Origin of the sequence: Erwinia sp. MMLR14_017 (assembly GCF_033657285.1) — a bacterium.
Taxonomy (GTDB): Bacteria; Pseudomonadota; Gammaproteobacteria; order Enterobacterales; family Enterobacteriaceae; genus Erwinia.
The window spans coordinates 57,672-114,463 of the sequence record NZ_JAWVWP010000002.1 but is presented as its reverse complement, the minus strand read 5'-3'; the positions used below and the strand labels follow the sequence as shown (position 1 = coordinate 114,463).

General features: G+C 54.9%; 55 protein-coding genes and 1 pseudogene (2 of these 56 cut by a window edge). 32 read left to right on the top strand and 24 right to left on the bottom strand.

Features of this window, described 5'->3' with window-relative positions:
* The 13 genes from SD961_RS03565 to SD961_RS03505 form a co-directional block, all read left to right on the top strand.
* Positions 1-970 carry the 3' portion of an ABC transporter ATP-binding protein gene (locus SD961_RS03565; protein ID WP_318789028.1) on the top strand. Its footprint begins 35 nt before the window's first position, so only the last 970 of its 1,005 coding nucleotides appear in the window; its start codon lies beyond the left edge, outside the window; it ends in the stop codon at positions 968-970.
* Positions 967-2,058 carry an oligopeptide/dipeptide ABC transporter ATP-binding protein gene (locus tag SD961_RS03560; RefSeq protein ID WP_318789027.1) on the top strand — a complete coding sequence of 364 codons (1,092 nt, stop codon included), beginning with the start codon at positions 967-969 and terminating at the stop codon, positions 2,056-2,058. Before SD961_RS03565 ends, SD961_RS03560 begins: the two co-directional genes overlap by 4 nt.
* Entirely contained in the window at positions 2,055-3,569 is a 1,515-nt protein-coding gene (locus SD961_RS03555) for an ABC transporter substrate-binding protein (RefSeq protein WP_318789026.1), read from the top strand. Before SD961_RS03560 ends, SD961_RS03555 begins: the two co-directional genes overlap by 4 nt.
* 14 nt (positions 3,570-3,583) lie before the next feature.
* Positions 3,584-4,525, top strand: coding sequence for an ABC transporter permease (locus SD961_RS03550; protein WP_318789025.1), 942 nt, complete (start codon positions 3,584-3,586; stop codon positions 4,523-4,525).
* A 2-nt stretch (positions 4,526-4,527) separates the two neighbouring features.
* On the top strand, positions 4,528-5,403 hold the full coding sequence (locus tag SD961_RS03545; RefSeq protein WP_318789024.1) for an ABC transporter permease: 876 nt from the start codon (positions 4,528-4,530) through the stop codon (positions 5,401-5,403).
* Between the two features lie 16 nt (positions 5,404-5,419).
* Entirely contained in the window at positions 5,420-7,021 is a 1,602-nt protein-coding gene (locus SD961_RS03540; protein ID WP_318789023.1) for a gamma-glutamyltransferase family protein, read from the top strand.
* A gap of 143 nt (positions 7,022-7,164) precedes the next feature.
* Entirely contained in the window at positions 7,165-7,881 is a 717-nt protein-coding gene (locus SD961_RS03535) for a DUF3053 domain-containing protein (protein ID WP_318789022.1), read from the top strand.
* Between the two features lie 239 nt (positions 7,882-8,120).
* The gene (locus tag SD961_RS03530; protein ID WP_306209341.1) at positions 8,121-8,375 is read left to right on the top strand and encodes a type II toxin-antitoxin system Phd/YefM family antitoxin; all 255 of its coding nucleotides are present in this window, start codon (positions 8,121-8,123) and stop codon (positions 8,373-8,375) included.
* Positions 8,375-8,686 carry a type II toxin-antitoxin system RelE/ParE family toxin gene (locus SD961_RS03525; RefSeq protein ID WP_318789021.1) on the top strand — a complete coding sequence of 104 codons (312 nt, stop codon included), beginning with the start codon at positions 8,375-8,377 and terminating at the stop codon, positions 8,684-8,686. The genes SD961_RS03530 and SD961_RS03525 overlap by 1 nt, the downstream gene beginning before the upstream one ends.
* Positions 8,687-9,157: 471 nt before the next feature.
* A complete protein-coding gene (locus SD961_RS03520) occupies positions 9,158-11,092 on the top strand; it encodes a PTS mannitol transporter subunit IICBA (RefSeq protein WP_318789020.1) in 1,935 nt (644 codons plus the stop codon).
* Positions 11,093-11,191: 99 nt separating this feature from the next.
* Entirely contained in the window at positions 11,192-12,340 is a 1,149-nt protein-coding gene (gene mtlD, locus SD961_RS03515) for a mannitol-1-phosphate 5-dehydrogenase (RefSeq protein WP_318789019.1), read from the top strand.
* A gap of 67 nt (positions 12,341-12,407) precedes the next feature.
* Positions 12,408-12,953 carry a mannitol operon repressor MtlR gene (mtlR, locus tag SD961_RS03510; RefSeq protein ID WP_412916653.1) on the top strand — a complete coding sequence of 182 codons (546 nt, stop codon included), beginning with the start codon at positions 12,408-12,410 and terminating at the stop codon, positions 12,951-12,953.
* Between the two features lie 72 nt (positions 12,954-13,025).
* A complete protein-coding gene (locus tag SD961_RS03505) occupies positions 13,026-13,388 on the top strand; it encodes a YibL family ribosome-associated protein (RefSeq protein WP_318789017.1) in 363 nt (120 codons plus the stop codon).
* Between the two features lie 184 nt (positions 13,389-13,572).
* Here the strand turns inward: SD961_RS03505 and SD961_RS03500 are convergent, their stop codons facing one another.
* Positions 13,573-13,779 (bottom strand): hypothetical protein, encoded by a 207-nt coding sequence (locus SD961_RS03500; RefSeq protein WP_318789016.1) that lies wholly within the window; start codon positions 13,777-13,779, stop codon positions 13,573-13,575.
* Between the two features lie 275 nt (positions 13,780-14,054).
* Here SD961_RS03500 and ycgZ point away from each other — a divergent pair, with 275 nt between their 5' ends.
* The 3 genes from ycgZ (at position 14,055) to SD961_RS03485 (ending at position 15,053) form a co-directional block, all read left to right on the top strand.
* Positions 14,055-14,300, top strand: a complete 246-nt coding sequence (gene ycgZ, locus SD961_RS03495; protein ID WP_318789015.1) for a regulatory protein YcgZ — start codon at positions 14,055-14,057, stop codon at positions 14,298-14,300.
* Between the two features lie 144 nt (positions 14,301-14,444).
* On the top strand, positions 14,445-14,723 hold the full coding sequence (locus SD961_RS03490) for a hypothetical protein (RefSeq protein ID WP_318789014.1): 279 nt from the start codon (positions 14,445-14,447) through the stop codon (positions 14,721-14,723).
* An 87-nt stretch (positions 14,724-14,810) separates the two neighbouring features.
* Entirely contained in the window at positions 14,811-15,053 is a 243-nt protein-coding gene (locus SD961_RS03485; protein ID WP_318789013.1) for a biofilm development regulator YmgB/AriR family protein, read from the top strand.
* 125 nt (positions 15,054-15,178) lie between these two features.
* Here SD961_RS03485 and SD961_RS03480 read toward each other — a convergent pair whose 3' ends face one another.
* The 7 genes from SD961_RS03480 to SD961_RS03450 all read right to left on the bottom strand — a co-directional run bounded on the left by SD961_RS03480 (position 15,179) and on the right by SD961_RS03450 (position 22,703).
* On the bottom strand, positions 15,179-16,246 hold the full coding sequence (locus SD961_RS03480) for a sugar ABC transporter substrate-binding protein (RefSeq protein WP_318789012.1): 1,068 nt from the start codon (positions 16,244-16,246) through the stop codon (positions 15,179-15,181).
* A 34-nt stretch (positions 16,247-16,280) separates the two neighbouring features.
* Positions 16,281-17,279, bottom strand: a complete 999-nt coding sequence (locus SD961_RS03475; RefSeq protein WP_318789011.1) for an ABC transporter permease — start codon at positions 17,277-17,279, stop codon at positions 16,281-16,283.
* On the bottom strand, positions 17,276-18,781 hold the full coding sequence (locus tag SD961_RS03470; protein WP_318789010.1) for a sugar ABC transporter ATP-binding protein: 1,506 nt from the start codon (positions 18,779-18,781) through the stop codon (positions 17,276-17,278). Before SD961_RS03470 ends, SD961_RS03475 begins: the two co-directional genes overlap by 4 nt.
* Before the next feature lie 257 nt (positions 18,782-19,038).
* Positions 19,039-19,440, bottom strand: coding sequence for a CesT family type III secretion system chaperone (locus SD961_RS03465; RefSeq protein WP_318789009.1), 402 nt, complete (start codon positions 19,438-19,440; stop codon positions 19,039-19,041).
* Positions 19,440-20,306: a hypothetical protein gene (locus SD961_RS03460; RefSeq protein ID WP_318789008.1), complete on the bottom strand. Its 867-nt coding sequence runs from the start codon at positions 20,304-20,306 to the stop codon at positions 19,440-19,442. The genes SD961_RS03465 and SD961_RS03460 overlap by 1 nt, the downstream gene beginning before the upstream one ends.
* A 242-nt stretch (positions 20,307-20,548) precedes the next feature.
* Positions 20,549-21,166 carry a superoxide dismutase [Mn] gene (gene sodA, locus SD961_RS03455; RefSeq protein ID WP_318789007.1) on the bottom strand — a complete coding sequence of 206 codons (618 nt, stop codon included), beginning with the start codon at positions 21,164-21,166 and terminating at the stop codon, positions 20,549-20,551.
* Positions 21,167-21,362: 196 nt separating this feature from the next.
* Entirely contained in the window at positions 21,363-22,703 is a 1,341-nt protein-coding gene (locus tag SD961_RS03450) for an aspartate aminotransferase family protein (RefSeq protein ID WP_318789006.1), read from the bottom strand.
* A gap of 169 nt (positions 22,704-22,872) precedes the next feature.
* On the opposite strand from SD961_RS03450, the gene SD961_RS03445 reads away from it, so the two are divergent.
* Complete coding sequence (locus SD961_RS03445) at positions 22,873-23,649, top strand: DeoR/GlpR family DNA-binding transcription regulator (RefSeq protein WP_318789005.1); 777 nt, start codon at positions 22,873-22,875, stop codon at positions 23,647-23,649.
* On the opposite strand, the gene SD961_RS03440 is transcribed toward SD961_RS03445, so the two are convergent.
* The 3 genes from SD961_RS03440 to fdhD are packed head-to-tail and all read right to left on the bottom strand — an operon-like array spanning position 23,646 to position 26,379.
* Entirely contained in the window at positions 23,646-24,230 is a 585-nt protein-coding gene (locus SD961_RS03440; protein ID WP_318789004.1) for a hypothetical protein, read from the bottom strand. The two genes, SD961_RS03445 and SD961_RS03440, sit on opposite strands and share 4 nt — an antisense overlap.
* Before the next feature lie 10 nt (positions 24,231-24,240).
* Positions 24,241-25,548, bottom strand: coding sequence for an AAA family ATPase (locus tag SD961_RS03435; RefSeq protein WP_318789003.1), 1,308 nt, complete (start codon positions 25,546-25,548; stop codon positions 24,241-24,243).
* Between the two features lie 36 nt (positions 25,549-25,584).
* Positions 25,585-26,379, bottom strand: coding sequence for a formate dehydrogenase accessory sulfurtransferase FdhD (gene fdhD, locus SD961_RS03430; RefSeq protein WP_412916648.1), 795 nt, complete (start codon positions 26,377-26,379; stop codon positions 25,585-25,587).
* 386 nt (positions 26,380-26,765) lie between these two features.
* Between fdhD and fdnG the strand changes: the two genes are divergently transcribed.
* From fdnG to SD961_RS03405, 5 genes are all read left to right on the top strand, one after another.
* Positions 26,766-29,816 carry a formate dehydrogenase-N subunit alpha gene (gene fdnG, locus SD961_RS03425; RefSeq protein WP_318789001.1) on the top strand — a complete coding sequence of 1,017 codons (3,051 nt, stop codon included), beginning with the start codon at positions 26,766-26,768 and terminating at the stop codon, positions 29,814-29,816.
* Positions 29,817-29,827: 11 nt separating this feature from the next.
* A complete protein-coding gene (gene fdxH / locus SD961_RS03420) occupies positions 29,828-30,724 on the top strand; it encodes a formate dehydrogenase subunit beta (protein ID WP_318789000.1) in 897 nt (298 codons plus the stop codon).
* Entirely contained in the window at positions 30,721-31,362 is a 642-nt protein-coding gene (fdoI, locus tag SD961_RS03415; protein ID WP_318788999.1) for a formate dehydrogenase cytochrome b556 subunit, read from the top strand. The genes fdxH and fdoI overlap by 4 nt, the downstream gene beginning before the upstream one ends.
* The gene (gene fdhE, locus SD961_RS03410; protein WP_318788998.1) at positions 31,362-32,285 is read left to right on the top strand and encodes a formate dehydrogenase accessory protein FdhE; all 924 of its coding nucleotides are present in this window, start codon (positions 31,362-31,364) and stop codon (positions 32,283-32,285) included. Before fdoI ends, fdhE begins: the two co-directional genes overlap by 1 nt.
* An 86-nt stretch (positions 32,286-32,371) precedes the next feature.
* Positions 32,372-32,983: a glutathione S-transferase gene (locus tag SD961_RS03405; protein WP_318788997.1), complete on the top strand. Its 612-nt coding sequence runs from the start codon at positions 32,372-32,374 to the stop codon at positions 32,981-32,983.
* Positions 32,984-33,100: 117 nt separating this feature from the next.
* On the opposite strand, the gene SD961_RS03400 is transcribed toward SD961_RS03405, so the two are convergent.
* Positions 33,101-35,098 carry an autotransporter outer membrane beta-barrel domain-containing protein gene (locus SD961_RS03400; RefSeq protein WP_412916647.1) on the bottom strand — a complete coding sequence of 666 codons (1,998 nt, stop codon included), beginning with the start codon at positions 35,096-35,098 and terminating at the stop codon, positions 33,101-33,103.
* 151 nt (positions 35,099-35,249) lie between these two features.
* On the opposite strand from SD961_RS03400, the gene SD961_RS03395 reads away from it, so the two are divergent.
* From SD961_RS03395 to ghrB, 7 genes are all read left to right on the top strand, one after another.
* On the top strand, positions 35,250-35,813 hold the full coding sequence (locus SD961_RS03395; protein WP_318788996.1) for a DNA-3-methyladenine glycosylase I: 564 nt from the start codon (positions 35,250-35,252) through the stop codon (positions 35,811-35,813).
* A gap of 110 nt (positions 35,814-35,923) precedes the next feature.
* Positions 35,924-36,586, top strand: a complete 663-nt coding sequence (locus SD961_RS03390) for an OmpA family lipoprotein (RefSeq protein ID WP_318788995.1) — start codon at positions 35,924-35,926, stop codon at positions 36,584-36,586.
* A 215-nt stretch (positions 36,587-36,801) separates the two neighbouring features.
* Positions 36,802-37,830 carry a LacI family DNA-binding transcriptional regulator gene (locus tag SD961_RS03385; protein WP_318788994.1) on the top strand — a complete coding sequence of 343 codons (1,029 nt, stop codon included), beginning with the start codon at positions 36,802-36,804 and terminating at the stop codon, positions 37,828-37,830.
* A gap of 463 nt (positions 37,831-38,293) precedes the next feature.
* On the top strand, positions 38,294-39,043 hold the full coding sequence (locus tag SD961_RS03380) for a sugar phosphate isomerase/epimerase (protein WP_318788993.1): 750 nt from the start codon (positions 38,294-38,296) through the stop codon (positions 39,041-39,043).
* Complete coding sequence (locus SD961_RS03375; protein WP_318788992.1) at positions 39,040-39,993, top strand: sugar kinase; 954 nt, start codon at positions 39,040-39,042, stop codon at positions 39,991-39,993. The genes SD961_RS03380 and SD961_RS03375 overlap by 4 nt, the downstream gene beginning before the upstream one ends.
* A 56-nt stretch (positions 39,994-40,049) precedes the next feature.
* Positions 40,050-41,333, top strand: coding sequence for an MFS transporter (locus SD961_RS03370; RefSeq protein WP_318788991.1), 1,284 nt, complete (start codon positions 40,050-40,052; stop codon positions 41,331-41,333).
* A gap of 51 nt (positions 41,334-41,384) precedes the next feature.
* Entirely contained in the window at positions 41,385-42,359 is a 975-nt protein-coding gene (gene ghrB, locus SD961_RS03365; RefSeq protein ID WP_318788990.1) for a glyoxylate/hydroxypyruvate reductase GhrB, read from the top strand.
* A gap of 131 nt (positions 42,360-42,490) precedes the next feature.
* Here the strand turns inward: ghrB and kduD are convergent, their stop codons facing one another.
* On the bottom strand, positions 42,491-43,252 hold the full coding sequence (gene kduD, locus SD961_RS03360) for a 2-dehydro-3-deoxy-D-gluconate 5-dehydrogenase KduD (protein WP_318788989.1): 762 nt from the start codon (positions 43,250-43,252) through the stop codon (positions 42,491-42,493).
* A 62-nt stretch (positions 43,253-43,314) separates the two neighbouring features.
* Positions 43,315-44,015, bottom strand: a pseudogene (gene kduI / locus SD961_RS03355) (5-dehydro-4-deoxy-D-glucuronate isomerase); the annotation flags it as partial.
* 341 nt (positions 44,016-44,356) lie between these two features.
* On the opposite strand from kduI, the gene SD961_RS03350 reads away from it, so the two are divergent.
* The gene (locus SD961_RS03350) at positions 44,357-45,607 is read left to right on the top strand and encodes a valine--pyruvate transaminase (protein ID WP_318788988.1); all 1,251 of its coding nucleotides are present in this window, start codon (positions 44,357-44,359) and stop codon (positions 45,605-45,607) included.
* Positions 45,608-45,655: 48 nt separating this feature from the next.
* On the opposite strand, the gene ibpA is transcribed toward SD961_RS03350, so the two are convergent.
* The gene (gene ibpA, locus SD961_RS03345) at positions 45,656-46,072 is read right to left on the bottom strand and encodes a small heat shock chaperone IbpA (protein WP_318788987.1); all 417 of its coding nucleotides are present in this window, start codon (positions 46,070-46,072) and stop codon (positions 45,656-45,658) included.
* Between the two features lie 298 nt (positions 46,073-46,370).
* Between ibpA and SD961_RS03340 the strand changes: the two genes are divergently transcribed.
* Positions 46,371-46,748, top strand: a complete 378-nt coding sequence (locus SD961_RS03340) for a YceK/YidQ family lipoprotein (protein WP_318788986.1) — start codon at positions 46,371-46,373, stop codon at positions 46,746-46,748.
* Here SD961_RS03340 and SD961_RS03335 read toward each other — a convergent pair.
* The 8 genes from SD961_RS03335 to yidA form a co-directional block, all read right to left on the bottom strand.
* Complete coding sequence (locus SD961_RS03335; protein ID WP_318789386.1) at positions 46,745-48,022, bottom strand: DUF3748 domain-containing protein; 1,278 nt, start codon at positions 48,020-48,022, stop codon at positions 46,745-46,747. The two genes, SD961_RS03340 and SD961_RS03335, sit on opposite strands and share 4 nt — an antisense overlap.
* Before the next feature lie 39 nt (positions 48,023-48,061).
* Positions 48,062-49,003 (bottom strand): 2-hydroxyacid dehydrogenase, encoded by a 942-nt coding sequence (locus SD961_RS03330; RefSeq protein WP_318788985.1) that lies wholly within the window; start codon positions 49,001-49,003, stop codon positions 48,062-48,064.
* Between the two features lies 1 nt (position 49,004).
* Positions 49,005-50,318 (bottom strand): MFS transporter, encoded by a 1,314-nt coding sequence (locus SD961_RS03325; protein WP_318788984.1) that lies wholly within the window; start codon positions 50,316-50,318, stop codon positions 49,005-49,007.
* Positions 50,319-50,580: 262 nt separating this feature from the next.
* On the bottom strand, positions 50,581-51,729 hold the full coding sequence (dgoD, locus tag SD961_RS03320) for a galactonate dehydratase (RefSeq protein WP_318788983.1): 1,149 nt from the start codon (positions 51,727-51,729) through the stop codon (positions 50,581-50,583).
* Positions 51,726-52,343 carry a 2-dehydro-3-deoxy-6-phosphogalactonate aldolase gene (locus SD961_RS03315; protein WP_318788982.1) on the bottom strand — a complete coding sequence of 206 codons (618 nt, stop codon included), beginning with the start codon at positions 52,341-52,343 and terminating at the stop codon, positions 51,726-51,728. The genes dgoD and SD961_RS03315 overlap by 4 nt, the downstream gene beginning before the upstream one ends.
* A complete protein-coding gene (locus tag SD961_RS03310; protein WP_318788981.1) occupies positions 52,327-53,208 on the bottom strand; it encodes a 2-dehydro-3-deoxygalactonokinase in 882 nt (293 codons plus the stop codon). Before SD961_RS03310 ends, SD961_RS03315 begins: the two co-directional genes overlap by 17 nt.
* Entirely contained in the window at positions 53,205-53,900 is a 696-nt protein-coding gene (locus SD961_RS03305; RefSeq protein WP_318788980.1) for a FadR/GntR family transcriptional regulator, read from the bottom strand. Before SD961_RS03305 ends, SD961_RS03310 begins: the two co-directional genes overlap by 4 nt.
* Before the next feature lie 247 nt (positions 53,901-54,147).
* Entirely contained in the window at positions 54,148-54,957 is an 810-nt protein-coding gene (gene yidA / locus SD961_RS03300) for a sugar-phosphatase (protein ID WP_318788979.1), read from the bottom strand.
* 193 nt (positions 54,958-55,150) lie between these two features.
* On the opposite strand from yidA, the gene SD961_RS03295 reads away from it, so the two are divergent.
* Positions 55,151-55,732 carry a helix-turn-helix domain-containing protein gene (locus tag SD961_RS03295; protein WP_318788978.1) on the top strand — a complete coding sequence of 194 codons (582 nt, stop codon included), beginning with the start codon at positions 55,151-55,153 and terminating at the stop codon, positions 55,730-55,732.
* Between the two features lie 57 nt (positions 55,733-55,789).
* On the opposite strand, the gene gyrB is transcribed toward SD961_RS03295, so the two are convergent.
* A protein-coding gene (gene gyrB, locus SD961_RS03290; protein WP_318788977.1) for a DNA topoisomerase (ATP-hydrolyzing) subunit B crosses the window boundary here: on the bottom strand, positions 55,790-56,792 show its 3' portion. It continues 1,406 nt past the right edge of the window; the window shows 1,003 of its 2,409 coding nt (coding positions 1,407-2,409); the start codon falls outside the window, past its right edge; it ends in the stop codon at positions 55,790-55,792.

Below are 56,792 nucleotides of genomic sequence, written 5' to 3'. Positions count from 1 at the left end.
GAGCCAGCTGAACGTGCAGTTTGCCGGATCGCCAGTCAGCGTACTGGACAATATTTCCCTGCAGGTCGCGGCCGGAGAAACGCTGGCGCTGGTGGGCGAATCTGGCTGTGGAAAAAGCATTACCTCGCTGGCCCTGATGGGGCTGCTGCCCGCCAGCGCTCAGGTGAAGCAGGGCGAAATAGCGTTCCTGGAAAAGGATCTGTTGAGGCTCAGCCCTCGTGACTATGCCGATATCCGTGGCAACGAACTGGCAATGATTTTTCAGGAGCCGATGACCTCGCTGAATCCCGCCTTTACGCTGGGCGATCAGCTTAGTGAGGCGGTGATGCGCCATCGCGATGTCAGTCGTCGTGAAGCGATGCAGGCGGCGCTGCAAATTCTTGAAAAGGTGCAGATCCCGGCGCCTGAAATGCGGCTGAAAGCGTATCCCCACCAGCTCTCCGGCGGCATGCGTCAGCGCGTAATGATTGCGATGGCGCTGATCAACCAACCGAAATTACTTATCGCCGATGAGCCGACAACCGCGCTTGACGTGACCATCCAGGCACAAATTCTTTCGTTGCTGAATACCCTGAAAGCGGAGACCGGCACCGCCGTCCTGATGATCACCCACGACCTGGGCGTGGTGGCGGAAGTGGCGCAGCGCGTGGCGGTAATGTACGCCGGTCAGGTGGTGGAAACTGGCGATGTGGCGGAGATTTTTAACGATCCGCAGCACCCTTACACCATCGGCCTGATGGGATCGATCCCCAGTCTGGGCGCGCGCAGCGCCACCCTTGCCACCATTCCCGGTACCGTACCGCTGCCAGAGCAGATGCCTGCCGGTTGCCGCTTTGCCACCCGCTGCCCCTTTGCCGAAACCCGCTGCCATCAGCATAAACCTGCGTTGAAAGCCTTTGGCGATCATCATCAGGTGGCCTGTTTTCGTGCCCCGCTGGAACAGCATATCGCGTTGGGAGAAATTGCATGAGCACCCCGATTCTGGAATGTACCGACCTGAGCAAAACCTTTGCCGGACCAAACCGCCTGTTTAAACGCAATCTGCAGGTTACCGCCGTTGACCGTATTTCGTTACAGGTGATGCCAGGCGAAACGCTGGCGATCGTGGGCGAGTCGGGTTCCGGAAAATCCACGCTGGGCCGTCTGCTGTTGCGCCTGCTTTCGCCTTCTCAGGGAGCCGTTTTCTATCAGGGCGAAGAGATCACCAAAGCCAGCGGCGTCCGGCTCAATCAGCTGCGCCGGGAACTGCAAATTATCTTTCAGGACCCGTTCGCCTCACTGAATCCCAGGATGAACGTGGAGAGCATCGTTGGCGAGCCGATCTGGCTGCATGAAAGGCTTACCGGGCGGCAACGTCAGGAAAAAGTGGCCGATCTGCTGCAAACCGTCGGGCTGCCTGCGGCCTGGTCCCGCCGCTATCCCCATGAATTTTCGGGCGGACAGCGCCAGCGTATCGGCATCGCCCGTGCGCTGGCGTCAGGGCCAAAACTGCTGCTGGGCGATGAGCCGGTTTCCGCGCTGGATGTCTCAGTGCAGGCGCAGGTGGTGAACCTGCTGGAGAGCCTGAAACAGCAGTTTGGGCTGACGATGATTATCGTGGCGCACGGCCTGGCGGTAATTCGCCATATGAGCGACCGCGTGGCGGTGATGTACCTCGGGCAGATTGTGGAACTGGCTACCGTGGAGGAGATTTTTGATGCTCCGCTGCACCCCTATACCCAGGCGCTGATCGCCTCTGCTCCGCAGATGCAGCCTGGCGCAGCGCGCCAGATCCCGATGCTGCAGGGCGATCTGCCCGATCCCGCCTCGCCCCCTTCCGGCTGCCGTTTTCATACCCGCTGCCCGCACGTCAAGGAGGAGTGCCGCCGCATCGAACCCATCAACCAGATTTTACCAGGCGGCCGTCAGGTGGCCTGTCATCGCTGGCAGGAACTAAACCGCGACCGCAGCGTGATAACTATTGCTCCCCCCTCTTCCGCTTTTCTGCAGCGCCGTGCGCTGTTTGAACAGGCGGTAAAACAACATGCAATAACCCCCTCTGGAGAAGTGACGCGATGAAAGTACGCCACACGTTGTTGACCGCCCTGGGCGGCCTGATGTTGATCGGCAGCCTGCAGGCACAGGCTGAAAGCACGCTGCGCATAGGCCTGGGTGCAGACCCGGATATGCTCGACCCGCATCTGGCGCGCACTTATTACGGCCGCTTTGTCTTTGCAGCCATGTGCGACCGCCTGGTCGATGTGGATGAACACCTGAAGGTGATCCCGGGTCTGGCAACAGACTGGAAATGGAGTGAGGATGGCAAAACGCTGACCATGAATCTCCGCCAGGGCGTGACCTTCCAGGATGGCGAGAAGTTTGATGCTGAAGCAGTGAAATTTAATATTGAACGCGCCCTGACGCTGCCCGGTTCGCTGCGCAAAAGTGAAATTTCCTCTATTGAGTCGGTTGAAGTCGCTTCGCCTTCACAGGTGATCTTCCACCTGAAAAATGCTGATGCCGCCCTGCTGAGTCAGCTGACTGACCGCGCAGGCGCGATGCTGGCGCCTGAAGCGGCGGCGAAACCCGATTTTGCCACCCATCCGGTCTGCTCCGGCCCTTATCAGTTTGAAAGCCGCGTGCAGCAGGATCGCATCATCCTGAAACGCTTCGATAATTACTGGAACAAGTCAGCTTATCACTTCGATAAAGTGGTTTTCCTGCCCATTCCTGATGCCTCGGTACGCCTGGCAAACCTGCGTTCTGGCGATCTCGACCTGACCGAAGGTATCGCCGCCAGCGACGTAAAAACCGTTGAGGCCGACAGCAAACTGAGCCTCGCCAAAGTCACTGGTCTGGGTTATCAGGGCATTACCTTCAACATCGCCAACGGCAAAGTCGACCCGAACAACCCATTTGTGAAAGATGCCCGCGTGCGGGAAGCGTTCTCGCTGGCTATCGACCGCGATGCGCTGAATCAGGTGGCGTTCGAGGGGTTATACGCGCCTTCAAATCAGGCGCTCTCGCCGGTCTCTCCTTACCACGTCAAGCTGCCGGTAGCGGCTCGTGACGTGGAGAAGGCCAAAGCTCTGCTGGCAGCGGCTGGCGTGAAAACGCCCATCGACGTCACCCTGTTAGTCACCAACAATCCTACCTCACAGCAGGTTGGTCAGGTGATTCAGGCGATGGTGAGCGAAGCCGGATTTAACGTGAAGCTGCAGATGAGTGAATTTGCTTCCCTGCTGGATCGTCAGCAGCGCGGCGAGTTCCAGCTCAGCCTCTCTGGCTGGTCGGGACGTCCCGATCCTGACGGCAGCATCTTCTCGTTTATCAACAGCAAGGGCACCCTGAATGACGGGCGTTACAGCAACCCTCAGGTCGATGCCTGGCTAACCGAAGCGCGTCAGACCAACGATCAGGCCACGCGCCAGGCGCTGTATGACAAAGTAGTGAAGCAGCTGCAAACCGATATGCCGATTGCATACCTCTACTTTGAGCCGCGCATCTTTGGCCTGAACAAAAAAGTGCAGGGCTTTAAAGCCTGGCCGGACGGGCTGGTACGCCTGGCTGGCGTGAAAATGGCACCCTGAGCCGGAGAGCGACCATGTTGGAATTGATCTGTAAACGCCTGCTGCTGGCTGTTCCTACGCTGTTTCTGGTGAGCATTATGGTGTTCTCGCTGCAGAAGCTGCTGCCGGGCGACCCGGTGCTGGCGATGGCGGGGGAAGAGCGCGATCCGGCGGTGATAGCCCAGCTCAGGGAGCAGTATCACCTGAACGATCCGCTGCCGACGCAGTATCTCTGGTGGCTGGGTAACGCGCTGCGCGGCGACCTCGGCACCTCGCTGCGGACACAGGAGCCGGTCACTACGCTTATCGCCAGCAAGCTTCCGGTCACGCTGGAGCTGTCGCTGCTGGCGATGATAGTAGCGCTGGTGGTGGGCATCAGTATGGGGATTGTCGCTGCCGTCCGGAAAAACAGCTGGATCGATCACACCACCAACTTTGTCGCGCTTTCCGGGATCTCGATCCCGCACTTCTGGCTGGGGATCCTGCTGATCCTGCTGTTTTCCGTCCATCTTCAGTGGCTCCCGGCCTCCGGCTACGTGTCGCTGAGTGAAAGCGTTTCGCAAAACATCAAAACGCTGCTGCTGCCAGCGCTGGTGCTCGGCACTGGCCTGGCCGCCACGCTGATGCGCCACACGCGCGCCTCGATGATTGCAGTGCTGAAAGCAGACTACATCCGTACAGCCAGGGCTAAAGGTCTGCTGCCGAAAAAAGTGATCCTTAAGCACGCCTTCCGTAACGCGCTGGTGCCGGTGATTACGCTGACCACTCTGCTGTTTGGCGAGCTGCTGGGCGGTGCGGTGCTGACGGAACAGGTCTTCACCCTGCCGGGCTTCGGCAAAATGATTGTCGATGCGGTGTTTAACCGTGATTACGCCGTGGTGCAGGGCGTGGTGCTGGTGGTGGCTATCGGCTTCCTCCTGCTAAACCTGCTGGCTGACGTCCTGTACGTGCTGATCAATCCTAAGATGCGAGGCTGACGATGAGTGAAGTTCTGGCCGCTGGCAACGCTGCTGCGCTGCGCAAGCCCACCAACCGCGTGCTGAAAAAGTTTCTCGGCAATAAAAGCGCGGTTATCGGTGCGGTGATTGTGCTCTTCTTTGTGGTCGTGGCTCTTCTGGCGCCCTGGCTGGCACCCTTTGACCCGATCAAAGCCAATTTTCTGGCGGTGCGCAAAGCGCCTTCAGCCCTCTACTGGCTCGGCACCGATGAGCTGGGACGCGATATCTTATCCCGCCTGATCTGGGGCGCCCGTAGCTCGCTGCTGGCGGGCTGTATCTCAGTGCTGATCGCCATTCTGATTGGCGTTCCGCTGGGGCTGATTGCCGGATACTGGCAGGGAATATGGGACGGCGTGATATCCCGCTTTATCGAAGCCCTGCTGGCCTGCCCTTTCCTGATCCTTGCTATCGCCCTTGGCGCTTTTCTCGGTCCCAGTCTTGGCAACGCAATGATCGCTATCGGCTTGTCCGCCATGCCCATCTTTGCCCGCCTGATCCGGGGGCAGGTGATTGCCATACGCAATGAAGAGTATATCGACGGTGCACGCGCTATCGGCCTGCCTGACCGCTGGATTGTGCTGCGCTACGTGCTGCCTAACGTGATGTCGCCCATTCTGGTGCAGGCTACGCTGGCTATCGCCTCCGCCATTATTACCGAGGCCAGCCTCTCCTTCCTGGGTCTGGGACAACAGCCGCCTGCTCCTTCCTGGGGCGCGATGCTGAATACGGCCAAAGGCTTTCTGGAGCAGGCGCCCTGGATGTCGGTTTTCCCCGGCCTTGCCATTTTTCTTATCGTGCAGGGCTTTAATCTGCTGGGCGACGGACTGCGCGACGCACTCGATCCGCGCAACGACTAATCATTAAGGAACGGCTATGAGTGGAATCAGTGATTTTAACGTGGGATACCCATCTTATCGCGCGCCCATGATGGGACGTAATGCGGTGGCGGCATCACAGCCGCTGGCTGCACAGGCGGGGATCCGCATGCTGCAACTGGGCGGCAACGCGGTTGACGCAGCGATTGCCACCGCGATGGCGTTGACGGTGGTGGAACCCACCGGCAACGGCATCGGCAGTGACGCTTTCGCCATTATCTGGGACGGTGAAAAACTGCATGCGCTGAACGCTTCGGGCCGTGCTCCTGCCGCCTGGTCGCGGGAGACCTTTGCTCATCTGGCCGCGATGCCGGAAATCGGCTGGGATGCGGTGACGGTGCCGGGTGCGGTCTCTGCCTGGGTCGAACTGGCAGAGCGGTTCGGCACGCTGCCGATGACCACGCTGGCTCAACCGGCCATTGAGTATGCCCGCAACGGTTTTCCCGTTTCCCCCCTGATTGGTCACCTCTGGGAACGCGGCTTTAACAAGCTGCGCGACCAGCCAGGTTTCAGCGCCTGTTTTGCGCCGGAAGGCCGTGCGCCTAAAGTGGGTGAACTGTTCCGTAATCCTGACCAGGCAGACACGCTGGAAAAAATCGCCGCCACTAACGGTGAAGCGTTCTATCACGGCGAGCTGGCAGAAAAAATTGCCGCCTTCGCCAAAGAGCATGGCGCGGCGCTGACGCTGGAGGATCTGAAAACCCACAAGGCTGACTGGGTAGAGATGCTGTCGCGTCCGTTTGCAGGCGGCTCGGTGCAGGAGCTGCCGCCGAACGGTCAGGGCATCGCCACGCTGATGGCGCTGGGTATCCTGGAGCAGTGGGATATTGGCCGCTATGAGCCAGATTCCGTGCAGTGGCTGCATCTCTCCATCGAAGCGATGAAGCTGGCGCTGGTGGATCTGGAGCGCTACGTAGCTGATGAAGATCATATGGAGTTTCCGGCGGAGCTGCTGCTTAGCGATGAGTATCTGAAAACCCGCGCCGCGCTGATCGACCCGACCAGAGCCGGTGACTTTACCTTTGGTGCCCCTAAGCAGAGCGGCACGGTCTATCTCTCCACCGCCGACGCCAGCGGGATGATGGTCTCATTTATTCAGTCCAACTATATGGGCTTTGGTTCAGGGGTGGTGGTACCGGGTACCGGCATCAGTCTGCAAAACCGGGGCGCAGGCTTTGTGCTGGAGGAGAACCATCCAAACGTGGTTGCGGCCAGCAAGCGCGCTTTCCACACCATTATCCCCGCCTTTGCGCTGGATGGTGAAGGTCAGCCGCTGATGTCCTTTGGCGTGATGGGCGGGCCGATGCAGGCGCAGGGGCATCTGCAAATGGCGCTGCGTATTATGCTGGCGAAACAGAATCCTCAGGCTGCAATTGATGCGCCGCGCTGGCGCGTGGTGGAAGGCCGCGAGGTGAGCGTGGAACCGGCAATGGCGCTGAATACGATAGCCGCCCTGCGCGCGATGGGACATAAAATTGTGGTGGAAGATCCGCTACAGACCTATAACTTTGGCGGTGCGCAGGCGATTGTTCGCGACCCACAAGGCTTCTACATTGCCGCTACGGAAAGCCGCAAAGATGGCCAGGCCCTGGTTTTCTAAGCTCTGCTGCCGGAGACGTGAATTTCTTCACCCTTCCGGCCCTGTTTTCCGTATCCTCCCCGCACGAGTTAGACTATTCTTCAGAGGCGGCGCATGCCGCCCTCATTTCTTTGCAAGCCCTACAATTACAGGAGTTACTTCCCATGACGACAGGACTTTCTCGCGTCTGGTCACGTCTGCTGGTGCCCTTTGTGGCACTGTTTCTGGTTTTCCAGCTCACCGGCTGCGGTGATAAAGAAGCCGATCAGCGCAAAGCTTTTATCGATTTCCTGCAAAACACGGTGATGCGCAGCGGCGAACATTTGCCGAGCCTCAGTGAAGATCAAAAACAAAAATTGGGTAATTACGTCAGCGATTACGCCATTCTTTACGGTTTTTCTCAGCAGGTTAACCGCGCCGTGGACTCCGGCATGAAGCCGGTAGTGGATGAGCTTTCCGCTATTCGTACACCACAGGATTATCTGACTCGTCGTGACTCATTGCGTCAGGCCAGCGGTTCGCTGGGCGTGCTGATCCAGCAAATTCAGGCTGCCAAAACGCAGGCTGACAGCAGCAAGGCCGCATTGAAACAGCCCGAAGATCTGAAAACCGTCTATGACAATGTCTATAACAAAGTGGTGACGCAGCCAGCGAATTCGCTGCAGCCGTTGCTGCCCGCCTTACAGACGCTGAGCCAGGATGCGGTGCAGACCGGTGATTTCCTGCAGGCGCAGGGCAGCCAGGTAACCTTTAACGGCCCCGCTATTGAGTTCCCAACCCAGCAGCAGGCAACGCAGTACAACACGCTGATGCAGAATCTCTCTGCCAACGCTCAGGCGCTGAGTCAGGCGCAAAGCGCGCTGCAGGGCGGTTTCCAGTAAGCCGCCAGGCTAAGTCAGGATAGCCATTACAGCTCATCGCAGGTGGGAATATTCCGCCTGTGATGAGAAAGGTAGGCCATTTTTCCGTCTGCCAACCATGCTTTCAACGTCCACTTATCCTCTCAAGCTATTATCCCTGCTGGACATAAGCAATTTAGCTGGCACATTTTTCTCGTGCATTCTATTCTTGCAGCGAATCGTTCGATTTATACCTGTTCGCACAATGTAAGGAGAGCACCATGCTGAGTTTCACCGCTAATCAGGCTAAAACCCAGTTCGGAGAATTAATCAACAAGGCGCAGCGTGAGCCGGTGAGCATTACTAAAAACGGTAAGCCGTCGGTTGTGGTCATTTCTGCTGATGACTATCAGTTGATTGAGCAGATGAAAATGGAGCAGCTGCGTAGCAAGCTGGCCCGTTCTATTGCTCAGGTGGAAGCGGGCAAAGTGCGCGATGTTGACGACGTATTTGATGAGCTGATGAAGGATCTGTAATGGCCCGGGCAACACTCTCCGAAGAGGCCGAACTCGATTTGGCTGAAATAAGGGAATATTCGATTGGGCAGTTTAGCCGGGTGATGGCAAAAGAGTATCTGTCCAATATGCGCCAGACGATGAAGCGCCTGGCTGACCATCCTGCTATTGGCGAAGATAAAAGTGATGAACTCTGGCCGGGTGTGCGCTGTTTCCCTTATATGAGCCACGACATCTATTTTATAGAGGTGAAGGAGGGGATCTCTGTAATTGGCATTATCCATCAAAGCCGCCTGCCAACCGTGCTGCTTAAACGCCAGCCGGATGCCTGACGAAACCGTTAAGCAGAAAGCGTCATCTGCCCGAACAAAACCTCACGTTGAACCAGAACAAAGACGTCATTTTCCTACATAGCATCTATCTGTTGAACAGGGGCCAGACAGAAGTGTGATCGCACGCATTTTGAGCACAAAATTTATTGTGACTTCCGTCACACATATGACAGAAAGCCACCTCCCATTTTCGTGACAAAAATCACACAAAACCGGCGCTTTTGTGCATTATTCCGCCAGCGTCTTTTTTTTACACGCTATATATGTGATCTGTATCACTAAAACACCCCCTCAGGCCCACCCAACATAGTGATATGTATCACACTTTTCCTGCTGACTACGCAGCGTCATATTCGCGTGATAGAGTCCGCCTGCATACACAGTGATACAGCGGCTCCCCGCCGAGATGTCCTAAACAAAAATCAACGCGCTCTCTTATTGTCAGCGCGTACCAATAAGGGGTGTTTTTTTATGTCCTCATCAGATATCAAGATCAGAGTGCAGAACTTTGGTCGCTTTCTGAGCAATATGGTGATGCCAAATATCGGGGCCTTTATCGCCTGGGGTATTATCACCGCACTGTTTATTCCTACCGGCTGGCTGCCAAATGAAACCCTGGCCAAGCTGGTTGGCCCGATGATCACCTACCTGTTGCCGTTGCTGATCGGCTTCACCGGTGGTCGTCTGGTTGGCGGCGATCGCGGTGGCGTGGTCGGTGCTATCACCACCATGGGCGTGATCGTCGGTGCGGATATGCCGATGTTTCTCGGATCGATGATTGCTGGCCCGCTCGGCGGCTGGGCAATCAAGAAATTCGACCGCGTGGTCGATGGTAAAATCAAAAGCGGCTTCGAAATGCTGGTCAACAACTTCTCTGCCGGTATCATCGGCATGCTGTTGGCGATCCTGGCTTTCCTGGCGATTGGTCCGCTGGTCGAGGGGCTTTCCCATATCCTCGCCGCTGGCGTAAACCTGATGGTGCAGAACAACCTGCTGCCGCTGACCTCCATCTTTGTTGAACCGGCGAAAATCCTGTTCCTGAACAACGCTATCAACCACGGTATCTTCTCGCCACTGGGTATTCAGCAGGCAAGCGAAGCCGGTAAGTCGATCTTCTTCCTGATTGAAGCCAACCCGGGTCCCGGTATGGGCGTGCTGATGGCTTACATGTTCTTTGGACGCGGTAATGCTAAGCAGTCTGCGGGCGGCGCGGCCATCATCCACTTCCTGGGCGGTATTCACGAAATTTACTTCCCGTACGTGTTGATGAACCCTCGCCTGCTTATTGCGGTAATCCTGGGCGGTATGACAGGCGTATTCACGCTGACGCTGCTGAACGGCGGCCTGGTTTCTCCAGCCTCGCCGGGTTCTATCCTGGCCGTGCTGGCCATGACGCCAAAAGGCGCCTACTTCGCCAATATCGCCGCCATTATCGCCGCCTTTGCGGTCTCCTTCGTGGTCTCTGCCATCCTGCTGAAAACCAGCAAGGTGAAAGAAGATGACGATATCGAAGCTGCCGCTCGTCGCGTTAGCGAGATGAAAGCGCAGTCTAAAGGCCAGGGCACCGTTACCGCGGCTACCGCTGCCGATGGCATGCACAGCGACCTGACCCTGGTGCGTAAAATCATCGTAGCTTGTGATGCCGGTATGGGTTCCAGCGCAATGGGTGCAGGCGTGCTGCGTAAAAAGGTGAAAGATGCCGGTCTGACCATGATTTCCGTCACCAATACCGCCATCAATAACCTGCCGGGCGATGTGGATCTGGTGATCACTCACCGTGATCTGACCGAGCGCGCCATTCGTCAGGCACCGCACGCACAGCATATTTCTCTGACTAACTTCCTCGACAGTGGTCTCTATACCGACCTGACCAGCCGTCTGGTAGAGGCGAACCGTACAGCGGGTCACCGTGAAAAAGTCACCGCCACGCTGAGCGACAGTTACGACGACAGTCAGGAGCATCTGTTCAAGCTGGGCGCCAGCAACATCTTCCTTGGCAACCACGCAACTGATAAAGAGCAGGCGATCCGCTTTGCTGGTGAGCAGTTAGTTAAAGGCGGCTATGTTGAGCCAGAATATGTTCAGGCGATGCTGGATCGTGAGAAACTGACGCCAACTTATCTGGGTGAATCCATTGCGGTTCCGCACGGGACGATTGAAGCGAAAGACCGCGTGCTGCGCACCGGCATCGTCTTCTGCCAGTATCCGGACGGCGTGCGCTTCGGTGAAGATGAGGACGATATTGCCCGTCTGGTCATCGGTATCGCTGCCCGCAATAATGAGCACATTCAGGTGATTACCAGCCTGACCAACGCGCTGGATGATGAGTCCGTGATTGCACGGCTGACCACCACCACCAACGTTCAGGAAGTGCTGGATCTGCTCGCCGGTAAAAAGCCGGTTTAAGCTTCCGCTACTCAAGCATTACCTCCCAGGGCCGGGCATGCCCGGCTCTTTTTTCGGGTCGGGTTTGTCCGGCCCTTGATCATTGATACGGGAAAAATTATGAAAGCATTACATTTTGGCGCCGGAAATATTGGCCGCGGTTTTATTGGTAAATTACTGGCTGACGCCGGTATCCAGCTGACGTTTGCCGACGTCAACCAGGTGGTTCTGGATGCGCTGAATGCCCGTCACGAATACCCGGTGCATGTGGTTGGCGAGCAGGCGCAGGTTGAGATTGTTAAAGGTGTGAATGCGGTTAACAGTGCCAGTGACGACATCATTCCCCTGATTGCTGAAGTGGATATCCTGACCACGGCGGTAGGCCCGCAGATCCTGGAGCGCATCGCGGCTGGCATCGCCAAAGGGCTGATAAAACGCAGCGACAGCGGTAATAGCCGCCCGTTGAACATTATTGCCTGTGAGAACATGGTTCGCGGCACCACGCAGCTGAAAGGCCACGTGATGAAGGCGCTGCCAGAGCAGTACCACGCCTGGGCAGAAGCCAACGTGGGCTTTGTGGATTCCGCCGTAGATCGCATTGTACCGCCGTCAGAAGCGGGCACCACCGATCCGCTGGAAGTGACCGTAGAAACCTTCAGCGAGTGGATCGTCGATAAAACCCAGTTCAAAGGGGATCTGCCTGCTATTCCGGGCATGGAGCTGACCGATAATCTGATGGCGTTTGTGGAGCGTAAGCTGTTCACGCTGAATACCGGCCACGCCATCACCGCCTACCTGGGCCAGCTGGCCGGGCATCAGACCATTCGTGATGCCATTCTGGATGAGAAAGTCCGCACGGTGGTGCAGGGAGCGATGGAAGAGAGCGGCGCAGTGCTGATCAAGCGTTACGCTTTTGATGCTGACAAGCATGCCGCCTATATCCAGAAAATCCTTGGCCGTTTTGAAAACCCTTATCTGAAAGATGACGTTGAGCGCGTAGGCCGCCAGCCGCTGCGCAAGCTGAGCGCGGGCGATCGCCTGATTAAACCGACGCTGGGCACGCTGGAATATGGTCTGCCGCACGCTAACCTGGTGACCGGGATTGCCGCAGCGATGCACTATCGCAGCAGCCAGGACCCGCAGGCGCAGGAGCTGGTAGCGCTGCTGGAAAGCAAAGGCGTTAAGGCTACGCTGGCGCAGATCTCTGGCCTGGAAGAAGAGAGCGACGTAGTCGCTGATGTGGTAAAAGCATTTGATGCTATGGCCTAGCGCCGGTTTCAACGGATGAACGGACAGGGCACTCTCGGTGCCCTTTAAGGCGGCGTCCCGCCTGGTGATGAACGATATGCAGGCTCTCATGGAAAAACCACAGGCTTTTGAGAATCGGGTGCTTGAACGCCTGAACGCCGGACGAACGGTCAGAACTTTTCTGATCGCGGCGGTTGAGCTGTTGGCTGAAGCGGTAAACCTGCTGGTTATTCAGGTTTTCCGCAAAGATGACTACGCGGTGAAATATGCGGTAGAACCGCTGCTGCTTGGCGATGGTCCGCTGGGCGAACTTTCCGTCAGGCTGAAGCTGATTTACGGTTTAGGCGTAATAAGCCGCAATGAATATGAGGATGCGGAACTCCTGATGGCGCTGCGCGAGGCGCTGAATGACGACGGCACCGATTACCGTTTTACCGACGATGAGCTGCTTGGTCCTTTCGGTGAACTGCATTGCGTGGCGGCTTTCCCGCCCCTGCCAGATCTTTCCAGCGACGATCCCGAACTGCGCGCCATGCTGCAACAGCGTTATCAGCAGGTGGTGCGATCCACGCTGGTGCTCTCCCTGACGGAGCTGATTTCCCGCATCAGTCTCAAGCAGGCGTTCAAAAAGTAACGCGTCCCCTTTCCCTCTTGCTACTGCTTTCGTGTATCCTTGCGGCAATGAATCACATTACGGTCAATGAAAATGAAAGAACCAGTTCAGGAAGAAATCAGAACCCTTAGCGATAAGCTGGAAGCGCTGACGCGGAAAGAGCCAGCGCTGCTGGAGTCTGGCGACGCGGAAAAACTCGGCGAACTGCTGAAAGAGAAAGACAAGATTATTGCAGAGCTGGAACGCCTGCGTGGCGTGCGCGAGCAGAAGCTCAGCAAAGAGGCGCAGAAGCTGAAAGCGTTGCCGTTCAGCCGGGCGATCACCAAAAAAGAGCAGGCCAACCTGGGCGAGCTGAAGAAAAGCGTCCGTGGCATTGTGGTGGTGCATCCAATGACCGCGCTGGGCCGCGAGATGGGCCTGCAGGAGATGACAGGCTTCGCAAAAAAAGCATTCTGACCCCGCCGCGTTTTCGCCTGTTCCAGCGGTTCTGTGATTGCAGAGCCGCTTTCTCTGGCATCATCCCTGATGCATCCTCAGACCTCTCCATCAAGCACACAGCAATCGCCAACGTTATTTCTTAACGCGTGTCATCACTGATTCTTTCTTTGTGCGCAATCCAAAAAAGCTAACGTTTACCGAATTACTCGTTCGACGTACTTCTCACAATATAATCCCTTGCCCAGCAGCATATGGCTTTCACTGCCGGGTTTCCGGCACTTGCGCCCATTAACTGCAACATGGTCACGATATTTTCACTGTGAAGGGGCAGATCTGCTCTTAGCAGAGCCGTTACGGCCGCGCCAATAATGGCGCGCTGGTCGTTTTGCCGTTCATCAGTTATCTTCAAAAAATTCTCCCGGCTGTACGAATAGCCAGTTTACCACCCTTTTAATCCTGAAAAGGGCGTTCCTGACTCGCCTTTATCACACCTTTCAGGTTGTACAAGTCGGGGCGGAAGCAGGATGCGGGTGCCTGTTTCATAACTAGCTGATATGTAAGAGTTAGCACTTATTGCACAAAAACCTGTCAACCATCCGGAGACATTCCTGTACAAAAAAATATTTTTTGTATAACTTACCCCGCATCAAAGGGAGAATAATCAACCACCGGAGTGCGGCCATTATGCATCAGAATAATTTAGTCCCGCAGACAGAAGAGCAAATTGCGCATTATTTCAACACCATACATCTGCCTACCCAGCAGGAGACGCTGGGCCAGATCGTGACTGAAATTCTCCGTGCCGGAAAAAGCCTTAACCGTAAGGCGATTTGTAGTCGTCTTTTGTTTCGTCTTGAACATGCCAGCGGACAGGAAGAAGAACGTCACTATCAGCAGTTGATAGGCCTGCTGTTTGCACGGGACATCTGATAAGCGAGCAATACCCTCAGATAATAGTGCTCCAGCCTGCAATTTCAGTGCGCACAGCTCTACAATAATCCGTCTCAGACAAAAGAAATTGTGCCAGGTCGAGGGTGTTTCCTCTGAGCCTGGTGCTTGTTATGGACCGAATTCATGTTTCCAGATGAAGAAGAAAAGCTCACTGATATTATGTTGGGTGACGCTGTCCTCTATCTGCTACAGGAAGGCAGCGCAATAAACGTTAGCGCACTGATCGCTACCCTGCAGAAAATGGCGGAACGTGAAGAGAGCGCTATTTACCAACAGGCTTGTCTGAACGCGCTAAAAAACGTGCGTAATAGTGCAAAGCTTTGCGTCTGTCAGCCAGATGAGGAGAGCAATGTGTTGCCACTCTTTTCACACTTTCCTACCGCTAACGCGACTAAACACTGATAAACCGTGAAGCGTTCACGCCTGTCAGGCTTACTTACCATGCTGACTTATAATCCTGGTCACCCAGGAAAGGAGCCTATGCAGCAGATGGCAAAACAAGCCTTTTCCGGCTACTCCGGTCAGGAAAGCGGCCTTTTTCATGATGAAAAGCAGATAGCAGGCAGCATTATTCACCACCAGATCTCTACCTGTGGTCACGTTACTAACAAGACCATCACCCTGCGACTGATTGAAATGCTGGAAACAGCGGATAATGCGGAGCAACAGCATATGCTGCGTAATGCGCTGGAACTTATTGTGAGCCAGACAGCCGAATCCGTTCGTTCCTGATCTGCAGGCAGTCTCTTGTCACTGCCGATGTGGTCTCGTCGCGCTCAGTATGATGCTGTGAGCGCGACTGACTTCACTCTTGTTTAGTGCTGGCTGACGGTGATGCGGATAAACAAAATAATCGGTTATTTTTTCGCGTATTTAGCCTGCAACGTGGCGAACCACGGCGCCACGAAGTCGGCAGATTCTCCCCAACCCGGAATGATTTTGTTCAGGCTGGCAACGTTGACTGCGCCAGACTGCTCAGCAAGTTGCGCCTGAGAAATAGCCGCCGCCTTGAATTGATAAGTTGCAGGCGTTGCTTCACCACCAATCTTATTGGCGATCAGACGCATATTGGTGGCGCCAATCAGCTTACTGTCTACCGCTACCGTCTGCTTCCAGGGACTGTTAGCCTGGTGCATCAGCTGAAGATCCTGGTTAGAGACATCGATGCTGTAGAGTTTAATTTCGGTACGGCCATTCTCCTGCAGCGCTTTATAGGCGCCCTGAGCAAAGGCATCCCATGAGCCCCAGATCGCGTCAATTTTGCCTTTCGGATATTTGGCAAGGATGGCACCAATCTTGTTCGCCGTGTCGCCCTGAACGTCTGAAGAGACCGCACCGATTGACTCCAGCTGATGAAGACCCGGATTCGCCTTCAGCACTTTCTCATACACCACCTGACGGCGCTCCATCGCCGGGAAGCCGGCAACCCACAGCTTGACGATATTCGCCTTGCCGTTGGTATCTTTAATCAGTTGATCCAGCGAGAGCTGCGCCAGAGACGCATCATCCTGCGCGGTGACGGTCACTCCTTCCACCGGCTGGTTGACCGGCGTGTCGAACACGGAAACCTTGATGCCTGCGTCAGCAATACGCTTCACCAGCGCCGTGGAGTAAGGATCTTTCCCGTGCGACAGGATGATGCCGTCATATTTCTGGCTGATGGCCTGGTTCACAAAATCCTGAAAACGGGCATCGTCGCCGTTGCTTAAAAAGGTGCTGACCTTAAAGCCGAGCTTGCGCCCTTCCTGAATCGCACCCGCCACAAACTGGGTGGTGTTGTCATCCGAACCGAGGTTACGGATCACCGCCACACGAACCGGGCCGTCGTGGTTAGCAATGACGGCCGGAACGGTAGCGGTATCCGCGAAGGCTGGTACGGCGGTGAGCAGGCTTAACGCCAGTAACGAGGTGGTCAGTTTTTTCATTGTTATCACTACCCTGTCGGTCGGTGTAAAGCGCCTATCGGCGCTGTATGTAAGTAATCGCCAGTGCAACAGCCAGCACTAAGCCTTTGATAATATCCATGGCGTAATAGGGCACGGAGAGCATCACCAGTCCGTTCTGCAGCACGCCGAGAATAATGGCCCCCACCAGCGTTCCCAGCGCGTTCGGCTTGCCGGAGCCCGCCAGCGAGAAGCCGATCCATGCCGCGGCTACGGCATCCATCAGGTAGCCGCCACCCGCGTTAACCTGCGAAGAACCGATGCGGGAAGCCAGTAAAATCCCACCCAATCCCGCCAGCAAAGAGGCGATAACATAGGCGAGCACGCGATAGCGGTTGGTACGAATACCCGACAGCCGCGCCGCTTCAGGATTACCGCCAATGGCATACATCCGGCGGCCATGCTTGGTCAGCGACAGTCCCAACTGCGCCAGCACGGTCACCACCAGCATAATAATAACGATGGTGGGAACCTGTCCCAGCAGCGAGAAGTTGGCCGGAATAGTGCCTTCCGCCATATCACCGCTCGGCAACACCATATTTTCCGTAATAGAGCCGCCGAAGCTGTAGGTCATCGCCACACCCTGAACGACAAACAGGCTGGCCAGGGTAGCTAACATGTCGGGAATACGCAGAATAACGATAAGAAAGGCGTTAAACAGTCCTACCAGCGTACAGAGCAACAGAGTGATAACTATCGCCTGCGTTGAGCCGTAGCCGTACCAGACGAACAGCGAGATCACCAGCGAGTTCGCCAGCGACGCGGTAGACCCGACAGAGAGGTCGAAGCCGCCGATAGTCAGGGAAATCGACACGCCAATGGCGATCACCGTTACGATAGCGATAGATCGCAGGATATTGATGATGTTCGTCGGCTCAAGGAAGCTGTCGGACGCCAGGCCAAATGCTGCGATCAGGGCAACAACTGTCAGCAACATCCCCCATTTATAGAGAAATTCAAACAGCTGGTGACGCACAGAGGGCGCCCCCTTCAGGGAAAGATCTTTGCTGCTCACGCAGGCGTACCTCCGGTGGAATAAAGTAAAAGTGTCTCTTCATCAACGTCGCTGGCATCCATTTCTGCCACGATACGCCCGTCCCAGAGCACGCAAATGCGATCGCACAGGCCGACCAGTTCAGAGAATTCGCCAGAGGCGTAAATCACTCCTTTTCCCTGGCGAGCCAGCCCGTCGATCAGCTCAAATAAATCAGTTTTGGCTTTAACATCTACCCCTTTAGTCGGCTCATCAAAAATCAGCACGTCGGCGTCATTGCGCAGCCATTTGCCGATGGCCACTTTCTGCTGATTACCGCCCGACAGACGACGCAATGTCTGCTGTGGGCCGGTGGTACGCACGCCCAGCCGCTTGATGACCTCTTCCGCCCATTGCCAGGCCTGCCGGTGGCCAAACAGGCTCCAGCGGGAGAAGCTGTTGTCCGCCGTCACGCTCAGGTTCATCGCTACCGACTCATCAATAAAGATGCCCTCTTTGCGGCGCTCTTCCGGGATGAGCGCCATACGCTTCTCTACCGCAGCATGGGGCCAAGAGGGCTTCCAGGGTTTACCGTGCAGCTCTCCACGCTCAACCCGGCTGCGGGTAGCGCCAAACAGAGCCTTACAAAGTTCCGTTTTCCCCGCACCGGCCAGCCCGGCAATCCCCAGGATTTCGCCTTTACGCAGCGTCAGGGAGATGTTGTGCAGCAGCGCATCGTCGTGCAGGCCTTCCACGCTGAGCAGCGTTTGTTGGCTGAAGGGCGGACGACGCGGGGGATAGATATCATCCAGCTGATGGCCCAGCATCTTCTCGACAATCTGCTCGCCATCCAGCTGTGCCATGGGGCAGGTTTCAATCAGCTGACCGTCACGCAGCACGGTGAGCTGGTCGCAGATAGCGCGCAGTTCATGAATACGGTGAGAAATAAACACCACGCCGATGCCGCTGCGTTGCAGACGGCGCACGACCGCAAACAGGCGCTCGCTTTCATGCTGATCCAGCGGCGCGGTAGGTTCATCAAGAATAAGGAAGCGGCAGTGATGAGAGAGCGCCCTTGCCAGCAAAATCTGCTGTTTTTCCGCCAGCGTACAGCGTTCGACAGGCTGGCGAACGTCCAGCGAAACGTCCAGCTGCGCCAGAAGCGCTCTGGCCTGTTTCCGGATCTCTCCCCAGCGATAAATCTGTCCGCCTTCTGCCAGCCTGTCCAGCATGATGTTTTCCGCCACGCTGAGCACAGGCACCAGCGCCACGTCCACTTCCTGCTGCACAAGATGAATGCCCAGCTGTTTCGCGTCGCGCGGAGAGCGGATGGTTACGGGCTGACCATCCAGCAAAATTTCACCGCTGTAATGATCGTAAGCCCCCGACAACACCGCCATCAGCGTCGATTTTCCTGCGCCGTTAGCGCCCGTCAGCGCATGTACCGAATGGCCTTCAAGGCTGAAGTCCACGCCGTTCAGGGCTGTGAAACCGCCAAAAGCGATGGAGATTTGACGCATTTCGAGGCGGTTTAACGCAGTCATGGGCGAAATTCTCTGGCAGATGATAAAACGTGTCGCCGCATTTTTTATTGGATTGGCACGGCTGGCAACGAACGAAAGCGCATAAGCTAACACGAAATGGTATTAGCCATCCAGACATCCAGCCATATAAGCGGTTAAAACCAGCGAGACTCGTCTGGCCAGCATAATGCGGGGGGATAATTGCTACAGGCAGCATTTCACTCGGCCTGTTAAGCCACAGGCCCGAAGATCAGTTGATACTTTTATCGGGAAGTCTGTTACCGCTGGATTGAAATTATCCGGGCCGTTTCGTTTGCTCTATCGACTAACCGTTCAAACAGTACGATAAGCGTACTGCTGTCCATGTTCACAAAACGTTCACGGCTCCAGAGAAGCACTGTTTTCTGATTTCCCAGAACAGAGAGGTTTATGGCAGGCGCAGGCTGGTCAAAGCTATTTTGCTCCAGCAACAGCCACGCCAGCTCCTCCTGATGTTCCGCAGGTACACAACCCAGGCTGGCTACGATCAGAAGCTCATCGCTGTTCAGGGGAGTAAACTGCATGGCTGCATGCTTAAAGTCGATATTAATCCCCTGATTTTCTGCCAGCGCCGGTGCGCTGACGTTCAGGTGACGTAAAAGCGGTTGCATCAGTCGGGCGAAAGCAGAAGAAGCAGGCATCAGCTATCGTCCCCTTCAGGGAAATAGCGACGTGCCTGCTGCATGGCCATCGCCTGTCGCTCATAAACAGCACGGTCGGCAATATTCTCTAATACCTCTGCCGCGTTATCCCGGTTCTGATAGCGCACCCCAACATTGCGGAGACCGTGCGTTCGCCCTTCAAGCCTGACGCTGCCCGGATTTTCTAATACCTGATGATAGGTGGGGATCTGTTTCTGCTGATTAATATGAGCAATCCGCTCTTCATCCACAAGTTTCACATCGGCAAGTTCATCTAACTCCATTTTGGGAGCGGAACCTGGCAAATGAACATCCAGCAGCCGGTTACTATCTGGCCGAAGCGCGGCATTATCGGCAAGATGCGCACGGGCAAAAACTGGCCATGAATCCACCACCACAGCCCGGCGGGGTTCACGCAAATCGCCAATCACATTCAATTGATGATCGGGATGATTTTCAACGGCATAAGTAAAAACCGGACGGGTTAAATCCATATTCGATAAATAAGCCATGGCAAGGGCGGAGTGTTCACCACAGGTGCCTCCCCGAACTGCCAAAGCCGATTTAACAATAGCCCGATCGTCCCCGCGGAAATCAACATCCCGTAAGTAACGGGCGGCAACAGCATGGTGATAGCTTTGGCCCCTGGAGAGCATATAGTCTGTTTTCTGATTACCGGTTCCGTGCACGAGGTTATCTTTAACGGCATCGATTACGCTCTGAGCAATATTCAGTTCATTCATCAACTCAGGCGAAACCAGCACCGTTTCACCGCGATGCTGGCCCGGCAGCGCTTCCCAGAGCTTTACCGTCTGAGGGTCGCTTCTTTTTACCTGTACTGAAGTTAAAGGAAGTGCCGGAAACATAAAGTCCTCCAGAAAGTTCATAATCTGAACTGAGTGTCGCAATGCCAGCAAAAGTTCATCACTTCTTTTCTGTGCTGATGAGAAACGTGAGCTTGCTGGCAATAACGCGACCAGAGGGCAAAGGCGATGATTTGCTGCCAGGGATGGGACAACAGAATTAGCTGGCGACACCCAGCGGGCAATAAAAAAACCGACGAAGCGGACTTCGTCGGTTTATGGTCACGATTTAACGTGGTGGAAAATTAGTTAGCGGCTGAGAAGCGCGCTGCGGCTTCATCCCAGTTAACCACTTCCCAGAACGCCTTGATGTAATCAGGGCGTTTGTTTTGATATTTCAGGTAGTAAGCATGTTCCCACACGTCCAGACCCACGATTGGGGTACCGGATGCGCCAGAAATCGCTTCGCCCATCAGTGGGCTGTCCTGGTTGGCGGTGGAAACCACAGCCAGCTTGTCGCCTTTTTTAACCAGCCACGCCCAGCCTGAACCGAAACGGGTTGCAGCCGCTTTTTCAAACTCAGCTTTGAATGCATCAACGCTGCCGAAATCTTTTTCGATAGCCGCTTTCAGCTCGCCGCTCAGGGTGGTGCCGGTTTTCAGGCCTTTCCAGAAGAAGCTGTGGTTAGAGTGGCCGCCCGCGTTGTTACGCAGTACGGTTTTCTTGTCAGCTGGAACCTGATCCAGTTTAGCGAGCAGCTCATCAACAGGCAGGTCGGCAAACTCGGTGCCTTCCAGCGCCGCGTTGGCGTTGTTGACGTAAGTCTGGTGGTGTTTAGTGTGATGGATTTCCATCGTCTGCTTGTCGAAATGCGGTTCCAGTGCGTCGTAATCATACGGTAAGGATGGCAGTGAATAACTCATGTTCATCATCTCCATTTAAGGGTGAGCGGCGCCGTTTCTGTTAGCACCGCGTAAGCAGTCGGATCATTATAGTTAAATAAACGATCCGTAAAAGGGTTATCAATGCCCCGACGTTAATAAGGGTTTACGCCTTAGCGGGCGCAACGACAGCTTTATGCCATTTGGCTGTAGCGTGACACCAAATCGATCTAAGCCATTATTTCCCTAATGCTGCCAACGATTTATCCAGCGCCCCAACCAGCCAGTCAATATCGCTCTCCTGGAATGCCAACGGCGGGCGCAGTTTCAGCACGTTGCCATAAGGCCCGGCGACGGAGGTGAGGACATGGTTTTCACGCAGCTTCTCGGTGACGTCCAGCGCCAGTTGCTTATCAGGCGTTTTGCTGGCTTTATCCGTTACCAGCTCAAAACCAATAAACAGCCCGGCGCCACGAACATCTCCCACGCACTCATATTTCTCCTTCAGCGTCAGCAATTCACGCAGCAGCTTCTCGCCCACCACACGGCTGTGCTCCTGCAACCCCTCTTCTTTAATGACCCTGAGTACGGCCTGAGCCGCCGCCATCGCTACCGGGTTGCCGCCAAAAGTATTGAAATAGGGAATATCGTCGCTGAACGAGGCGAGCACATCGCTTTTCGCCAGCAGCGCCGAAACAGGGATACCGTTACCCATCGGTTTGCCGGTAGTGACGATATCAGGCACCACGCCGTGACGGGCAAAGCCCCAGAACGCCTCGCCGGTACGGGCAAAGCCGGGCTGCACCTCATCAGCAATGAAGATCCCGCCATTTTTATGCACCACATCAACCGCTTGCTTCAGGAAGCCTTTTGGCCCCGGCAGCACGCCGTCTGAAGAGAAGATAGAATCGGCGAGGAAGCCCGCAAACTTAATGCCATGCGCGGCCATATCATCAATCTGCTTCTGGATTTCGTTCGCAAACCACTCGCCCAAATCTGGCGCGTTGACGCGGTAATGGTCGGGAGGGGAAACCAGGCGGGTCGTTGCTGCCAGCGGCTGTCCCGTTCCCAGCGCAGGCGATACGCCAGATGTCAGGTCGCTGGTGCCGTGATAGGCTTCCTGAGTGACGATAATCCCGGTGCCGCCGCTGTGGGCGCGCGCCACGCGGATAGCCAGATCGTTGGCTTCTGAACCGGTGCACATATACATCGCCCGATCGATCCCGGCCGGCATTGTCGCCAGCAGCTCTTCTGAATAGTCCAGAATGCGCTCATGCAGGTAACGGGTGTGCGTATTCAGCTGCTGCATCTGCTGATATACCGCATCAATTACCGCCGGATGGCAGTGACCAATGCTGGCTACGTTATTATAGACATCCAGATATTTATCCCCGGTGGCATCCCAGAGATACTGGCCCTCACCCCGCACCAGATGCACCGGCTTACGGTAGAACAGACGGTAAGATTCACCCAGCACTTTGCTGCGTTTATCTGTCAGTTTGCGTACGTCAGCCTCCAGGCCTTCGGCGTGCTCGGCGCGAAAACTGTTGGTGTCCATAATTGTCGAACGTGTAGCCATAAGAACTCCCGTTGCAAAGTGAGAATGGGCGGGCAGAGGGGCGCCCAACTCCCCTTATCATGGCAAAGTTTTGCTGGAATGCAACCAAATACACAAATACAATGAAATACACAATAAGAGGCCTGGGTTCTCCGTGACGCCAGGCTCTTTTCATGGAAAAGGAAACGCTATGTTGCAGGAAACCCGCTTACATCGCATTCGCGCCCTGTTGACCACCCTGAATCACCTCAGCACCGAACGCATTGTCAGGGAGCTGGGCATCTCCAGGGAAACCGCCAGAAGAGATATTATTGAGCTGGAGGCGATGGGATTAGCCCGCCGCGTGCATGGCGGACTGATGGCGTTGAATGCGGCACCGGAACCGCCTCTTACCGTGCGTAGCGAAGCCAGGGCGAAAGAAAAGCGGGCCATTGCGCGGGCGGCCGCGCAGCGTCTGAAGCCGGGGCAAACGCTGTTTTTGGACGCAGGCAGCACCACAACGATGCTGGCAGAAGAGCTGAAAACCATGTCAGGTTTAACCATCATAACCAACAGCCTGAATGCGGCGCTTAAGCTCTCGGCGGCTGAGGAGCATGAGGCGCTGAATAACAGTATTGTTCTGCTGGGCGGCAATATGCTCGCCGGGGCGCACGAGACGCGTGGCGAACTGACGGTGGGGGAGATCTACCGCTACCGCGCAGACGTGGCAATGATGTCGCCGGTAGGAATTGACAGTAAAAAGGGTGCCAGCAGCTTTTATCCTCACGAAGCCGCCATTGCCCGCGCCATGGTACAGCAGTCCGCACAGCTGATTTTGCTGGCCGATCACAGCAAATTAGGGCTGACCAGCCGGATAAACTATGCCGATATCGGGCAGGTATCCCTCCTGATCACCGACAGCGGCGCGGCCACGCTTCCCGCTTTTGCTGCCCTGAAGAACAGTCTGGCAGAGGTAGTCCTGGCTTAAGGAGCAAGATAGTAGCGGTAAGGAAACTCATCTATATGCATTGTTTCGCCTACGGCCCGAAACTTTTTCAACTCTCTTATTCTTGCCTTTTTCCTGACTGGCAGGTTAAGTCCATAAACTTCTATAGTTTTTTCTGCTTTCAACCTGTGAAACTCGCTGGCATCAGGCGCAGGTTGCAGTTCCCCACTGCCATAATTGCAGATGAAGTAGTTTTCGAACTGGTAATCTTCTTCATCGGGCTTGATCAGCAGTTCATGGTATGTTTCCAACTTTTTGCTTTGGCAGACATCGCAGCAGGGAAACAAATTTTCCCAGGCAAATGCCTGTTCTGGGAAGCGACTTTTGGGACAAAAGTGTTCAATTGTTTCCCGCCCTTCACTTCCAATAAAGCCATCACAAAATGCGCAGTGGTGTTGCGTTGTAGCCTGCAAAGCCGTGCGGATATCTGCGTAACATGCTCTCGAATACCAGCGAAAAGTCGCGGCAGGATTTAATCGTCTGGCTGTGTTATAACGCTCTGTCCATTCAGATCCTCTGAGAGCCAGACAACGTGGCTGCTCTACCCGAATCATTTTCCTCATTCCCTGGCCCTTATCCTTTTAAGCGGCGTGTAATCTGCCGAAGTTCCATCTCAATAATTATTTCCAGCTCATCACCTCTCTCACGAATTTTATCGGCCAACATCATCAATTCACCATCGTCCTGAGGGTTTTGCAGATAAAAATCTCTACACTCTTTGAATCGTTTTAATAGTTGCTCAGTTTCCACATCAAATTGTTCGCTGACATCAAACACTTCTTCAAGGATAAGCTGATAACTTTTACCTGCGCCTGACTCAACTGGGGCAATCACTTCAGGGACAGAGGGATCACGACAAACTTTGCATTGCGGATCGGGCAAGCGGTAGACCCATGCATCTTCAACAGAGCCCACGACAAAAGGTGAATGAGTAGAAACAAAAACTTGTGCCTCAGGCAATAATTTTTGGATAGCAGGAAGAATACGACGCTGCCATTTAGGGTGGAGATGGATATCTACTTCATCGAGGAAAAGAATGACTGGCTGAGAAAAGATGTCCCCTTTCTCTTTCCATGTAATGGCTTCAAGACGTAATGACAAATCGGCCACCCATGAAATAATGGATTTTAATCCCTCCGGTAAGACCTCAAAACGCATCTCTTGCCCATCAACTATAGCAACCACCTCAAGCGGCTTTCTTTTCAGGCTAAAAGAGACGTTCAATGAGGAAACATCGAAAATAAACTCGCCAATTTTTTTCAAAGCATGTTGATAGTGTTCAGCTTCTTCAAGCTCATTCTCAGACAATGAAAGCGCATGCTTTGTGCGGTTATTAGCAATCCACTGGGCTAATACATCTATCCTGACAGTAGAGTTAAATGATAAGGCGTTCTCAAAGGGAGAGCTTTCTACTTCTTTAATGGAATCGAGTCGAAACTGACCCTCACTGTTTCGGTTACCTGAATAGGCAAAAGCAGCAAAACTCACAGGGGAATTCGTTTTTTTATAAACACTATTTCGATAGCTATCAAGAAGGGTTGACGAGGAAAATGAGGCGATGCTGCCCGTGCCAGGGACTGGAGGCAAAGGCTCGTTGCCAAAGTATTTCAAATCAAGACCATCAAAGCGATAGTCAACCAGTCCGGTATTTCTGAAACGTTTTTTTATCAGTTCATTGTCAAAAGGGACAGAATCAAAAATCGCTGCCAGTGCATAGAGAAGGGTGCTTTTACCACAGCCGTTCGGACCCGTAAAAATATGAATTTCGGCTTTATTGACATCCTGTCCGACCCTCTTGATTTTTGGAAAATCAAAATGTATATGCTCAAAAACACCGATGTCTTGCAAAGTGATACTTTCAATACGGTAAGGCTTTCGCATAATGTCACATCCCATGTGTCTAAAAGTTGCTCAATATTACACCAATCTCTGCGGATGCGTGTATACGGTGGCTCTTCCCGGTTTGCTGAAGCCTACCAGCGTCAGATTACTGCGCTCGGCTACCTCAACGGCCAGCTTCGTGGCGGCTGAGACGGCAAAGAGAATTTCGACGCCGCACATTGCAGATTTCTGCACCATCTCATAGCTGGCACGGCTGGAGACCAGCACCGCGCCCTGCCGCCATTCCGGCTGCTGGCTGCGTTGCCCCAGCAGCTTGTCCAGCGCCACATGCCGCCCGACATCTTCACAGCCTCCGGCCAGATTGCCGTCCGGCAGGATCCAGGCCGCAGCGTGCGTACAGCCGGTAAGCTGTCCGACGGGTTGATAGCTTTTCAGCTGGGAAAGGGCTTCATCCAGCCGGGCAATCTCAAAGGTCTGGGTAAACGGCAGCGGCTGAATGGGTTTGCCAATCTCTTCCAGCTGCTCCACGCCGCAGACGCCGCAGCCCGTGCGCCCGGCCATCGCTCTGCGCTGTTCTTTCAGTCCCATAAAACGGCGGCTGGAAAGCTCAACCTGAACCTCAATACCGCCGCAGGAGGGGTGAATATCGATGCCATAGATATCGGCAGGCGAGCTGATAATCCCTTCAGAGAGCGAGAAGCCCAGCGCGAATGCCTGCAGATCTTTTGGCGTGGCCATCATCACCACGTGCGAGATGCCGTTATAGACCAGCGCCACCGGAACCTCGTCGGCCAGCCAGTCATCCTCTGGCGTCTCCAGCGAACGGCGCTGCCGGACCTGTACCTGACTTAACCCCGCGATCTCACTCATATTCCCACCGTTTTTATTCACCTGCATTTCACCTGTTATCACGACTCTTCAAAAAAGGCGGCCATGCTTTAATCATCTGCGTTCCAGCGCGTGCAAAGATTCTGAACCTGTCACCTGCTAACCGCAATGGTTTAGCCACTGCGACAAGGCGAGACAGCACTTTCCAGGCCGGTAAGGGAGGCTTGATAAGGAGAAATTCAGGAGAACATTAAAACTCATCTTAAGTTACTGGTCGTTAAGAGGACTTAACCGCAGAATGATACCCATAAGTAGTTAAATTGTTAATTGAATAGCAATAAACAGCTGACTTCTTGATTACCATCAAATAATGCCCTTTTCAGCCTGTTATTTTGCGCATTCAAGGAACGTAGAGTGAGCAGATAACAATGAAAATGAACAGACGAAGCTTTTTTAAGATCTGTGCCGGAGGGATGGCCGGTACTTCTCTGACCTTATTAGGTTTTACGCCAACAGCAGCACTGGCCTCGGTACGCGAGTACAAATTACTGCGCAGTAAAGAGACGCGCAATAACTGTACCTACTGCTCTGTGGGCTGCGGCATGCTGATTTACAGCCTTGGCGACGGGGCAAAAAATGCCCACTCCGCCATTTATCATATTGAAGGGGACCCGGACCATCCGGTGAGCAGAGGCTCTCTGTGTCCGAAAGGCGCTGGCGTACTGGATTATATTCACAGTGAACAACGGCTGAAATACCCGGAGTACCGTGCGCCGGGTTCCGATCGCTGGCAACGCATCAGCTGGGACGAAGCCTTTACGCGCATCGCTCGCCTGATGAAAAACGATCGCGATGCGAATTTCCAGATTAAAAACAGCGAGGGCACAACGGTAAACCGCTGGCTGACAACGGGCATGCTTTGCTCTTCCGCCGCCAGCAACGAGACCGGCCTGCTCGACCATAAATTTGCCCGCTCAATGGGCATGCTGGCGCTGGAAAACCAGGCGAGGCTCTGCCACGGGCCTACCGTGGCCGCTCTGGCGCCAAGCTTTGGCCGCGGTGCAATGACCAATAACTGGACCGATATCAAAAACGCCAACGTTATCCTCATTATGGGCGGTAACCCGGCAGAAGCGCACCCGGTAGGATTCAAATGGGTGGTGGAAGCGAAAACCCGCAACAATGCCACCGTCATCGTGGTTGACCCGCGCTTTAACCGCTCCGCCGCCGTGGCTGATATCTATGCGCCTCTGCGTGCAGGTAGCGATGCCGCCTTCCTGATGGGCGTGGTCAATTACCTGCTGGAACATGACAAGGTTCAGCATGAGTATGTGAAAGCTTATACCAATGCCGCGCTGATAATCAGTGAAGGCTATGGCTTCCGGGAGGGGTTGTTTAGTGGCTACGACCAGGCCACACGTCAGTATGATAAAACCAGCTGGCACTATGAACTGGATGCAGCAGGCCATGCGAAGCGTGACGACTCGCTGACTCACCCGCGCTGTGTGTGGAATCTGCTGAAAGCGCACGCCAGCCGTTACACGCCTGAGCTGGTCAGCCGGATTTGCGGCACGCCATCAGAGGATTTCCTGGCTATCTGTCAGCAGCTCGCGACAACCTGTGTGCCGGATCGCACCACCAGCGTGCTTTATGCGCTCGGCTGGACGCATCACTCCAATGGCTCCCAGATCATACGGGCAGCCGCTATGATACAGCTGCTGTTAGGTAATATCGGGATGATTGGCGGCGGCATTAATGCATTGCGCGGCCACTCTAACGTGCAGGGTTTTACCGATCTGGGACTCCTTTCCCAGAGCCTGCCGGGTTATCTGACGTTGCCTTCAGAAAAACAAACCACGCTGGAAGCATACCTGCAACAAACCACGCCAGCCATGCTGCTTCCGGGTCAGGTTAACTACTGGCAGAATACCGCGAAGTTCTTTGTCAGCCTGATGAAAAGCTTCTACGGCGACAGGGCGCAGAAAGAGAACAGCTGGGGCTTTGACTGGCTGCCAAAGTGGGATAAAAGCTACGACTGTATGACCCAGGCCGAAATGATGGTTGAGGGAAAAATGAATGGCTATATCGTGCAGGGCTTTAACGCGCTGGCCGCCTTCCCGGACAAGAACAAAGCTTTCCGCGCCTTCTCGAACCTGAAATATCTGGTGGTGATCGATCCCCTGAGCACGGAAACTGCCAGCTTCTGGCAGCATCATGGCGAATTTAACGACGTTAAGGCCAGTGAGATCCAGACAGAAGTATTCCGTCTGCCCTCTTCCTGTTTTGCCGAAGAGGAGGGATCTGTCTCCAATTCCTCCCGCTGTTTGCAGTGGCACTGGGCCGCAGCCAGCCCGCCGGGCGAAGCGATGCATGACGGTAAAATTCTCGGCAATATTTACCTGCGTTTGCGCCAGCTCTACCGCGAGGAGGGCGGCGTGGCAGCTGAACCGCTGTTAGCGATGAACTGGGATTACAGTGACCCGGCGTCACCTTCGCCTGAAGAAGTGGCGAAAGAGAATAACGGCAAGGCACTGGCCGACGTGGTGGATGCGGAGGGCAAGCTGGTGCTGAAAAAAGGGCAGCAGCTCACCTCCTTTGCCGAGCTACGTGATGACGGGACCACCGCCAGTGCCTGCTGGATTTACGCCGGTAGCTGGACGCCTGCGGGCAACCAGATGGCAAGGCGCGACAATGCCGATCCGTCAGGGCTGGGGGCGGTGAACGACTGGGCCTGGGCCTGGCCGCTGAACCGGCGAATTCTCTATAACCGTGCCTCAGCCGATCCGCAGGGTAAAGCATGGGATCCGCAGCGCAAACTTATCGAATGGAACGGTCAGCGCTGGGAAGGCCTGGACGTGCCGGATTACCCGGTGACGGCGGCACCAGAAAAACAGAGTGGCCCGTTTATCATGCTGCCAGACGGCATGGGGCACCTGTTTGCGCTGGATAAACTCGGCGACGGCCCTTTCCCGGAGCACTACGAGCCGATGGAAAGCCCCACGGGCACTAACCCTCTGCACCCGGATGTGGTCTACAATCCGGTAGCTCGCCTGTTCAGCCGCGACGCGGCGGCACTGGGCAAGGCAGATAAATTTCCCTGTGTCGCTACCACCTACTCCATCACTGAACTGTTCCGCCACTGGAGCAAACATGCCCGGCTGAATGCCATTGCCCAGCCCGAGCAGTTTGTTGAGATTGGCACAGAGCTGGCCAGAGCCAAAGGCATTAAGGCCGGAGATTGGGTAAAAGTCAGCTCACAGCGTGGTTACATTAAAGCTAAAGCAGTGGTAACCCGACGTTTGCAGCAATTAACCATCGATGGCAAGCAGATCGATACCGTTGGTATCCCCTGCCATTGGGGATTTGAAGGGAGCGCGCGTAAAGGCTTTCTGGCCAACACGCTGACCCCTTCTGTGGGGGATGCCAATTCACAAACACCTGAATACAAAGCTTTTCTTGTTAACGTCGAGAGAGTGTAAAGGAATACGCTATGTCACTACAAAGTCAGAATATTCTCCGCCGTTCAGCAACAAACGCCCTAACGCCACCGCCGCAGGCGCGGGATCACCAGCAGCAGGTCGCAAAGCTTATTGATGTCACTACCTGTACAGGCTGTAAAGGGTGTCAGGTGGCTTGCTCAGAGTGGAATGATATCCGTGATGAAATCGGCCACAACGTCGGGGTGTATGACAACCCTGGCGATTTAAGCGCCAAATCCTGGACGGTGATGCGCTTCGCGGAGACAGAAGAGTACGGCAAGCTGGAATGGCTGATCCGCAAGGACGGCTGTATGCACTGTGCCGATCCCGGCTGCCTGAAAGCCTGTCCCGCAGAGGGAGCGATTATTCAGTACGCTAACGGTATCGTAGACTTTCAGTCGGAGCAGTGTATCGGCTGTGGGTACTGTATCGCTGGCTGTCCGTTCAACGTTCCTCGTCTGAATAAAGAGGACAACCGCGCCTATAAATGTACGCTTTGCGTCGATCGGGTCGCTGTCGGCCAGGAGCCAGCCTGTGTGAAAACCTGCCCAACCGGCGCGCTCCACTTTGGCAGCAAAGAGGAGATGAAGCAGCTGGCCGCAGAGCGCATTCGTGAGTTGAAAAGCCGGGGCTATGCCCATGCAGGGCTTTACGATCCGCAGGGCGTGGGCGGCACGCACGTCATGTATGTGCTTCATCACGCTGATAAACCGCAGCTCTATCATGGTTTGCCAGACGATCCCGGCATCAGTCCGGCGGTCACCTTCTGGAAAGGGATCTGGAAACCGCTGGCGGCGATTGGCTTTGCCGCCACCTTTGCTGCCAGCGTTTTTCACTATGTCGGCGTCGGGCCGAACCGTGTGGAAGAGGATGAGGACGAAGCCCATGACAAGGAGGATCGGAAATGAAAAAGCACCACATTCAACGCTACAGTGCGCCTGAGCGGATTAACCACTGGATTGTGGCGATCTGTTTTCTCTTTGCGGCCCTGAGCGGCCTGGGGTTTTTCTTCCCCTCGTTTAACTGGCTGCTGCATGTGCTGGGGACGCCGCAGCTGGCGCGCATCCTGCATCCCTTTATTGGCGTAGTGATGTTTGCTGCCTTTTTACTGATGTTTTTCCGCTACTGGCGACATAACCTGATCGAACGTGAGGATCTGCTCTGGGCGAAAAATATTTATAAAATTGTGCAAAACAGGGAAGTCGGGGATACCGGGCGCTATAATTTTGGTCAGAAGTGCGTATTTTGGGCTGCTATCCTTAGCTTAGTGCTGTTACTGGCAAGCGGCGTGGTGATCTGGCGGCCTTACTTTGCGGGTGCCTTTGCCATCCCTGTTATTCGCTTCGCTCTGGTGGTGCACTCCGTTTCGGCGGTGGCTTTAATTATCGTAATCATGGTGCATATCTATGCCGCACTGTGGATAAAAGGGACGATTACCGCGATGGTTGAAGGCTGGGTCACTCACGCCTGGGCGAAAAAGCATCATCCGCGCTGGTATCGTGCCGTACGCGCGCGGCACCCAAAACCACAGGAAAAACGTCCCTGATGAGTATTCGCATAATCCCGCAGGACCAGTTGGAAAAAAGCGACCAAAAAACGGCGGAGCAGATCCCGCCGTTACTTTTCCCCAGGCTGAAAAATTTATACAGCCGCCGCGCCGCAAGGCTGCGGCAGCTGGCGGAGAAAAATCCGCTGGGTGACTATCTGCGCTTTGCCGCCGTGGTCGCCAGCGCGCAGGAAATCGTGCTGTACGATCATCCTCTGCAGATGGATCTCTATGCCAGGCTGGTGGAAACGGCTGCCACGGGCAAGCCGCCGCTGGATATCCATACGCTGCCGCGAGATCCGCACTGGCAGCGTCTTCTTAGCTCGCTGATTGCTGAGATGAAACCTGAGATGACCGGCCAGGCATTAGCTTCGCTGGAAAACCTGGAGAAAGCCTCGGCTGCCGAGCTGGAAACCCTGGCCAGCGCGCTGTTTGCCAATGATTTTGCGCAGATCAGCAGTGATAAATCGCCGTTTATCTGGGCCGCGCTGTCGATTTACTGGGCGCAGATGGCCGCGCTGATCCCCGGTAAAGCGCGGGCTGAATATGGCGAACAGCGGCAGTTCTGTCCCGTTTGCGCCAGCGTGCCGGTCGCCAGCGTGGTGCATATGGGTAGCCAGGAGGGCCTGCGCTATCTGCACTGCAACCTTTGCGAAAGCGAATGGTACGTGGTGCGCTCAAAATGCAGTAACTGCGAACAGACGCGCGACTTGCACTACTGGTCGCTGGAGAGTGAGCTGGCGTCGATCAAAGCGGAAAGCTGTGGCGACTGCGGCACCTATCTGAAGCTGCTCTATCAGGAAAAAGACCCGGCGGTGGAGCCGGTAGCGGACGATCTGGCATCCCTGATCCTGGACGCCCGCATGGAACAGGAAGGGTTTGCCCGTAGCAGCCTGAACCCCTTCCTGTTTCCGGGAGAATGAAGCTCTCTTTCGTCGGACATGCCTGTCCGGTGCTACCATCTTGCAGACAAGACCGATAACGATCGGTCAAAACAGGGGAATACAGCATGAAATTAATTGGCACCTATACCAGCCCTTTTGTTCGTAAAATTTCCGTCATCATGCTGGAAAAAGGCATTACTTTTGAGTTTATAAATGAAAATCCCTGGGGTGAGGAGAGCCACGTTCCCGGCTATAATCCGCTGGGTAAAATCCCGGCGCTGGTAACCGGCCCGGAAGAAACCTGGTATGACTCGCATATTATTGCCGCTTACCTTGAGCAACTGGATATCGCCCCTGCGCTGCTTCCGACTGAAAAAATGGCGGCGTTGAAAGTCCTGCAGCTGGAAGCGCTGGCGGATGGTATTGGCGATGCGGCAGTGATCCTGCTGCGTGAACAGATGCGCCCGCCTGAGTTGCAGATGGAAGCCCAGCTTCTGCGCCAGCGCGAGAAAATTCAGCGCGGGCTGGATGCGCTGGAAAAAGAAGCCGCGAAGGGCACCGTGCTGAACAGCGATACGCTGAATCTGGCGGATATCGCCACCGCCTGTCTGATTGGCTTCCTGAACTTCCGCCGTATTGTGCCGGGCTGGTGCGTGGAGCGTCCGGCGCTGATCAAACTGGCTGAAAAGATGTTTGAACGGGAAAGCTTCGCCCGTACTGTTCCCCCAACCGCCTGATTTGTAAAAAAGCTATTCTCTTTTCACTCCCGGTGATGGATGCGGGGTGACGGGAAACATCGTACAAACTTCAGCGCCACCGCCTGGTAAGCCGGTGGCGCTGCTTTTCGCTTGCGTTCAGAAACGTGCGCTGACGCCGAGGTTATACATAAACTGCTCGCCAGAGCTTAACCCACCGGTTTGCGAAACCGAGGCAAAGGCTGCCACGCTGTCGCCAAGCGGAACGTGCGCCCCTAAGGTGACGTCCACCCAGTTGGTGTCCTGCTCTGCCGAGTCACGGCTGAAAGAGGTTTGGGTGGATTTCAGTCCACCTCCTGCCCGCCAGACGTTATCGCCAAACTGATGGTTATAGCTGACCTCTGCCCAGGGGTTGATCCAGCCCAGCAGTGAATCCACCCGCCAGCCCAGCGCGCCAATCCGGGAATGGTAATTCTGATCGTCAAAGCGCATAGCGGTACTGCTATTACCCTGCTCCTGATAACCCTCAACCGAACTGTAATCCAGGGCATACTGCGCCATCGGGCCGGTGGTAAGCGCGGCGTTAATGGGGAAATCCCAGCCGGTCGTGATACGTGCGCCCAACTGCGTGCCGTCGGTTTCGCCACTTTCAGTACGGGTGGCCGGGCCAAGGGTCACGCTACGTTTAATGCTGTCGTAGCTGGCAGAAGCGTAATGCACATCGGTATTCACCCAGCCGCGATCGAAGAACGCTATTTCGCTGTAAGCGGCGGCCAGCCAGCCGCGCATCTTATAGTCATAACGCGGCGTGGGCTGCTGATTATCCCTGGAGCCGGAGACCAGCGCGCCTACCAGCCAGCTATCGGTAAGCTGATAGTCGATGCCCAGCGTCAGGTTGTGCGTGGTGGCGTCGCCCTCTCCGGCAGCAAGATTGCCGCTATATTCATCATGTTGACCAGCATAGCCGCCGTACAGGCTGAGTGAACCCTGCGGGTTATCAGCGTGACGCTGCTGCTGCAGGCGGCTGTCCAGCGTTGCGCGGGCATCACGTGACATCGCCAGCGTGGCCTGATTAAGCGCGACAACCTGCGCCGGGGCATCCAGCACCGACTGGATATAATCCGCAATCAGTAAGTGGGTTGCCGGGCTGGGATGCAAACGGTCAGCAAACAGAAAGGCCTGCTGGCCTGAAAAGCCCGGCGTTGTGGTGGAAGAGCATGCTGCTGCCGAAACGCCCGGCGGACAGGCCATTCCCGCTGTATTGGTCAGGCCGTAACGGGCCGGATCGCTAAGTACTTCGTTAAACAGACCATTGATATCCACCCGCACGATATTGCCGCCCCGCTGCGCCAGCAGGGTATCTTCCTGCTGGTTATAGCTGTTTGTCAGCACCCCGGCCTGAGCACTCAGCGTTTGCCAGGCTTCATAGAGCTGGCTGGCGATCGCCTCCCGCAAAGCGGTGACTGTTGTCAGCTGCCCGGCAGCGGCAGACAACGCTTCTCTGATCGCCTGGTTACGGGCATCCTGGCTGAGCGTGGTCTGGCTGTTAAGAGAGGAGAAAGCCGCTGCAAGGGCGGCGTTGGCAACCGGTGCCAGACCTGCCTGGATGACCGCTTCGAGTAAGGCTGGCGTGGAACCAATGTTGGGTACCGTGGGGACAATAACGGTCTCGGCGCCCGCCGCCAGCAAAGCCTGTACCTGACTGGCCGCGGCAAAAGCGCTATTGCTGACAATATCGTTTGCGACAAGAGGATTAAGCGCCGCTGCGGCCAGGTCATTTCCGCCAATCCAGTGAACATAGAGTCCCTCTGCGTCTGCCCGTCCGCCGTTCGCGGTCAGATAGTCGCTGACCTGGTCAGCACTATTATCGGCAGGATTGAGCTGCGGCACGGCCACCGCATCGCCAGCGGCGTAATTGGTGCCGCCCTGGTCAGAAGGACGTAAAGCGTAATTTATTTTGGCTGCCAGAATATCGTCATACAGTGGATGCTGACTGCCGTCCCAGGTATAGCGGCCATTGTTGCCGCTGTCACTCAGGCTGTCGCCAAACACATAGAGCCGATCCCAGCTTAATGCCGGGCTGGTGCTACAGAGGTAACAGGCCATCCACGCCGCCCCAAAGGTCATACGGCGGATGCCAGTGCGTTTTTCAGACATAAAATGACTCCGGAATAGAGCCCAAAAGCGGCGAACGGTTATTATTGAATTTATTTTCAGTTCTTAATGTGAGTTAACTATTGCCTGGATAGCGATAACGTCAAGGCAGGCGTGATTATTTTTTCAGCTAATCTGATAAAGGATATTTACTATGCAGCGATGCGACTGGGTCACCCAGGACCCGCTCTATCTCGCTTATCACGATAACGAGTGGGGCGTAGCGGTAACCGACAGACGGGAGCTGTTTGAAATGCTCTGTCTGGAGGGGCAAATGGCGGGGCTTTCCTGGCTTACAGTACTGAAAAAGCGTGAAAATTACCGTAATGCCTTCCATTACTTTGAACCGCAGAGCGTGGCGTTAATGAACGATGCCGATGTGGACAGGCTGATGCAGGAGAGCGGGATTATTCGTCATCGCGGAAAAATTTCAGCCATTATTTCTAATGCCCGTGCACTGCTGGCAATGGAAGCGAAAGGCGAAAAGTTTAACAGCTGGATTTGGGATTTTGTCGGTAATGAACAGCAAATCCACCGACATGAGGATTATCGAACGGCACCTGCCTTTAGCGCGGCATCAGATGCCCTTTCAAAAGCATTAAAAAAGCGGGGTTTTAAATTTGTTGGTACAACCACCTGTTATTCATTTATGCAAGCTTGTGGGCTGATCAACGACCATGTGACCGGCTGCTTTCGTCATCCTGATAATCTGAAGTAGCGTCTCTTTACACTTTAAGAGCAAAGCACCGTTTTTTTTCCACAGTTCATCGGCATAATCGGGGTTTTACGGGTAATTTTACCCGCCGTTGTGGATGAAAAGGAACCCCAATGAAAAAAAGCTATATCACCCTCGCTCTGGTTTTGAGCGGCACACTTGCCCTGTCAGGCTGTACCACCAACCCTTATACCGGCGAGCGTGAAGCTGGCAAATCCGGCATCGGTGCCGGTCTGGGCGCCGCGCTGGGCGCTGGCGTAGGCGTGCTCTCTTCCTCGAAGAAAGATCGCGGTAAAGGGGCGCTGATTGGTGCAGCGGCCGGTGCGGCCTTGGGCGGCAGTGCCGGTTATTATATGGATGTGCAGGAAGCCAAGCTGCGTGACAAAATGAAGGGAACCGGCGTTAGCGTTACGCGCGAAGGCAATAATATCGTGCTGAACATGCCGAACAATGTGACCTTCGACAGCAGCAGCAGCACACTGAAACCGGCGGGCGCCAACACGCTGACTGGTGTGGCGATGGTACTGAAAGAGTACCCTAAAACAGCTGTAAACGTGGCGGGCTATACCGACAGTACCGGCACGCGCCAGCTCAACATGACGCTGTCGCAACAGCGTGCAGATAGCGTGGGCAGCTCCCTGATTAGTCAGGGCGTTGCGGCTAACCGCATTCGCACCACCGGTATGGGCCCGGATAACCCGATTGCCTCTAACAGCACCACTGAAGGTAAAGCGCAGAACCGCCGCGTGGAAATTACCCTCAGCCCTCTGCAGTAATCTCTTCTGCCGGGCCGCTGAGGTGGCCCGGTTGCTTCCCCTCTTCTGTGAATCGCTTTATCTTCCGCGTCTCCTTGTTCAAAGGTGGGCTGACTGACGCTTATGCTTTATGATGGCCCGATTGGCTCTCAGCGAACCATGGCTATCTCAGGATATTCAGGCCAGAACGGGCTGAAGCTACGCTTTTCCTGACTTTTAATGTTTTGAGGATCGCTATGAACCGTCAGGCTGCACGAGCCACCATCAGCGACGTTGCCAGAGCGGCAAAAACCGGTAAAACCAGCGTCTCGCGTTACCTGAACGGCGAGCAGCACGCCCTTTCAGCCGATTTAAAGCAGCGGATTGAAACCGCGATTGCCGAACTCAATTACCGTCCAAGCCAGATGGCGCGCGGACTGAAGCGAGGCCGCACCCGCTTAATCGGTCTGATCATTGCAGACATCACCAATCCTTACTCTGTAGATGTGATGAGCGGCATTGAAGCAGCCTGCCGCGCAAAGGGCTTCACCCTGCTGATGTGTAACACCAATAACGAAGTGGATCAGGAACAGCACTACCTGAATCTGTTGAGCAGTTATCAGGTGGAAGGTATTGTGGTTAATGCGGTTGGTATGCGCGAAGAAGCGCTGAGCTATCTTCAGCAATCATTACTGCCGATGGTGCTGATCGACCGCAAAATCCCGGATTTTCCCTGCGACGTCGTGGGCCTGGATAACAGTGAAGCGGGCATTCAGGTCACCACTCATCTGATTGAGCAAAATTTTCAGGCGGTACTGTTTGTTACCGAACCTCTGGGGCTGGTCAATACGCGGCATGAACGTCTGCAGGCCTTTAAAAACACCATGGCACAACATCCTGCACGCTTTGCAGGACAGGCGGAAGTTGCGCTTAATGACGCAGCGATGATGGACCGCGTGCTGCAGGCGTTTTACCAGCAGCACCGCGATCAACGCTGCGCGATAATTGTGGTGAATGGCGCATTAACGCTGCAGGTGGCGCGTTCGCTGAAAAGGCTTGAGCTGGCTTGGGGCGAGCAGATCGGTCTGCTGGGCTTTGATGAGCTGGAGTGGTCTGAACTGGCAGGCGTGGGGATCACAACACTAAAGCAGCCCACCTGGAAAATGGGTTACGCCGCGCTGGAACAGGTTATCCGCCGTATTGAAGGGGAGACTACGCCGCCAGTTGACCATACGTTTTCCGGCGAGCTGATTGTTCGCGGCTCCACAAAGCACGTAAAAAAATAGTCGGTTATGGCATGCCCAAGGCGGCCAGTTAATCAGGCTCCCCTGAAGTATCGCTCCCCGAGGTTACCGTAGCGCCTTGCACCGGCAGAGAGGCCTTTACTATTTTTTTGCGAAAACAGCAGGCGGAATTTTAGCACCCGGATAGCAGAGAAATTCCCTGCGGTCAGAACCTGTTTCTTTTAGCCATTCCGGGTGTCACCATTAACCATTAACCATTAACCATTAACCATTAACCATTAACCATTAACCTTTAACCTTTAACCATTAACCATTATGCATGGCCAGTTTCATCCGTAAAAACGTTTTCCGCTCGCTGACTTCCCCCCATTTTCAGACCATCCCCTGGAATTAATTGTTCACATCGTGAGCGCGATCATAAATTCGTACTCTGCCCCTTTGCATTGGAACCGGTTCCATTTAACGTTTTTATAACGTCGAGGCCACCCCGAGCCTGGAGGACCCCATGAAAAGTGAAGTGATAGTGGTAACGGCGGCCTATGGCCGCGAGCAGATTGCCGCACTGGGCGGCCAGCAGGCAGTGATACCGACAGTGTCCGCAGCTGGCGCGGACGGCGTGGAGATCCGTCGCGAACTCTTTAACGAGAAAGAGCTGGAAAACCTTTCCGGGCTGGGTAAAACCATCGCGGAAGCGGGGCTGGCGGCATTCTATTCCATTCCGGAAGCGCTGTTTACTGAAGCGGGTGAACTCAACCCTGACCTCGATCGCCATTTTGCCGAAGCCGGACAATTACTGGCCCAGCGACTAAAATATTCTCTGGGGCATTACCGTCCCGGCTTTGACGGTTCCGGCCTGCGCGAAAAACTGACCGGCCAGCCCTTTCAGTTGGTAGTAGAGAACGATCAGACTGAATACGGCAAACTCAGCGCGCTGAAGCGCTACTTCCAGGACGGCGGCGAAACAGGAACCAGTATGACGTTCGATATGGGCAACTGGCTGTGGGTGGGCGACGACCCGATTGCAGCCGCAGAGTGTCTTACTCCGTATGTCAGTTATATCCACGTGAAAGCGGCCAGGCGCGAAGGAAACGGCTGGCACGCTGTTGCCCTGGACGAGGCTGATAACCTGTGGCGGCAAACGCTGGCGCTGCTGCCTGCTGGCGTGCCACGCGGAATCGAATTCCCGCTGGAAGGTGAAGACCTGGTTGCGGTAACCCGCCATTACGTTGAACTGTTGCGAGAGGAAAAACCATGAGTCTGCATGAAAACGGCACGCTGGACGCCATCACCATAGGCGAAGCGATGGCGATGTTTGTCGCCACCCAGCCAGGCGATCTGGCAGCGGCGGAACAGTTTGTAAAGCGTATTGCCGGGGCCGAGCTGAATGTGGCTATCGGACTGGCCAGACTGGGCCTGAAGGTAGGCTGGGTCAGCCGCGTAGGCGACGACTCTTTTGGCCGCTTTACCCTGCAACAGCTGGAAAAAGAGCAGGTCGATCATCGTCAGGTGACCACCGATCAACGTTACGCCACCGGCTTTCAGCTGAAATCCAAGGTGGATGACGGTTCCGATCCGCTGGTGGAGTATTTTCGCAAAGGCTCAGCCGCCAGTCATCTTTCACCCGATGACTTCAACCGTGACTATTTTGGCTCAGCACGCCATCTGCATCTGAGCGGCGTGGCCGCAGCCCTCTCCGAAACTTCCCTTGCGCTCTCTAAACATGCGGCAAAAGAGATGAAGGAGATGGGGAAAACAATCTCCTTCGATCCCAATCTTCGCCCGGTGCTGTGGCCAAACGAACGTGAGATGGTGAAACAGCTGAATACGCTGGCCAGCTTTGCAGACTGGGTTTTACCCGGTATCAGCGAAGGGAAAATATTAACCGGGCACGATCAGCCTGAAGCTATTGCTGATTTCTATCTGGAGAGAGGCGTGAAAGCGGTGATTGTGAAAACCGGCTGCGACGGCGCCTGGTATAAAACCGCTGAGGGCGAAAAAGGCCAGGTGGAAGCGATTAAAACCAACAATGTGGTGGACACGGTTGGTGCCGGCGATGGCTTCGCCGTTGGCGTGATCAGTGCGCTGCTGGAAGGCAAAACGCTGCCCGACGCTATCCGGCGAGGCAATAAAATTGGTTCACTGGCCATACAGGTCATCGGCGACAGCGAAGGGCTGCCAACGCGCGCTGAACTGGGCGATTTCTGACCCACTCATAATAAAAAAATCCCGATACTCCTACAGCCTCAACAGAGGGTACACCTATGAACAAGCAGACAATCGCGCCTAAACGCTGGTGGTATATTATGCCCATCGTGTTTATCACTTACAGTCTGGCGTATCTGGACAGGGCGAACTTCAGCTTCGCCTCCGCAGCAGGCATTAATGACGATCTCGGCATTACCAAAGGTATGTCCTCGCTGCTGGGCGCCCTGTTCTTCCTCGGCTACTTCTTTTTCCAGATCCCCGGCGCTATCTATGCTGAACGCCGCAGCGTAAAGAAATTGGTATTTGTCTGCCTGATACTTTGGGGTGTCTGCGCTTCGCTGACCGGCATGGTCAGCAATATTCCGATGCTGGCCGCCATCCGCTTTGTGCTGGGGGTGGTTGAAGCCGCAGTGATGCCCGCTATGCTGATTTATATCAGTAACTGGTTTACCAAGTCGGAGCGCTCCAGAGCGAACACCTTCCTGATCCTGGGTAATCCGGTCACCGTACTCTGGATGTCAGTGGTCTCTGGCTACCTGATTGAAGCCTTCGGCTGGCGTGAAATGTTTATTTTTGAAGGTATCCCGGCGGTTATCTGGGCGATTGCCTGGTGGTTTATGGTGCAGGACAAACCGGCACAGGCGAAATGGCTCAGCAACGACGAGAAAGCGGCGCTGCAGGCCCAGCTGGAGAAAGAGCAGGAAAATATCAAAGCGGTACGAAACTACAGCGAGGCATTTAAGTCCCGCAACGTCATCATTTTGTGCGTTCAGTATTTTACCTGGAGCATTGGCGTGTACGGTTTTGTACTGTGGCTGCCTTCGATTTTACGCGGCGGCTCGCAGATGGGTATGGTAGAAGCGGGCTGGCTCTCTGCGGTGCCTTATCTGGCGGCCACCGTGGCAATGATTGTGGTCTCCTGGGCATCCGATAAGTTACAGAACCGCAAGCTGTTCGTCTGGCCGCTGCTGCTGGTTGGCGCACTGGCGTTCTTAGGCTCTTATCTGGTAGGAGCAAATCATTTCTGGCTCTCCTTTACGCTGCTGGTGATTGCAGGTGCCGCCATGTATGCCCCTTACGGGCCTTTCTTCGCCATTATTCCGGAAATGCTGCCGCGGAACGTGGCTGGCGGCGCGATGGCGCTGATCAATGCGATGGGTGCGCTGGGTTCATTCCTGGGCTCCTGGGTGGTAGGTTACCTGAACGGTGCGACCGGCAGCCCTTCAGCTTCATATATCTTTATGGGGGGATCCCTGCTGATTTCAGTCTGGCTCACGCTTATCGTAAAGCCAGCGGAGAACAATCAGCCCCCGTTGCCTCGCGGCGCTAAACACGCTTAAAAATGCCTGACGGGCCAGCTGGCCCGTTCATCAATTCAAAGGGAGACGAGAATGAAACCTTCTGTGGTGCTGTATAAGAAATTACCGGAAGATCTGCGCGCAAAACTCGATGAACATTTTACCGTGACGGAAATCAACGGTCTTACCCCTGAAACAGTAAGCCAGCATGCCGGGGCGTTTCAACAGGCGGAAGGGATGTTGGGTTCAGGCGGGAAAGTTGATGCGGACTTCCTGACTAAAGCACCTAAGCTGCGTGCTGCTTCCAGCGTCTCCGTTGGCGTGGATAATTTTGATATCGCCGCCCTGAACGACCGTGGCGTGATCCTGATGCATACGCCAACCGTACTGACCGAAACCGTGGCCGATACCATGATGGCGCTGGTGTTGGCGACCGCACGCCGCGTGACGGAAGTGGCTGAACGCGTCAAGGCGGGAGAGTGGCAGAGCAATATCGGCGCAGAGTGGTTTGGCACAGACGTCCACCATAAAAAGCTGGGTATTCTGGGAATGGGTCGTATTGGCCTGGCGCTGGCTCAGCGCGCTAACCTCGGCTTCAGCATGCCGATTCTCTACAACGCACGTAAACACCATGAAGAGGCTGAGCAGCGCTTTGGTGCCACCTATTGCGATCTGGATACGCTGCTGAAAGAGTCTGACTTCCTCTGCATCAGCCTGCCGCTGACCAAAGAGACGCATCACCTGATTGGCCGTGAGCAGTTGGCGAAAATGAAGCCGGGCGCAATATTGATCAATGCCGGACGCGGACCTGTAGTGGATGAAGAGGCGCTGATTGCTGCACTACAGGACGGGACAATTCATGCCGCAGGGCTGGATGTATTCGAAAAAGAGCCGCTGCCAAAAGAGTCTCCTCTGCTGAAGCTGCCAAACGTGGTGGCTTTACCTCATATCGGTTCGGCTACACATGAAACGCGATATGGTATGGCGCGTGACGCGGTAGATAATCTGATCGCTGCGCTGACGGGGAAAGTGGAAAAGAACTGCGTTAACCCGCAGATTATTCAATAACGATCCAGCGTTAAATAACGCAAAGAAGGCCACCTGTCCGGCGTGAACCCCGATGAGGGGCGCTTAAACAGGTGGCCTTTTTGTCTGCTGCTCCCGGAGATTTATCGCTAAATCAGCGGGAGATAACGTGACTAACGTGCCAGCCAGCCACCATCCACCGCCAGCGTATAACCATTAACATAATCAGAAGCCTGAGAGGCCAGAAAGACCACCGGTCCCTTCATATCCGCCGGTACACCCCAGCGGCCAGCCGGAATACGTTTAAGGATTTCACTGCTACGCTCTTCATCCGCGCGCAATTGCTGCGTATTGTTGGTAGCCATATACCCCGGCGCAATGGCGTTTACATTAATATTGTGTTGCGCCCATTCATTCGCCAGCAGTCGGGTAACGCCCATCACGGCACTTTTGGAAGCGGTATAGGAAGGCACCCGGATCCCGCCCTGATAGGAAAGCATTGAGGCAATATTAATGATCTTGCCACCGTTTCCCTGCTTAATAAACTGACGGGCTACCGCCTGGGACATAAAGAACACCGATTTTATATTCAGGTTCATCACCTCATCCCAGTCCTTCTCGCTGAAGTCTATGGCATCAGCGCGGCGGATAATGCCGGCGTTATTGACAAGAATATCGATTTTACCGAACTCCGCCACGGCGGTTTCCAGCAGGCTTGCAAAGCGATGGGTGTCGCTAAGATCGGCCGTCAGGCTGAGAAAACGCCGCCCCAGGGCAGTGATGCGTTCGATTGTCTCCGCTGGCTCTACAATATTGATCCCCACAATATCGCAACCAGCCTCTGCCAGTCCCACCGCCATGCCCTGCCCAAGACCGGTATCGCAGCCGGTAACCAGTGCAACTTTGCCCTGTAAACTAAACATATCTAAAATCATTTCAACTCTCCTTTGGCCCGCAATATGGGCGATCCCTGTGATAGTCCTACCGAAAAATAGCTTTAGCGAAGCTCGCTAACTTTGACGTGGTCCATGTCGTCAAAGACCTGGTTTTCCCCCACCATTCCCCAGATAAAGGTGTAGTTTTTAGTACCGACGCCGGAATGAATTGACCAGCCTGGTGAGATAACCGCCTGCTCGTTATGCACCAGAAGATGACGGGTCTCCTGAGGTTCGCCCATCATATGAAACACCGCCGTTTCTTCATCCATATTGATATAGAAGTACGCTTCCATCCGACGATCGTGCGTGTGGCACGGCATGGTGTTCCAGAGATTGCCCTCGGCCAGTTCTGTCAGGCTCATGGTTAACTGGCAGGTGGTCAGCACATCCGGTACCAGGTACTTATTGATGGTCCGTACATTGCTGGTTTCAGGGCTGCCAGACGTCTGTCGGGAAACGCTGTCGCGCGTCACCAGTTGATGAGGGTAGGCGGTGTGTGCCGGGGCGCTGTTGTAGTAAAACTTTGCCGGAGCGGACGCACTGATGCTACGGAATTCGATGTTTCTGGCTCCCTGCCCGATATAGAGCGCCTCTTTGTTATCCACCTCAAAGCAGTGGCCATCAACCGTGATCGTTCCCGCTTCACCAATATTGATCACCCCCAACTCACGGCGCTCAAGAAAATAGCTGAACCCACTTCCGCCGCAAAGGCCACGCTCTGGCTGACAGGCATCACGCCGCCAATCACGATGCGGTCAATAATGAAAGAGCAGGCTTATCGCCGTCTGCCCCGATGGCTTACTATAGCCAGGGGTCGAAAATCATAACTGTGATCCAGGTCGAATTTAATTATTAGTGATACGTCATTTCTTTTAAAATAAAACTATGTTTCATTTTAAAAATTAATAATGTTAAATACGCAGGTTAAATTTTAAAACCTTGTTAGCAAGGATGATGGGTTAATAGCTTGCCGCTGGCTTTGATCACTTCCGGCACTTCCTGACCTGTTGGCGCAGGAGGGGGGCGCAATCGGAGCATTGCACTCCGTCAGGGCTGACGTTAAGGTAAACCCCCACGAATTTAAAAAGTAGTTAACACGTTATGAGCTTTTCCGCCTTCGGTGACAAATTTACACAACACTCAGGCATAGCCCGTCTGATGGAAGATATGGGTGAAGGATTACGCACGCCGGGTGCGGTGATGCTGGGCGGCGGCAATCCCGCGCAGATCCCTGCGATGAACGACTACTTTCAGCAGCTGCTGCAGGAGATGCACGACCAGGGCAAGCTGGCTGAAGCGCTCTGTAACTATGACGGCCCGCGCGGTAAAACCACGCTGCTGGAATCGCTTTCCACACTGCTGCGTGAGCAGCTCGGCTGGCAGATTGGGCCGCAAAACATTGCCCTCACCAACGGCAGCCAGAGCGCGTTCTTCTACCTGTTTAATCTCTACGCCGGACGCCGTGCGGACGGCAGTAAAAAACGGGTACTGTTCCCGCTGGCACCGGAATATCTGGGCTATGCAGATGCGGGGCTGGATGAGGAGTTGTTTGTCTCCACTCGCCCAAATATTGAGATGCTGCCAGAGGGGCAGTTCAAATATCATGTCGATTTTGAACATCTGCAAATTACCGAAGAGACCGGGCTGATCTGCGTTTCCCGCCCGACCAATCCCACCGGTAACGTCATTACGGATGAAGAGCTGCTGAAGCTGGACGTACTGGCACAGCAGCATGAGATCCCGCTGCTGATTGATAATGCTTATGGTGTTCCCTTCCCTGGCATTATCTTCAGCAAGGCGCGTCCGCTGTGGAACCCGAACATCATTCTCTGCATGAGTCTGTCGAAACTCGGTCTGCCAGGTGCACGCTGCGGCATCATTATTGCCGATGAAAAGGTGATTTCCGCTGTCAGCAATATGAACGGCATTATCAGCCTGGCACCGGGCGGCATCGGGCCTGCTATCGCCCATGAGATGATCCAGCGCGGCGATCTGCTGCGGTTATCCGAAGAGGTGATCAAGCCATTCTATAAGGCGCGAGTTGAGCAGACAATTGTGGTCATTCGCCGCTATTTATCGGCAGATCGCTGCCTGATCCATAAACCGGAAGGGGCAATTTTCCTCTGGCTGTGGTTTAAAGACCTGCCAATCTCCACCGAAGTACTGTATCAACGGCTGAAAAAGCGTGGCGTGCTGATGGTACCGGGCCACTTCTTCTTCCCGGGGCTGGAGCAGGAGTGGCCCCATACGCACCAGTGCATGCGCATGAACTACGTGCCGGACAGCGACAAGATTGAGCGCGGCGTAGCGATACTCGCCGAAGAGATTGAGCGGGCGCACAGGGAAGGATAAAAACAAAAAGGGCCGCGCGATGCGGCCCTTTTCTCGTCTGAAGCGTAATTATTTCAGAATTTCAATCCGGCGAGGCTGATTAGCTTCAGGCACCACGCGCTCCAGATCGATATAGAGCAGGCCATTTTCTAATTTAGCGTCACGCACGTTGACGTGTTCCGCCAGCTGGAATTTACGTTCAAAATTACGCTCGGCAATCCCCTGGTACAGATAGGTGCGCTCCTGCTGTTCTTCAGGATGAGCACCACGAACGGTAAGCATGTTGTCATGGGCAGTAATATCCAGTTCGTTCTGCGCGAACCCTGCCACGGCAATGGTTATACGATATTTGTTTTCCGCCACCAGCTCCACATTATAGGGAGGGTAGCCGCCGTTACTCTGACCCTGGTTAGATTCCAGCAGGTTGATCAGACGGTCAAAACCAATAGAAGAACGGTAGAGTGGAGCCAGATCGAAGTTACGCATTTTACTACTCCTGATTATCAGCGAGTGAGAAGTCAGACCTTCCACAATGGACAGGCCGCAGGCCCTGAGCCGTACCCTGACGGCGTACGCTCTGTGACCTTGCTAGTAAAATGGTGACGCTGACGAGGCTTTCAAGGGCTAAAAACGCAAATTTTTTAACTCTTGCCTTGTGAATGTCATACACTCAGGGAAGCATTCGTCGGACCAGTGCAGGAATCGCCACAGAGCGATCGGGACATTCCCGGCATGCGACGATAACAATCAGGACGGCTTTGCCGTGACTGAAGGGATGATGACTATGATAGTAATGAACAAGTGTCGTTTTGCTGGCCTGCTGGCCTGCCTGTCACTTACTGGCACCGCCGGGTGTTCCAGCTTTATGACCCATTCCGGCCCTGAACAGGGCTACTATTCCGGCACGCGGGCTGGTGCCGCCGTGGTCGCAGACAGCGACAGCGGCTGGGTGATGCGCCCGCTGGCTGCGCTCGATTTGCCCTTTTCTGCGGTAGTGGACACGCTGTTCCTGCCATGGGACTACTACCGAAAAGGCAGTGACAGTACAGGCGACTCCCCACGGGAGCGGGTACTGCGCAGCGAGCAGCAAAATCACACTAACGAAAGCCTGGCCCAGGCCGCGCCGATGCCAGCCAGCCCTCCTTCCCGCCCCTCTCCTTAATCGGGCAGCGCATCGACGCTGACGATAAAGATTTGTTGCCAGCCCCCGACATTACGCAGATAAGCCACATGCAGACCGTCGGGAGAGCAGACCACCGCATCAGCCAGCGGCGCTTCGTTTGTCCTTGCGGTCAGTCGGCGCATTTTCCCTGTTGCCACTTCGCACAGCATCACGCTGTTATCGTTGATCAATGCCACCAGGCGCCCCGATGGATGCCAGCTGAATGCCGACTGGATATCGCTGGCTGAGCGGGTAATCTGATGCGGTTCACCGCCGGTTGGCGATACCGTCCAGAGCTGAACCACCCCGTTATCATCCTTCATCAGAAAGGCGATGGCCCGCCCGTCTGGCGAGCTGCGTAACCAGTGGCGCGGCGTTGTCGCCAGCCCCGGAAAAGCTCGCTGATGCGTATAGGTTAACCTGCGCTGCGCCACGCCTGCTGGCGGAGCGGGTAAGCGAGTTTCTGTTCCGGCAAGTGGCGCGTCGCCTTCCAGCGCGTAGTCTGCCATTTTCGCCGGCAGATCAACGAGAAACACCTCCGGCACCTTTTCGCCCTTTTCAGATAGCGTATCGCCAATAAAGGCCAGCGCCCAGCGCTGACGGTGGCCATCATGCCGCAGATATCCCTCTTTACCCACCCAGCCCTCTTCATAAGCGCGGTTGATCTCATCACTACCCGGCGTCGGGGCAGAGGTCGTCTGGCTGACCAGCACGCAGAAATGGCTGCCATCAACTTCGCGCGGGTGATGTTTAACCGGGCAGACAGCATGCAGAGGCACGGCGACGCCGACATTCCGCAGATCTTCTTTTACGTCCAGTTCATGCATCACATGATCGTTATAGGTGAAGCTCAGCCGGGAGCCGTCCGGGCTGAAAACATGAACATGGGAGCCGCCGCGCAGCGCGCCGGCGGTAAAAGGCGGGGTGATGTCGCAGGCGTCCAGATTTTCGGCATGACCGTGCTGAATAATCACGCCACGGCGATGATGAAAATCGTACTTCCACTGGCTGTCCGGATGTTCCGGTCCATGGATACAGACATAGCGGGGTGGCAAATCGGGGCTGGCGGTGACCACGCCAACATGGGCACCCTCTTTAGCCTGATAAAGCACTTCCGTTTGCCCGCTGAGGTTGACCCGCTCAACGGTCAGGCTGCTGAAGGTGGCTCCGTTGGGCCGCACGTCATAAACCAGCCACTGGCTGTCTGCGGTCCAGATATTGATATTGGTGAGTTGATGATTACGTGGATCAAATGTCAGCTGTGTTTCCATAATGCTTACCCCTGGCCGTTTCTACAGCTAAGGGTACTGCAATCAGCGGCATTCGGGTACTGGCGTCACCAGCGGCAAACCCGCAAAAAACGCTTCGACGTTATCCAGCACCAGCTGCGACATGGCCCGGCGCGTTGACCAGGTTGCGCTGGCCATATGCGGCGTGATCACCACGTTGGGCCGGTTACAGAGCGCTTCCGGCACATCTGGCTCCTGACTAAAGACATCCAGCCCTGCGCCACCCAGCGTTCCGGCATTGAGCGCAGCGATCAGCGCCTGCTCATCCACCAGGCTTCCGCGCCCGACGTTAATCAGGATACCTTCGCTGCCCAACGCCTCCAGTACTTCGCGGTTAATCAGATGCCGGTTACTGGCGGTGCCAGGGGCGCAGATCAACAGAAAATCGCAGCTTTCGGCCAGCGCCACGATATCAGGCTCGTAACGGTAGGCCAGGTTATCAAGCGGCCTGCGATTGCAGTACGCAACCGACATATTAAAAGCCTGCGCACGTTTAGCCGCAGCCAGCCCTATCCTTCCCAGCCCTACAATCCCCAGCGATGAACCTGACATTTTTCGTGTCCACGGATAGCTGCCCTGCGGCCATTTACCCTGCTGAATAAACGTCTGTGCGGCGGGGATCTGCCGGGACGTTGCCAGCATCAGGCCGAGCGCCAGATCGGCCACGTCCTCGGTCAGCACATCTGGCGTATGCGTCACGGTTACGCTCTGTTCCGTCGCAGCCTGCATATCCACCCCGTCGTAGCCCACGCCAAATACGGCGATCAGTGCCAGATTGGGCAGCGAGGCGATCAGTTCGCGGGTCACCACGGCTTCACCATTGGTCAGCAGTGCCCGAAAATCACCCGCCATGCCGCTGAAATCGCCTTCGGTGAGCGCATCGAGTTCTACAATCTCATAGCGGGCCTGCAACGCAGTGAGCAGAGGAGCAGGCAGCGCGGCCTGCTTCAGCACTTTCATTTTCATTTCAATTACCTGCATGAGGATGGGGTAACGTTTTCAACGCATCACGCGAGGGACGGGAGATGATGATTCCAATCACGCCTCCGAGGATCAGCGCCACGGCAACGATCAGCAGCCCGTAGTGATAGCTGTTCGTCATATCTTTGATTTTTCCCAGGAGAGGCGGTAAACCCAGCCCAACAAAGTTGGCGACGGTATTGATAAAAGCGATGGAGGCAGCTGCGGCCACCCCGGCCAGCTTTTCAGTCGTCACGGCCCAGAAGATCGGCGTCAGCGCAAAGTTGAAGCCTACGGTCAGCACCAGCAGAATGTAGGAGAGCACCAGGTTGCCGGACCAGATCGCCGCCGCCAGCGAGAGTCCGGATAAGATCAGCGGCAGGCCCAGGTGCCAGGAGCGCTCACCAGACTTATCAGAATGGCGACCATTCAGATACATAAACAGACAGGCCAGCACAAAGGGTACGGCAGAGAGCAGGCCGATCACGACGTTGCTCTGCTCCGCCGCCATACTCTTGATAATCAGCGGCATAAAAAGCGTGATGCCGATAGATCCAAACGCCTGCAGAAACCAAACCAGACTCAGCAACAGCACGGTTTTATCTTTTAACGCGCTCAGCCAGCTATGATTTTTGCCAATTTCCACGCCTGCGTTCTCCTGTTGCAGACGATCGCGCAGCCAGGATTTTTGTTCAGGACTTAACCAGGGTGCATGATCTGGCGTATCCGGCAGGCGCCATAATACCAGGCAACCCAGCACCACAGCGGGGATACCTTCCAGGCCAAACAGCCAGCGCCAGCCCGCCACATCCGCAATACCATGCATATTCAGGATAGCGCCGGAGACGGGCAAACCAATAATGGAGGCGGCTACCGATCCCATATAGAAGAAGGACATGGCGCGGGCGCGATTGCTCTTCGGGAACCAGCAGGAGATGTAGTAGATGATACCTGGCGCGAAGCCAGCTTCCGCCATGCCCAGCAAAAAGCGCATCACGTAGAGTTGGTTAGCGCTGTGCACAAACGCCATGCCGGTGCTGACAATGCCCCAGGTAATCATGATGCGGGCAATCCAGCGGCGTGCGCCAACCTTTGTCATGATAACGTTGCTGGGGATCTCAAACAGGATGTAAGAGATATAAAACATGCCGACGCCCAGGCCGTACATACTGGCAGAAAGCCCCAGGTCCGCATTCATCTGCAGCGCGGCAATCGAAATATTGGTTTTATCCAGGTTAGCGACAAAATAGCAGATGACGATAAACGGAATAATTTTGCTGTTTAACTGCTTTATTGTAGAGGTACAGAGATCGGTGTTCATAATAACAACCTTATGGGGCGTTACGGCCAGATTCAGGCAGCACGAAGCCAGCCCACGCCGTACGCAGGGATTTTAGGGTGTCTGTTTTATTATTACTGCTCTTGCTTTAACGAATTGCTTTAGCTGTCACCAAAGTTAATCTTCAAGTATTTGGCGCTGTAGCAAGGCAGCAAGAGAGTGAATCCCAATGAGCTTACTCAGGTAAGTGATTTGGGTGAACTCTCGCTGCTAACGCAGCTACAGCGTCAAAGACGCCGAAGATTTACCATTCTGCTACGGTGCCATCGCTAAACCGCCACAACGGATTGCGCCAATCCTGCACGCTCTGGCTCCGTTCGATCACCAATGCTTCGTTGATCTCCACACCCAGGCCGGGCTTGCTCAGCGGCGCAAAATGGCCGCCCTGCATGGCAAAGTCCTCTTTGTTCACCACATAATCCAGCAGCTCTGCGCCCCTGTTGTAGTGAATGCCCATGCTCTGCTCCTGGAATACTGCATTGCGTGAGACAAAATCCACGTGCAGGCAGGAGGCCAGCGCAATCGGCCCCAGCGGACAGTGCGGTGCCAGCGCTACATCATAAGCTTCGGCCATTGCGGCAATCTTGTAGCATTCGGTGATGCCCCCGGCGTGTGAGAGATCCGGCTGCAGGATAGCCAGCCCGCCCGCTTCCAGGACGCGCTTAAATTCAAAGCGGGAGTACATCCGTTCACCGGCCGCAATCGGGATGTGCGTTTGCGCCGCAAGACGGGGATAGTATTCCGCCTGCTCCGCCAGCACCGGCTCTTCAATAAACAGCGGGCGGTAAGGCTCCAGCTCTTTGATCAAAATCTTTGCCATCGGCGCACTGACGCGACCGTGGAAATCCAGGCCGAACTCAATCTCATTGCCGAAGGCTTCACGGATCTGCGCTACGGTGTTCACCGCCGCATCCACTCTGCGCGAGCTGTCGATAAGACCCATCTCTTCACAGCCGTTCAGCTTGAAGGTATCCACGCCGATTTCGCGCAGTTTCCTGATGCCCTCAATCACTTCCGCAGGGCGATCGCCCCCCACCCAGCTGTAAGCCTTAATACTGTCACGCACCAGACCGCCCAGCAGTTGCCAGACGGGCGCGCCCAGCACTTTACCCTTGATATCCCACAACGCCTGATCGATACCGGCGATAGCGCTCATCAGAATTGGCCCGCCGCGATAGAATCCGCCCCGGTACATGACCTGCCAGAGGTCATTGATCCGCGCAGGGTCCTGACCGATAAGGTAGTCTGAAAGTTCATGAACAGCAGCTTCCACACTTTTGGCCCGCCCTTCGATCACCGGCTCACCCCAGCCCACCACGCCTTCGTCCGTCTCTATCTTCAGAAACATCCAGCGCGGCGGCAGGCGATAAGTGGTCAGTTTTGTGATTTTCATTGTACGGCTTCCTTATAAGCGGCAACGAAAGCGCGTGCCTGTTCAACGGTGCGTGAAACGGGCTGTCCGGCACGGTAGAGATCGCTACCCAGACCAGCACCAATGCAGCCTGCGGCCAGAAACGCATGGAGATTTTCAGGGGTGACGCCGCCCACGGCAAACACCGGTACGTCCGCAGGCAGCACGGCTTTCAACGCCCTGATATAGTCAGGACCAAAGGCGGAGGCAGGAAAGATTTTCAGCGCCTGCGCGCCCGCTTTCAGCGCGGCAAACGCTTCAGAAGCCGTGGCGCATCCTGCTGCTACCGTCATCCCCTTTTCAACCGCGCGGCGGATCACCGCACTATCAATATTGGGCGTCACCACCAGCTGGCTGTTGATGGTTGCAAGCAGGTCAACCTGCTCAGGTTCCAGCACCGTACCCGCGCCAATCAGCGCTTTGTGACCAAACGTGGCGACCATGCTGGCGATACTTTTCTGCCACTCCGGGGAGTTAAGCGGGATCTCGATAGCCTCAAAGCCGGCATCAATCAGTGCAGCGACATGCTCTTCAGCTTCTTCAGGACGAATGCCGCGTAAGATAGCGATCAGCGGCAGCTTAGTGGACCAGTTCATTGACGATACTCCTGATTCCTTGCTGGAAGGCCCGATCGCCCTCCAGCAGTTGGGCGGACAGCCCGGTAAAAGCCATCGCTTTTTGGTAGCGGTCGGCCAGAGAATTACCTGCAATAAGGGTTAACGGAGCGTTATCCCCCTGGATAAACGTGCCTGCCATCTGCGCCACTTCATGGCCAATCAGCAGGCCAGAGAGGAACTCAGCGATCGTTTCACGCGGGCGGGTTCCTAACAGATGAGCGGCACGGACTTCAAATAACCGGCTCAAAATAGTGTGGTCATTTGCCCCGGTTTCCACTCCCTGATGAAAGGCGCCAGCATCCGCCTGCTGTTCAGGCAAACCGGCCCCTATCAGTGAATGCTTCATCAGGATATGGTGTAACTCTCCGGTCATCACGGTGCGAAAATCCACAATCTGGCCGTCTTCTTCACGCACCCATTTGCAGTGCGTACCCGGCATCACATAATGTGTGGCGGGAGCAAGCTTTACGGCACCCAACAGCTGGGTTTCTTCGCCGCGCATCACGTTATGGTTGTCGTCGTTATCAATACTGAGACCCGGCACGATCCAGGCACGGTTATCGACGCGGGTCAGGCGTGAGGCAACTTCATTAAGCGATACCGGGCAGGAGAGATAGGGAACGCTCATCCAGCCCGCATTGCTGCCTACCATGCCTGCCATTACCACAGGCAGCTCAGTGACCGGCCAGCCTTGCGTAACGGCAGTAAAAACTTCTGGTGGCGTTCTGCCCTCAAGCCGGGTAATGCCCGATTCAGAGCGACGCTCTTCCTGACAGATGCCTTCGCGGTAATACCAGGCGCGAAGATTGGTGGAACCCCAGTCGAGTGCGATATAACTTGTCACGTAATGTCCTTAAGTCTTCGGGTTGAGCTGGCTATCATCGTCAGCGCCGCCTGCTCCGCCTCGTCTGGCTTCTGGTGACGAATAGCGTCAAACAGCGCTTTATGCTCCTGTAATGTCGCGGGCATATTGCCGCTGTCGGGCATATAGGTGCGTTCAAACACGGCCCGCTGCAAAGAGCTGATCGCCACGCTGAGCTGCTGGAGCACCGGGTTGTGCACAGACGCCAGCACCGCCTCGTGATAGCGAATATCAGCCTGGTTAAACGCATCGCGATCATTGTGGTGCGTAACCATGTCGTTCAGTGCCGCTTCAATCTTCGCTAAATCGCTGGAGGCAGCGCGTTCTGCAGACCAGCGGGCGATTTGCGGCTCCACCAGGTTACGTACCTCGCTCATGGCGGCAATCAGCCGTGGGTCCTGGTCATGCTTCAGGGACCACTGCAGCACATCACTGTCCAGAAAATTCCACTGACTCCGCTGCGTGACAAACGCGCCACGGTAACGCTTCATCTCCACCAGCCGCTTTGCTATCAACGACCGGAACACTTCACGGATGATATTTCGCGAGGTGCTGAACTGCTCACAGAGCTCGGCCTCTGCCGGGAGCGAACCTCCGGGAGCGTACTTACCTGAGACAATTTCTTCGCCCAGAGTCAGCGTGATGCGATCCGTTTTGCTGAGTTCGTCTTTCATGATGTTCCATGCAGTTGAGTTAACGTCCCTGGTACTTTACCGCCGCCCGCAAGGGGATCGCACTACAAAGATGTTTGGATATTGTTAACCAGTAGCTGCATTGTAGTACCTTGAAGGTAGGTTGTACTACAATCCAGATCACAAAACAGACAATCGTCTCAGAGGATGTTTTCTCTTCAGCAAGGCTTAAAAGGAGATAAAACTGAGGAGGGCTGCCCCGGTTTAGCCAGGGCAGTAAGACAAGCAGTTACAGCGCAAACTTCTCTATAGCGTGCGCCACGCCATCTTCCATATTGGTTTTGGTAACAAACTGCGCTATCGCTTTTACCGACTCTATGGCGTTACCCATGGCCACGCCGGTTCCTGCAAATTCCAGCATCGCCAGATCGTTCTCCTGGTCACCAATCGCCATCACTTCCTCGCGGGAAAGTCCCAGCTTATCGGCCAGCGCCTTAACGCCGGCGCCTTTGTTGACCTGCTTGTTCAGAATTTCCAGATAATAGGGGGAACTTTTCATAATGGTATAGCGATCGCGGGCCTCCTGCGGCAGACGCGCAATAGCCTTATCCAGCGCTTCGGGCGGATCGATCATCATCACTTTTGGAAAGGTCATGGCAGGGTCCATCTCTTCAACGGCACGGTAATGCAGGGGAATGCCGGTCAGGTAAGATTCATGGACGGTGTAGGGGCTGATATCTTTGTTCGCGGTGAACAGCTGGGATTTGGTCAGCGCCTGGAAATGAACGCCAAGCTCCCGCGCCAGCTTTTCAAAATAGAGATAGTCATCATGCGTCAGCGTCACTTCTGCCACGCAGTCGCCGGTCGCGGCTTTCTGTACCAGTGCACCATTATTGGTGATGCAGTACTGCCCCTCCAGCTGTAAATCCAGCTCCATCAGATAACGCTGCACGCCGATAAAGGGGCGCCCCGTTGCCAGAACAATCGCTACTCCTTTCTCGCGCGCGGCGTTGATCGCCTGCTTCACGCCTGGGGTAACTTCATGTTGCGGATTCAGCAGGGTGCCGTCCATATCAATCGCAATCAATTTTATTGCCATAACGTCCTCGTCAGCTCAGGGTTTATTCTCATGCTAGCGCGATTCAGCTCACATTGACCAGCGCGATGCACACTCGCTGCCGTTAACAGAAAAAATTACATATTAAATTGGCACTAAAAATGGCTGTTTTACGTGTGTAGAGTTTAACCAGTTGTGACAGAATCAGGTTGCGAGACATTCAAGGAGGAAACATATGAATATTGTCATCGTGAGTAAAGACAGCTTTTTCATTTCAGGAGTGATCGGCTTAATTCAGGAGGCCTGGTCGCCGGGTATCGACAGCCCGGTGTTTCTGATAGCAGACGAGCATAGGTTATTACTGGTGCCCGATATTATTATCACCGATGTATGCAAATTGACCGCTATTTCTCTTCACCCAAAACTGTCAGGTCCAGCTCGGGATAAGGATAATGTGAGGGAGCGTTACGTCTCCCTCTTTCTGGCGGCGCAGTGCCCTGACGAATTAAGATCCTGCTCGCAACATCTGATTCGGCTTAAAAAGAGGGGCTCTGCTGAGAAGCTCCAGAAGCTGATCAGACGTTTAAACACCCCCAGTTATGCCAAAGAAAAACATAATGCCGTTGTATTGAGCAGGCAGCAGGCAATGGTGGTGAAATATACCCGTCTTGGCCTCTCTCTCACCGACATCTCCAGGGTCACCAATCTGAGCATAAAAACCATCAGTACCCATAAGCGCGCCATAATGCGCAAGCTGGACATAAAAAATAACAGTGATTTTTACCGTTACGCGCTGGTGAATTTTACTCCGCGCTGAAAAAAAGCATAAAAAAAGGCAGATCCGGAGATCTGCCTTTTTCATTGCCCGCTGTTATCAGATATCGATGTTGGCTGCCCGCAGCGCATTCTCTTCGATAAATGCACGTCGTGGCTCTACCGCATCGCCCATCAGCGTGGTGAACAGCTGATCAGCCGCAATGGCATCTTTAACCGTTACGCGCAGCATACGGCGGCTGTCCGGATCCATGGTGGTTTCCCACAGCTGCTCCGGGTTCATTTCGCCCAGGCCTTTATAACGCTGTACAGAGAGACCACGGCGCGACTCTTTCACCAGCCAGTCCATCGCCTGCTCAAAGCTTTCAATCGGCAGGCGACGTTCGCCACGTTCGATATAGGCATCCTCTTCAATCAGGCCACGAAGCTTTTCACCCAGTGCACAAAGCTTGCGATACTCGCCGCCGGTCACGAATTCGGTATCCAGCGCATAGTCAGTATCTACGCCATGAGTGCGGATACGAACGATCGGCTCAAAGATATGGAGTTCCAGATTTTCTCGTACCAGCCCGGAGTAAGAGCTACCGTGCTGCTCTTTCTCGTTCAGCATCGCTACCAGACCGTCAGTCCAGCTCTGCACCGGCGCCTGTACCGCAAGATCGCTCAGCGTTGAGTGATAGATCAACGAGTTAAGCAGGGCTACCGGATAACGGCGCTCCATACGTTTGATCATCTTACGGGTGCTGTTGAACTCCGCCACCAGGTTTTCCAGCGGTTCGCCAGCCAGGGCTGGCGCTTCTGCGTTGGCATGCAGCGTGGCACCGTCCAGCGCAATGGCGATCTGGTACTGATCCATCGCGTCATCATCTTTGATGTACTGCTCCTGCTTGCCTTTCTTCACTTTGTAGAGCGGCGGCTGAGCAATATAGACATGACCACGCTCAATGATTTCCGGCATCTGACGATAGAAGAAAGTCAGTAACAGCGTACGGATGTGCGAACCATCGACGTCCGCATCGGTCATGATGATGATGCTGTGATAACGCAGCTTGTCCGGGTTGTATTCGTCACGGCCAATGCCGCAGCCCAGCGCGGTAATCAGC

What these genes read in the sequence shown, in the direction of transcription:
- SD961_RS03315 (WP_318788982.1), bottom strand. Translation starts at nt 52,343, where the DNA reads ATGAACTGGTCCACTAAGCTGCCGCTGATCGCTATCTTACGCGGCATT.
- SD961_RS03405 (WP_318788997.1), top strand. Translation starts at nt 32,372, where the DNA reads ATGAAATTAATTGGCACCTATACCAGCCCTTTTGTTCGTAAAATTTCC.
- SD961_RS03530 (WP_306209341.1), top strand. Translation starts at nt 8,121, where the DNA reads ATGCTGAGTTTCACCGCTAATCAGGCTAAAACCCAGTTCGGAGAATTA.
- fdxH (WP_318789000.1), top strand. Translation starts at nt 29,828, where the DNA reads ATGTCACTACAAAGTCAGAATATTCTCCGCCGTTCAGCAACAAACGCC.
- sodA (WP_318789007.1), bottom strand. Translation starts at nt 21,166, where the DNA reads ATGAGTTATTCACTGCCATCCTTACCGTATGATTACGACGCACTGGAA.
- SD961_RS03450 (WP_318789006.1), bottom strand. Translation starts at nt 22,703, where the DNA reads ATGGCTACACGTTCGACAATTATGGACACCAACAGTTTTCGCGCCGAG.
- SD961_RS03400 (WP_412916647.1), bottom strand. Translation starts at nt 35,098, where the DNA reads ATGTCTGAAAAACGCACTGGCATCCGCCGTATGACCTTTGGGGCGGCG.
- fdoI (WP_318788999.1), top strand. Translation starts at nt 30,721, where the DNA reads ATGAAAAAGCACCACATTCAACGCTACAGTGCGCCTGAGCGGATTAAC.
- SD961_RS03465 (WP_318789009.1), bottom strand. Translation starts at nt 19,440, where the DNA reads ATGCCTGCTTCTTCTGCTTTCGCCCGACTGATGCAACCGCTTTTACGT.
- fdnG (WP_318789001.1), top strand. Translation starts at nt 26,766, where the DNA reads ATGAAAATGAACAGACGAAGCTTTTTTAAGATCTGTGCCGGAGGGATG.
- ibpA (WP_318788987.1), bottom strand. Translation starts at nt 46,072, where the DNA reads ATGCGTAACTTCGATCTGGCTCCACTCTACCGTTCTTCTATTGGTTTT.
- SD961_RS03330 (WP_318788985.1), bottom strand. Translation starts at nt 49,003, where the DNA reads ATGAAAATGAAAGTGCTGAAGCAGGCCGCGCTGCCTGCTCCTCTGCTC.
- SD961_RS03440 (WP_318789004.1), bottom strand. Translation starts at nt 24,230, where the DNA reads ATGAGGAAAATGATTCGGGTAGAGCAGCCACGTTGTCTGGCTCTCAGA.
- SD961_RS03525 (WP_318789021.1), top strand. Translation starts at nt 8,375, where the DNA reads ATGGCCCGGGCAACACTCTCCGAAGAGGCCGAACTCGATTTGGCTGAA.
- SD961_RS03545 (WP_318789024.1), top strand. Translation starts at nt 4,528, where the DNA reads ATGAGTGAAGTTCTGGCCGCTGGCAACGCTGCTGCGCTGCGCAAGCCC.
- SD961_RS03485 (WP_318789013.1), top strand. Translation starts at nt 14,811, where the DNA reads ATGGCAAAACAAGCCTTTTCCGGCTACTCCGGTCAGGAAAGCGGCCTT.
- SD961_RS03520 (WP_318789020.1), top strand. Translation starts at nt 9,158, where the DNA reads ATGTCCTCATCAGATATCAAGATCAGAGTGCAGAACTTTGGTCGCTTT.
- SD961_RS03390 (WP_318788995.1), top strand. Translation starts at nt 35,924, where the DNA reads ATGAAAAAAAGCTATATCACCCTCGCTCTGGTTTTGAGCGGCACACTT.
- mtlD (WP_318789019.1), top strand. Translation starts at nt 11,192, where the DNA reads ATGAAAGCATTACATTTTGGCGCCGGAAATATTGGCCGCGGTTTTATT.
- SD961_RS03305 (WP_318788980.1), bottom strand. Translation starts at nt 53,900, where the DNA reads ATGAAAGACGAACTCAGCAAAACGGATCGCATCACGCTGACTCTGGGC.
- SD961_RS03350 (WP_318788988.1), top strand. Translation starts at nt 44,357, where the DNA reads ATGAGCTTTTCCGCCTTCGGTGACAAATTTACACAACACTCAGGCATA.
- SD961_RS03380 (WP_318788993.1), top strand. Translation starts at nt 38,294, where the DNA reads ATGAAAAGTGAAGTGATAGTGGTAACGGCGGCCTATGGCCGCGAGCAG.
- SD961_RS03560 (WP_318789027.1), top strand. Translation starts at nt 967, where the DNA reads ATGAGCACCCCGATTCTGGAATGTACCGACCTGAGCAAAACCTTTGCC.
- SD961_RS03555 (WP_318789026.1), top strand. Translation starts at nt 2,055, where the DNA reads ATGAAAGTACGCCACACGTTGTTGACCGCCCTGGGCGGCCTGATGTTG.
- SD961_RS03490 (WP_318789014.1), top strand. Translation starts at nt 14,445, where the DNA reads ATGTTTCCAGATGAAGAAGAAAAGCTCACTGATATTATGTTGGGTGAC.
- SD961_RS03325 (WP_318788984.1), bottom strand. Translation starts at nt 50,318, where the DNA reads ATGAACACCGATCTCTGTACCTCTACAATAAAGCAGTTAAACAGCAAA.
- fdhE (WP_318788998.1), top strand. Translation starts at nt 31,362, where the DNA reads ATGAGTATTCGCATAATCCCGCAGGACCAGTTGGAAAAAAGCGACCAA.
- SD961_RS03470 (WP_318789010.1), bottom strand. Translation starts at nt 18,781, where the DNA reads ATGACTGCGTTAAACCGCCTCGAAATGCGTCAAATCTCCATCGCTTTT.
- SD961_RS03385 (WP_318788994.1), top strand. Translation starts at nt 36,802, where the DNA reads ATGAACCGTCAGGCTGCACGAGCCACCATCAGCGACGTTGCCAGAGCG.
- yidA (WP_318788979.1), bottom strand. Translation starts at nt 54,957, where the DNA reads ATGGCAATAAAATTGATTGCGATTGATATGGACGGCACCCTGCTGAAT.
- SD961_RS03375 (WP_318788992.1), top strand. Translation starts at nt 39,040, where the DNA reads ATGAGTCTGCATGAAAACGGCACGCTGGACGCCATCACCATAGGCGAA.
- SD961_RS03395 (WP_318788996.1), top strand. Translation starts at nt 35,250, where the DNA reads ATGCAGCGATGCGACTGGGTCACCCAGGACCCGCTCTATCTCGCTTAT.
- ycgZ (WP_318789015.1), top strand. Translation starts at nt 14,055, where the DNA reads ATGCATCAGAATAATTTAGTCCCGCAGACAGAAGAGCAAATTGCGCAT.
- SD961_RS03540 (WP_318789023.1), top strand. Translation starts at nt 5,420, where the DNA reads ATGAGTGGAATCAGTGATTTTAACGTGGGATACCCATCTTATCGCGCG.
- SD961_RS03550 (WP_318789025.1), top strand. Translation starts at nt 3,584, where the DNA reads ATGTTGGAATTGATCTGTAAACGCCTGCTGCTGGCTGTTCCTACGCTG.
- ghrB (WP_318788990.1), top strand. Translation starts at nt 41,385, where the DNA reads ATGAAACCTTCTGTGGTGCTGTATAAGAAATTACCGGAAGATCTGCGC.
- SD961_RS03295 (WP_318788978.1), top strand. Translation starts at nt 55,151, where the DNA reads ATGAATATTGTCATCGTGAGTAAAGACAGCTTTTTCATTTCAGGAGTG.
- SD961_RS03370 (WP_318788991.1), top strand. Translation starts at nt 40,050, where the DNA reads ATGAACAAGCAGACAATCGCGCCTAAACGCTGGTGGTATATTATGCCC.
- SD961_RS03535 (WP_318789022.1), top strand. Translation starts at nt 7,165, where the DNA reads ATGACGACAGGACTTTCTCGCGTCTGGTCACGTCTGCTGGTGCCCTTT.
- SD961_RS03480 (WP_318789012.1), bottom strand. Translation starts at nt 16,246, where the DNA reads ATGAAAAAACTGACCACCTCGTTACTGGCGTTAAGCCTGCTCACCGCC.
- fdhD (WP_412916648.1), bottom strand. Translation starts at nt 26,379, where the DNA reads ATGAGTGAGATCGCGGGGTTAAGTCAGGTACAGGTCCGGCAGCGCCGT.
- SD961_RS03505 (WP_318789017.1), top strand. Translation starts at nt 13,026, where the DNA reads ATGAAAGAACCAGTTCAGGAAGAAATCAGAACCCTTAGCGATAAGCTG.
- dgoD (WP_318788983.1), bottom strand. Translation starts at nt 51,729, where the DNA reads ATGAAAATCACAAAACTGACCACTTATCGCCTGCCGCCGCGCTGGATG.
- SD961_RS03460 (WP_318789008.1), bottom strand. Translation starts at nt 20,306, where the DNA reads ATGTTTCCGGCACTTCCTTTAACTTCAGTACAGGTAAAAAGAAGCGAC.
- kduD (WP_318788989.1), bottom strand. Translation starts at nt 43,252, where the DNA reads ATGATTTTAGATATGTTTAGTTTACAGGGCAAAGTTGCACTGGTTACC.
- mtlR (WP_412916653.1), top strand. Translation starts at nt 12,408, where the DNA reads ATGAACGATATGCAGGCTCTCATGGAAAAACCACAGGCTTTTGAGAAT.
- SD961_RS03340 (WP_318788986.1), top strand. Translation starts at nt 46,371, where the DNA reads ATGATAGTAATGAACAAGTGTCGTTTTGCTGGCCTGCTGGCCTGCCTG.
- SD961_RS03445 (WP_318789005.1), top strand. Translation starts at nt 22,873, where the DNA reads ATGTTGCAGGAAACCCGCTTACATCGCATTCGCGCCCTGTTGACCACC.
- SD961_RS03435 (WP_318789003.1), bottom strand. Translation starts at nt 25,548, where the DNA reads ATGCGAAAGCCTTACCGTATTGAAAGTATCACTTTGCAAGACATCGGT.